At 55.3% G+C, this 54,691-nt stretch carries 61 protein-coding genes and 7 pseudogenes (1 of these 68 cut by a window edge); 34 read left to right on the plus strand and 34 right to left on the minus strand.

The features are described from left to right. Positions 1-209 precede the first annotated feature (209 nt). The 3 genes from thrS to GKO01_RS11270 all read right to left on the minus strand — a co-directional run bounded on the left by thrS (position 210) and on the right by GKO01_RS11270 (position 3,239). Complete coding sequence (gene thrS, locus GKO01_RS11260) at positions 210-2,078, minus strand: threonine--tRNA ligase (protein WP_086649800.1); 1,869 nt, start codon at positions 2,076-2,078, stop codon at positions 210-212. A gap of 70 nt (positions 2,079-2,148) precedes the next feature. Beyond that, complete coding sequence (locus tag GKO01_RS11265; RefSeq protein WP_348537215.1) at positions 2,149-2,694, minus strand: Fur family transcriptional regulator; 546 nt, start codon at positions 2,692-2,694, stop codon at positions 2,149-2,151. After that, a complete protein-coding gene (locus GKO01_RS11270) occupies positions 2,613-3,239 on the minus strand; it encodes a DUF1826 domain-containing protein (protein ID WP_158093578.1) in 627 nt (208 codons plus the stop codon). Before GKO01_RS11270 ends, GKO01_RS11265 begins: the two co-directional genes overlap by 82 nt. 174 nt (positions 3,240-3,413) lie before the next feature. Here GKO01_RS11270 and folE point away from each other — a divergent pair, with 174 nt between their 5' ends. Genes folE through GKO01_RS11295 form a run of 5 tightly spaced genes read left to right on the plus strand, consistent with a single transcriptional unit; the run spans position 3,414 to position 7,540 of the window. Next, positions 3,414-4,013 carry a GTP cyclohydrolase I FolE gene (folE, locus tag GKO01_RS11275; RefSeq protein WP_233142725.1) on the plus strand — a complete coding sequence of 200 codons (600 nt, stop codon included), beginning with the start codon at positions 3,414-3,416 and terminating at the stop codon, positions 4,011-4,013. Next, positions 4,013-4,519, plus strand: a complete 507-nt coding sequence (gene hisI, locus GKO01_RS11280; protein WP_086649803.1) for a phosphoribosyl-AMP cyclohydrolase — start codon at positions 4,013-4,015, stop codon at positions 4,517-4,519. The genes folE and hisI overlap by 1 nt, the downstream gene beginning before the upstream one ends. Before the next feature lie 13 nt (positions 4,520-4,532). Continuing rightward, positions 4,533-5,762: a zinc metallochaperone GTPase ZigA gene (gene zigA / locus GKO01_RS11285; protein ID WP_099287159.1), complete on the plus strand. Its 1,230-nt coding sequence runs from the start codon at positions 4,533-4,535 to the stop codon at positions 5,760-5,762. A gap of 36 nt (positions 5,763-5,798) precedes the next feature. Beyond that, positions 5,799-6,962, plus strand: a complete 1,164-nt coding sequence (locus GKO01_RS11290) for an S-(hydroxymethyl)glutathione dehydrogenase/class III alcohol dehydrogenase (protein WP_099287160.1) — start codon at positions 5,799-5,801, stop codon at positions 6,960-6,962. A 17-nt stretch (positions 6,963-6,979) separates the two neighbouring features. Then, positions 6,980-7,540: an LbetaH domain-containing protein gene (locus tag GKO01_RS11295; RefSeq protein ID WP_077804060.1), complete on the plus strand. Its 561-nt coding sequence runs from the start codon at positions 6,980-6,982 to the stop codon at positions 7,538-7,540. Positions 7,541-7,834: 294 nt separating this feature from the next. On the opposite strand, the gene GKO01_RS11300 is transcribed toward GKO01_RS11295, so the two are convergent. From GKO01_RS11300 to GKO01_RS16540, 3 genes are all read right to left on the minus strand, one after another. Beyond that, the gene (locus GKO01_RS11300; protein ID WP_063904072.1) at positions 7,835-8,137 is read right to left on the minus strand and encodes a ferredoxin reductase domain-containing protein; all 303 of its coding nucleotides are present in this window, start codon (positions 8,135-8,137) and stop codon (positions 7,835-7,837) included. A 9-nt stretch (positions 8,138-8,146) separates the two neighbouring features. Then, positions 8,147-8,995 carry an MOSC domain-containing protein gene (locus GKO01_RS11305; protein ID WP_063904071.1) on the minus strand — a complete coding sequence of 283 codons (849 nt, stop codon included), beginning with the start codon at positions 8,993-8,995 and terminating at the stop codon, positions 8,147-8,149. Positions 8,996-9,176: 181 nt separating this feature from the next. Then, complete coding sequence (locus GKO01_RS16540) at positions 9,177-9,353, minus strand: transposase (RefSeq protein ID WP_077804061.1); 177 nt, start codon at positions 9,351-9,353, stop codon at positions 9,177-9,179. A 215-nt stretch (positions 9,354-9,568) separates the two neighbouring features. On the opposite strand from GKO01_RS16540, the gene GKO01_RS11315 reads away from it, so the two are divergent. From GKO01_RS11315 to GKO01_RS11325, 3 genes are read left to right on the plus strand one after another with little or no spacing between them, the layout of a single operon-like run. Continuing rightward, complete coding sequence (locus GKO01_RS11315; protein ID WP_077804062.1) at positions 9,569-10,279, plus strand: TetR/AcrR family transcriptional regulator; 711 nt, start codon at positions 9,569-9,571, stop codon at positions 10,277-10,279. After that, the gene (locus GKO01_RS11320) at positions 10,276-11,184 is read left to right on the plus strand and encodes an SDR family oxidoreductase (protein ID WP_077804063.1); all 909 of its coding nucleotides are present in this window, start codon (positions 10,276-10,278) and stop codon (positions 11,182-11,184) included. The genes GKO01_RS11315 and GKO01_RS11320 overlap by 4 nt, the downstream gene beginning before the upstream one ends. A gap of 20 nt (positions 11,185-11,204) precedes the next feature. Then, positions 11,205-11,495, plus strand: a complete 291-nt coding sequence (locus tag GKO01_RS11325; RefSeq protein WP_064275570.1) for a 4Fe-4S dicluster domain-containing protein — start codon at positions 11,205-11,207, stop codon at positions 11,493-11,495. Positions 11,496-11,651: 156 nt separating this feature from the next. Here GKO01_RS11325 and GKO01_RS11330 read toward each other — a convergent pair whose 3' ends face one another. Continuing rightward, complete coding sequence (locus tag GKO01_RS11330) at positions 11,652-12,581, minus strand: LysR family transcriptional regulator (RefSeq protein WP_063904067.1); 930 nt, start codon at positions 12,579-12,581, stop codon at positions 11,652-11,654. A gap of 77 nt (positions 12,582-12,658) precedes the next feature. Between GKO01_RS11330 and GKO01_RS11335 the strand changes: the two genes are divergently transcribed. Both GKO01_RS11335 and GKO01_RS11340 read left to right on the plus strand, forming a co-directional pair. After that, a complete protein-coding gene (locus GKO01_RS11335; protein ID WP_099287161.1) occupies positions 12,659-13,603 on the plus strand; it encodes an MBL fold metallo-hydrolase in 945 nt (314 codons plus the stop codon). After that, entirely contained in the window at positions 13,600-14,565 is a 966-nt protein-coding gene (locus GKO01_RS11340) for an alpha/beta hydrolase (RefSeq protein WP_077804065.1), read from the plus strand. The genes GKO01_RS11335 and GKO01_RS11340 overlap by 4 nt, the downstream gene beginning before the upstream one ends. Positions 14,566-14,699: 134 nt before the next feature. On the opposite strand, the gene GKO01_RS11345 is transcribed toward GKO01_RS11340, so the two are convergent. Beyond that, positions 14,700-15,653, minus strand: coding sequence for a GlxA family transcriptional regulator (locus GKO01_RS11345; RefSeq protein ID WP_063904064.1), 954 nt, complete (start codon positions 15,651-15,653; stop codon positions 14,700-14,702). Between the two features lie 108 nt (positions 15,654-15,761). Here GKO01_RS11345 and GKO01_RS11350 point away from each other — a divergent pair, with 108 nt between their 5' ends. Continuing rightward, complete coding sequence (locus tag GKO01_RS11350) at positions 15,762-16,226, plus strand: nuclear transport factor 2 family protein (RefSeq protein ID WP_063904063.1); 465 nt, start codon at positions 15,762-15,764, stop codon at positions 16,224-16,226. 18 nt (positions 16,227-16,244) lie between these two features. On the opposite strand, the gene GKO01_RS11355 is transcribed toward GKO01_RS11350, so the two are convergent. From GKO01_RS11355 to GKO01_RS11370, 4 genes are all read right to left on the minus strand, one after another. Continuing rightward, a complete protein-coding gene (locus GKO01_RS11355; protein ID WP_063904062.1) occupies positions 16,245-17,135 on the minus strand; it encodes an aldo/keto reductase in 891 nt (296 codons plus the stop codon). Positions 17,136-17,149: 14 nt separating this feature from the next. Continuing rightward, positions 17,150-17,602 (minus strand): SRPBCC family protein, encoded by a 453-nt coding sequence (locus tag GKO01_RS11360; RefSeq protein ID WP_099287162.1) that lies wholly within the window; start codon positions 17,600-17,602, stop codon positions 17,150-17,152. Between the two features lie 31 nt (positions 17,603-17,633). Further along, positions 17,634-18,395 carry an SDR family NAD(P)-dependent oxidoreductase gene (locus tag GKO01_RS11365; RefSeq protein ID WP_099287163.1) on the minus strand — a complete coding sequence of 254 codons (762 nt, stop codon included), beginning with the start codon at positions 18,393-18,395 and terminating at the stop codon, positions 17,634-17,636. 170 nt (positions 18,396-18,565) lie between these two features. After that, on the minus strand, positions 18,566-19,183 hold the full coding sequence (locus GKO01_RS11370) for a TetR/AcrR family transcriptional regulator (RefSeq protein ID WP_099287164.1): 618 nt from the start codon (positions 19,181-19,183) through the stop codon (positions 18,566-18,568). 104 nt (positions 19,184-19,287) lie between these two features. On the opposite strand from GKO01_RS11370, the gene GKO01_RS11375 reads away from it, so the two are divergent. Beyond that, positions 19,288-20,502: an MFS transporter gene (locus tag GKO01_RS11375; protein ID WP_099287165.1), complete on the plus strand. Its 1,215-nt coding sequence runs from the start codon at positions 19,288-19,290 to the stop codon at positions 20,500-20,502. A 38-nt stretch (positions 20,503-20,540) separates the two neighbouring features. Here the strand turns inward: GKO01_RS11375 and GKO01_RS11380 are convergent, their stop codons facing one another. Then, complete coding sequence (locus GKO01_RS11380; RefSeq protein ID WP_099287166.1) at positions 20,541-21,434, minus strand: NAD(P)/FAD-dependent oxidoreductase; 894 nt, start codon at positions 21,432-21,434, stop codon at positions 20,541-20,543. A 134-nt stretch (positions 21,435-21,568) separates the two neighbouring features. On the opposite strand from GKO01_RS11380, the gene GKO01_RS11385 reads away from it, so the two are divergent. Beyond that, positions 21,569-21,985, plus strand: a complete 417-nt coding sequence (locus GKO01_RS11385) for an RrF2 family transcriptional regulator (RefSeq protein ID WP_244901436.1) — start codon at positions 21,569-21,571, stop codon at positions 21,983-21,985. Positions 21,986-22,107: 122 nt separating this feature from the next. Here the strand turns inward: GKO01_RS11385 and GKO01_RS11390 are convergent, their stop codons facing one another. Further along, positions 22,108-23,001: a LysR family transcriptional regulator gene (locus tag GKO01_RS11390; protein ID WP_264817136.1), complete on the minus strand. Its 894-nt coding sequence runs from the start codon at positions 22,999-23,001 to the stop codon at positions 22,108-22,110. Positions 23,002-23,150: 149 nt separating this feature from the next. On the opposite strand from GKO01_RS11390, the gene GKO01_RS11395 reads away from it, so the two are divergent. Further along, positions 23,151-23,777 (plus strand): glutathione S-transferase family protein, encoded by a 627-nt coding sequence (locus GKO01_RS11395; RefSeq protein ID WP_099287175.1) that lies wholly within the window; start codon positions 23,151-23,153, stop codon positions 23,775-23,777. Continuing rightward, the gene (locus GKO01_RS11400) at positions 23,774-24,181 is read left to right on the plus strand and encodes a VOC family protein (protein WP_086649761.1); all 408 of its coding nucleotides are present in this window, start codon (positions 23,774-23,776) and stop codon (positions 24,179-24,181) included. The genes GKO01_RS11395 and GKO01_RS11400 overlap by 4 nt, the downstream gene beginning before the upstream one ends. Before the next feature lie 219 nt (positions 24,182-24,400). On the opposite strand, the gene GKO01_RS11405 is transcribed toward GKO01_RS11400, so the two are convergent. The 6 genes from GKO01_RS11405 to GKO01_RS11430 form a co-directional block, all read right to left on the minus strand. After that, the gene (locus GKO01_RS11405) at positions 24,401-25,597 is read right to left on the minus strand and encodes an MFS transporter (RefSeq protein ID WP_233142704.1); all 1,197 of its coding nucleotides are present in this window, start codon (positions 25,595-25,597) and stop codon (positions 24,401-24,403) included. Between the two features lie 37 nt (positions 25,598-25,634). Next, entirely contained in the window at positions 25,635-26,243 is a 609-nt protein-coding gene (locus tag GKO01_RS11410; protein ID WP_077804069.1) for a nitroreductase family protein, read from the minus strand. A 489-nt stretch (positions 26,244-26,732) separates the two neighbouring features. Beyond that, on the minus strand, positions 26,733-27,563 hold the full coding sequence (locus tag GKO01_RS11415; protein WP_077804070.1) for a phosphoenolpyruvate hydrolase family protein: 831 nt from the start codon (positions 27,561-27,563) through the stop codon (positions 26,733-26,735). After that, a complete protein-coding gene (locus GKO01_RS11420; protein WP_077804071.1) occupies positions 27,556-28,782 on the minus strand; it encodes a Tm-1-like ATP-binding domain-containing protein in 1,227 nt (408 codons plus the stop codon). The genes GKO01_RS11415 and GKO01_RS11420 overlap by 8 nt, the downstream gene beginning before the upstream one ends. A gap of 2 nt (positions 28,783-28,784) precedes the next feature. After that, positions 28,785-29,102, minus strand: coding sequence for a putative quinol monooxygenase (locus tag GKO01_RS11425; RefSeq protein ID WP_077804072.1), 318 nt, complete (start codon positions 29,100-29,102; stop codon positions 28,785-28,787). 53 nt (positions 29,103-29,155) lie between these two features. Beyond that, positions 29,156-30,532: an aminotransferase-like domain-containing protein gene (locus tag GKO01_RS11430; RefSeq protein ID WP_077804073.1), complete on the minus strand. Its 1,377-nt coding sequence runs from the start codon at positions 30,530-30,532 to the stop codon at positions 29,156-29,158. A gap of 212 nt (positions 30,533-30,744) precedes the next feature. Between GKO01_RS11430 and GKO01_RS11435 the strand changes: the two are divergent. From GKO01_RS11435 to GKO01_RS11450, 4 genes and pseudogenes are all read left to right on the plus strand, one after another. Then, positions 30,745-31,380, plus strand: a pseudogene (locus GKO01_RS11435) (transposase); the annotation flags it as partial. Positions 31,381-31,696: 316 nt separating this feature from the next. Further along, positions 31,697-33,034 carry an IS110 family RNA-guided transposase gene (locus GKO01_RS11440; RefSeq protein WP_077804074.1) on the plus strand — a complete coding sequence of 446 codons (1,338 nt, stop codon included), beginning with the start codon at positions 31,697-31,699 and terminating at the stop codon, positions 33,032-33,034. Between the two features lie 29 nt (positions 33,035-33,063). Next, positions 33,064-33,498, plus strand: a pseudogene (locus GKO01_RS11445) (transposase); the annotation flags it as partial. Positions 33,499-33,854: 356 nt separating this feature from the next. Then, positions 33,855-34,124 (plus strand): hypothetical protein, encoded by a 270-nt coding sequence (locus GKO01_RS11450; RefSeq protein ID WP_077804075.1) that lies wholly within the window; start codon positions 33,855-33,857, stop codon positions 34,122-34,124. Between the two features lie 175 nt (positions 34,125-34,299). On the opposite strand, the gene GKO01_RS16310 is transcribed toward GKO01_RS11450, so the two are convergent. Continuing rightward, on the minus strand, positions 34,300-34,458 hold the full coding sequence (locus tag GKO01_RS16310; RefSeq protein WP_244901437.1) for a hypothetical protein: 159 nt from the start codon (positions 34,456-34,458) through the stop codon (positions 34,300-34,302). A gap of 23 nt (positions 34,459-34,481) precedes the next feature. Between GKO01_RS16310 and GKO01_RS16315 the strand changes: the two genes are divergently transcribed. The 3 genes from GKO01_RS16315 to GKO01_RS11465 all read left to right on the plus strand — a co-directional run bounded on the left by GKO01_RS16315 (position 34,482) and on the right by GKO01_RS11465 (position 35,951). Further along, complete coding sequence (locus tag GKO01_RS16315) at positions 34,482-34,832, plus strand: hypothetical protein (protein WP_235993401.1); 351 nt, start codon at positions 34,482-34,484, stop codon at positions 34,830-34,832. Then, positions 34,829-35,134, plus strand: a complete 306-nt coding sequence (locus GKO01_RS11460) for a hypothetical protein (protein WP_233142707.1) — start codon at positions 34,829-34,831, stop codon at positions 35,132-35,134. Before GKO01_RS16315 ends, GKO01_RS11460 begins: the two co-directional genes overlap by 4 nt. A 259-nt stretch (positions 35,135-35,393) precedes the next feature. Next, on the plus strand, positions 35,394-35,951 hold the full coding sequence (locus GKO01_RS11465; protein WP_077804077.1) for a phosphate-starvation-inducible PsiE family protein: 558 nt from the start codon (positions 35,394-35,396) through the stop codon (positions 35,949-35,951). Positions 35,952-35,999: 48 nt separating this feature from the next. On the opposite strand, the gene GKO01_RS11470 is transcribed toward GKO01_RS11465, so the two are convergent. Together GKO01_RS11470 and GKO01_RS11475 are read right to left on the minus strand one after the other, a co-directional pair. Continuing rightward, the gene (locus tag GKO01_RS11470; RefSeq protein ID WP_099287170.1) at positions 36,000-36,341 is read right to left on the minus strand and encodes a hypothetical protein; all 342 of its coding nucleotides are present in this window, start codon (positions 36,339-36,341) and stop codon (positions 36,000-36,002) included. A gap of 75 nt (positions 36,342-36,416) precedes the next feature. Further along, on the minus strand, positions 36,417-36,899 hold the full coding sequence (locus GKO01_RS11475; protein ID WP_077804079.1) for an Hsp20 family protein: 483 nt from the start codon (positions 36,897-36,899) through the stop codon (positions 36,417-36,419). Positions 36,900-37,083: 184 nt separating this feature from the next. Between GKO01_RS11475 and GKO01_RS15990 the strand changes: the two genes are divergently transcribed. From GKO01_RS15990 to GKO01_RS11490, 3 genes are all read left to right on the plus strand, one after another. Next, on the plus strand, positions 37,084-37,317 hold the full coding sequence (locus GKO01_RS15990; RefSeq protein ID WP_167383471.1) for a hypothetical protein: 234 nt from the start codon (positions 37,084-37,086) through the stop codon (positions 37,315-37,317). Between the two features lie 336 nt (positions 37,318-37,653). Then, positions 37,654-37,914, plus strand: a complete 261-nt coding sequence (locus GKO01_RS11485; RefSeq protein ID WP_207728951.1) for a type II toxin-antitoxin system Phd/YefM family antitoxin — start codon at positions 37,654-37,656, stop codon at positions 37,912-37,914. Further along, complete coding sequence (locus tag GKO01_RS11490) at positions 37,911-38,336, plus strand: type II toxin-antitoxin system VapC family toxin (RefSeq protein ID WP_077804081.1); 426 nt, start codon at positions 37,911-37,913, stop codon at positions 38,334-38,336. The genes GKO01_RS11485 and GKO01_RS11490 overlap by 4 nt, the downstream gene beginning before the upstream one ends. 4 nt (positions 38,337-38,340) lie before the next feature. Here GKO01_RS11490 and nhaA read toward each other — a convergent pair whose 3' ends face one another. The 5 genes from nhaA to bdcA all read right to left on the minus strand — a co-directional run bounded on the left by nhaA (position 38,341) and on the right by bdcA (position 42,690). Continuing rightward, a complete protein-coding gene (nhaA, locus tag GKO01_RS11495; protein ID WP_077804082.1) occupies positions 38,341-39,549 on the minus strand; it encodes a Na+/H+ antiporter NhaA in 1,209 nt (402 codons plus the stop codon). Positions 39,550-39,806: 257 nt separating this feature from the next. Continuing rightward, complete coding sequence (locus GKO01_RS11500) at positions 39,807-40,667, minus strand: NAD(P)-dependent oxidoreductase (RefSeq protein WP_077804083.1); 861 nt, start codon at positions 40,665-40,667, stop codon at positions 39,807-39,809. Beyond that, complete coding sequence (locus GKO01_RS11505) at positions 40,664-41,587, minus strand: alpha/beta hydrolase (RefSeq protein ID WP_218017434.1); 924 nt, start codon at positions 41,585-41,587, stop codon at positions 40,664-40,666. Before GKO01_RS11505 ends, GKO01_RS11500 begins: the two co-directional genes overlap by 4 nt. 87 nt (positions 41,588-41,674) lie before the next feature. Beyond that, complete coding sequence (locus tag GKO01_RS11510; RefSeq protein ID WP_077804085.1) at positions 41,675-41,980, minus strand: EthD family reductase; 306 nt, start codon at positions 41,978-41,980, stop codon at positions 41,675-41,677. Further along, positions 41,977-42,690: an SDR family oxidoreductase gene (gene bdcA / locus GKO01_RS11515; protein WP_077804086.1), complete on the minus strand. Its 714-nt coding sequence runs from the start codon at positions 42,688-42,690 to the stop codon at positions 41,977-41,979. The genes GKO01_RS11510 and bdcA overlap by 4 nt, the downstream gene beginning before the upstream one ends. 69 nt (positions 42,691-42,759) lie before the next feature. Here bdcA and GKO01_RS11520 point away from each other — a divergent pair, with 69 nt between their 5' ends. Beyond that, complete coding sequence (locus GKO01_RS11520; RefSeq protein WP_077804087.1) at positions 42,760-43,362, plus strand: TetR/AcrR family transcriptional regulator; 603 nt, start codon at positions 42,760-42,762, stop codon at positions 43,360-43,362. Positions 43,363-43,666: 304 nt separating this feature from the next. Here GKO01_RS11520 and GKO01_RS11525 read toward each other — a convergent pair. Continuing rightward, positions 43,667-43,861 (minus strand): annotated as a pseudogene (locus GKO01_RS11525) (transposase zinc-binding domain-containing protein); the annotation flags it as partial. On the opposite strand from GKO01_RS11525, the pseudogene GKO01_RS11530 reads away from it, so the two are divergent. The 6 genes and pseudogenes from GKO01_RS11530 to GKO01_RS11555 form a co-directional block, all read left to right on the plus strand. After that, a pseudogene (locus GKO01_RS11530) lies at positions 43,851-44,582 on the plus strand (IS701 family transposase); the annotation flags it as partial. The pseudogenes GKO01_RS11525 and GKO01_RS11530 overlap by 11 nt on opposite strands. 173 nt (positions 44,583-44,755) lie before the next feature. Further along, on the plus strand, positions 44,756-45,229 hold the full coding sequence (locus GKO01_RS11535; protein ID WP_158093574.1) for a GlcG/HbpS family heme-binding protein: 474 nt from the start codon (positions 44,756-44,758) through the stop codon (positions 45,227-45,229). 140 nt (positions 45,230-45,369) lie between these two features. Then, a pseudogene (locus GKO01_RS11540) lies at positions 45,370-46,707 on the plus strand (carbohydrate porin). Between the two features lie 76 nt (positions 46,708-46,783). Continuing rightward, positions 46,784-47,326: a sugar dehydrogenase complex small subunit gene (locus GKO01_RS11545; RefSeq protein ID WP_077804089.1), complete on the plus strand. Its 543-nt coding sequence runs from the start codon at positions 46,784-46,786 to the stop codon at positions 47,324-47,326. 25 nt (positions 47,327-47,351) lie between these two features. Next, on the plus strand, positions 47,352-48,944 hold the full coding sequence (locus tag GKO01_RS11550) for a GMC family oxidoreductase (protein ID WP_077804090.1): 1,593 nt from the start codon (positions 47,352-47,354) through the stop codon (positions 48,942-48,944). 3 nt (positions 48,945-48,947) lie between these two features. Continuing rightward, the gene (locus tag GKO01_RS11555) at positions 48,948-50,357 is read left to right on the plus strand and encodes a cytochrome c (protein WP_077804091.1); all 1,410 of its coding nucleotides are present in this window, start codon (positions 48,948-48,950) and stop codon (positions 50,355-50,357) included. A gap of 156 nt (positions 50,358-50,513) precedes the next feature. Here the strand turns inward: GKO01_RS11555 and GKO01_RS11560 are convergent. Continuing rightward, positions 50,514-50,867: pseudogene (locus tag GKO01_RS11560) on the minus strand (integrase core domain-containing protein); the annotation flags it as partial. A 44-nt stretch (positions 50,868-50,911) separates the two neighbouring features. Between GKO01_RS11560 and GKO01_RS11565 the strand changes: the two are divergent. Then, positions 50,912-51,304 (plus strand): annotated as a pseudogene (locus tag GKO01_RS11565) (helix-turn-helix domain-containing protein); the annotation flags it as partial. Positions 51,305-51,570: 266 nt separating this feature from the next. Here GKO01_RS11565 and GKO01_RS11570 read toward each other — a convergent pair. Next, complete coding sequence (locus tag GKO01_RS11570; RefSeq protein ID WP_167383472.1) at positions 51,571-52,113, minus strand: TetR/AcrR family transcriptional regulator; 543 nt, start codon at positions 52,111-52,113, stop codon at positions 51,571-51,573. Positions 52,114-52,233: 120 nt separating this feature from the next. Here GKO01_RS11570 and GKO01_RS11575 point away from each other — a divergent pair, with 120 nt between their 5' ends. Beyond that, positions 52,234-53,373 carry an MFS transporter gene (locus tag GKO01_RS11575; RefSeq protein ID WP_218017435.1) on the plus strand — a complete coding sequence of 380 codons (1,140 nt, stop codon included), beginning with the start codon at positions 52,234-52,236 and terminating at the stop codon, positions 53,371-53,373. 38 nt (positions 53,374-53,411) lie between these two features. Here the strand turns inward: GKO01_RS11575 and GKO01_RS16545 are convergent, their stop codons facing one another. The 3 genes in view from GKO01_RS16545 to GKO01_RS11585 are tightly spaced (at most 6 nt apart) and all read right to left on the minus strand, a layout consistent with a single transcriptional unit that may run on beyond the window. Beyond that, positions 53,412-53,750 carry a nuclear transport factor 2 family protein gene (locus GKO01_RS16545; RefSeq protein ID WP_077804096.1) on the minus strand — a complete coding sequence of 113 codons (339 nt, stop codon included), beginning with the start codon at positions 53,748-53,750 and terminating at the stop codon, positions 53,412-53,414. Positions 53,751-53,756: 6 nt separating this feature from the next. Beyond that, on the minus strand, positions 53,757-54,107 hold the full coding sequence (locus tag GKO01_RS16320) for a transposase (RefSeq protein WP_338030066.1): 351 nt from the start codon (positions 54,105-54,107) through the stop codon (positions 53,757-53,759). After that, positions 54,001-54,691: the 3' portion of an IS110 family transposase gene (locus tag GKO01_RS11585; RefSeq protein ID WP_235993398.1), read on the minus strand. Its footprint extends 26 nt past the window's final position; 691 of the gene's 717 nt are visible here — the last part of the coding sequence; its start codon lies off the right edge, out of view — the gene reads right to left on this strand; its stop codon occupies positions 54,001-54,003. The genes GKO01_RS16320 and GKO01_RS11585 overlap by 107 nt, the downstream gene beginning before the upstream one ends.

Consider the following 54,691-nt stretch of genomic DNA (forward strand, 5'->3'; position numbering starts at 1 on the left):
CTTACCTCTCAATGTTCGTCAAGCACGAGACTAACGTATTCGATCCCGGACTTAAGTTGCGTAGAAATAATCAAGCGTTTCTGTATATTTATTGGGCCTTCGCAATCGATGTCGGGAAGAAGTTAGAAATGCAGAAATTATTGTAAATATTGTTCGTATAATAATTTATCCTGATGATGTCTAGAAACCAAAGAAATCGTATCTACAAGCTAAAATACTTGCGCTAAACGAGACTCTGATGCTTTGGAGATTAAATTGATAGCGGAGTCCATATCCAACATTGGTGTTTCTGAGCTTCCATATTCCCGGATAGACACGGTGCCTGCCTGTGCTTCCTTCTTCCCGACGATCAGCAACATGGGTATTTTCGCGAGGCTGTGTTCGCGGATTTTGTAAGCGATTTTTTCATTGCGCAAATCGGGCTCTGCTCGGACTCCACGTTGGCGGAGCGCTTTAATCAGATCGACTGCGTAATCGTTCGCAGCGCCGGTGATTGTTGCCACCACGACCTGAATGGGTGCAAGCCAGAAAGGCAGGTGGCCGGCATGGTGTTCAAGGAGAATGCCGATGAAACGTTCAAGCGAACCGAACAGGGCGCGGTGCAGCATGACGGGCGGATGTTTTTCTCCATCCGCGCCAATATAATGCGCGTCCAGACGCTGAGGCAGATTGAGATCGACCTGAACGGTACCGCACTGCCAGTCCCGGCCGATTGCATCACGCAGTACGAACTCCAGCTTGGGACCGTAAAAAGCGCCTTCTCCTGGATTGCGTGTGTAGGAGAGACCTGAAGCTTCGACCCCGCGCTGTAACGCTTCCTCCGAGCGATCCCAGATCTCGTCCGATCCGACACGTTTGTCAGGCCGGTCGGAAAATTTGATACGGACATTTTCGAAACCGAAGTCCTTATAGATCGAAAGCACGAGATGGCAGATCCGCTGCGTCTCGGCCTCCATCTGTTCCGGTGTGCAGAAAATATGTGCGTCATCCTGCGTGAATGCACGTACGCGCATCAGGCCATGCAACGCTCCTGACGGTTCAAAGCGATGGACTTTGCCGAATTCGGCCATCCGCAGGGGCAGGTCGCGATAGCTCTTCAGGCCTTGGCGGAAAACCTGCACGCCACCAGGGCAGTTCATGGGTTTGAGGGCATAGATGCGCCCTTCGGTTTCAGTGGTGAACATGTTCTCCCCGAATTTTTCCCAATGGCCGGAGGCCTGCCAGAGCGACAGATCCATGATGTCGGGTGTATTGATCTCCACATAGTTCTCGGCCTTCTGACGTTCGCGCAGATAAGCGAGCAGGGTCTGGAACAGTGTCCAGCCGTTCGGATGCCAGAACACCGCGCCTGGAGATTCGGCCTGGAAATGGAACAGATCCATCTCGCGCCCGAGACGACGATGATCACGCCGTGCTGCTGCTTCCTGACGCTGCTCCCAAGCGGCGAGTTCGTTGGCATCACGACAGGCCGTTCCGTGAATCCTCTGCAGCATTGGATTGCTGCGATCACCTTTCCAGTAGGCACCAGCCGTACCGAGAAGTCGAAAGGCGTGTCCGATCTGTCCTGTGCTGACGAGATGTGGCCCTCGGCAGAGATCGACGAAGTTGCCTTGTCGATAAAAGCTCAGGGTGGCATCAGCAGGCAGGGACATGATGATCTCGGCCTTGTAGGGCTGTCCATTCTCCCCGCACCAGGACAGCGCTCTCTCGCGATCCCATTCTTCCCTGACGATTGTTTCATCACGATCAATGATCTCGTGCATGCGGGATTCGATCCGGATGAGGTCGTCATCAGTAAAAGCGTGCTCAGCCGCGAAATCGTAGAAAAATCCCTGCTCCGTGGCGGGTCCTGTCGCGAGCGCGGTATTGGGAAACAGTTCACTGACGGCCTGCGCAAGGACATGCGCTGTGTCATGGCGGATCAGGGAAAGCGCCTCGGTGTCTGAACGGAAGACAGGATCAGCCAGTTGGTCACCAGCTGTGGAGGAGAGATCGTTGATAATTCCGTCCGCACGACAGGCAAGCATATCCTTTGGTTGGTGGGATGAAGGACGGGAAGAGATGGTGGTCGATAACATGAGAGAGCCTTAACGGAGAAGAGCGGCGAGGGGCCGCGGTTCATTTGGGCGCGCGTGTCGGGAGCTTGTGCTATTGCTGTGTCGGCAAGAAAGACGGGCAGACGCTGCATCGTGCGCAGACGCCCTGGACTTCGATGACCCGATGCCGGACCTGAAATCCAAGGGTCTCGGCCGCAGCGTCGATCAATTGACAGGATAGTGTATTTTCCACTGCTTGCGCGGCACCACACTGGTCGCAGATACAGTAGACAAGGCGAGAGGGATCGTTTGCCCGGATCCGCACGAAGGCATTTCGGCTTTCGAGCCGCCCCACCAATCCGCTGGCGATCAGCTTTCCGAGAGCTCGATAAATCATAGTCGGGGCGATTCGTCGGCAATCCGGATGACTGACACACCGAAGGATGTCGTAAGCCGAGAGTGGCACATCTGCCTTCGTCAGCACGTCGAGCACATCATTCCGTAAAGCCGTGGCCCGCCTTTTGAAGGCATCGCAACCTTGACGTGCGTCGCGAGACGGCGGCATGACACGCTCTATCATCGGGAAATTGTATCCATCACGAGGACCGGCCCAGGCCTTGCACCGTTTGCGATATTTGCCGGGAGACGATGAAGGCATCCGGGTTTGCCTTCAGCCGCCCCTTTAATGAACGCTACTGCGAACGGTGTCAGGGTACTGACAATACCACTCTTTGGATTTTGACTGCCGCACCACTCTGGTCCGGCGCTTCCATAGGCGCAGATCAGCCGAAGTGCATCGGGGGGCAACTCGAACGCAGTCTCCCCACGGGATGGCGTTATTAGCTGGATGTGCTGCCGGACGCCTCCTGTCAGCGCACCGAACAGTGCGGACAAGTCCCTGACATCAGTCAGGATGAGGGGAGACCAGTCCTGATGTAAAGCCGGGTTTGCAAGGGAATCTGCGATTTCCGAAGGTGTGCCGGCGAGAGTGAGAGCAGATGGGACTTGTGAGCAGTTTGTGAAAGTTCCTTCCCATGTTGCCGGAATCCGGCGCCCCCACACGACCATATCGACATCCGGTCGCTGCAGATCCATCACGACTGTCGCGTGGGCACAGGCGACCACATGCGGTGCAAGACGGCCCAGAGTACTGTTTTCCGGTGGGTCGATTGTTGGCGCGGGCCAGCTCTCAATGAATAGCATGGCGCCGAGACTTTCCTTCGGCGCGCGCGCGGGTGGAGTCATATCCGTCGAGACAGAATGTTGCTGTGAGGGAGGGGGCATGGTTCCCGAGCTTGACGATAGGTGGCGAACGTCTTTATGGTTACGTTATAACATAACATAGTCAATAGCAGATAAACTTCAATGGACACACTGATGGACGTTCCACGGCAAGTGAGAACCCGGCCGACCCGGGCTCAGGCGGAAGAGGCGGTGCGAACCCTGCTCGCCTGGACCGGTGATGATCCTGATCGCGAGGGGCTTGCCGGTACGCCTGACCGCGTGGTGCGGGCCTATGAGGAGTTTTTCGAGGGATATCATGACGACCCGGTCGCTCTTCTGGAGCGGACCTTCGAAGAGAGCGGTAACTACAACGAGATGGTGGTGCTACGCGATATCCGTCTGGAATCCCATTGCGAGCATCATATCATTCCGCTGATCGGTAAGGCGCATGTGGCGTATCTGCCCGACAAGCGGGTAGTTGGCATCAGCAAGCTGGCGCGTCTCGTGGACGTCTTCGCCCATCGTCTACAGATCCAGGAAAAACTGACGGCCCAGATCGCGGATACAATCCAGGGCGTGCTTCAACCGCGTGGCGTCGCGGTCGTGATCGACGCGGCTCACCAGTGCATGACCACACGCGGAGTACATAAGCCAGGCGTGAGTATGGTGACCAGCCGCCTGCTGGGCGAGTTCGAGACGTCGGAATCTCTGCGGCGCCAGTTCTTCACTATGGCGGGAATGGGTGGCGTGTGATGGGCACAACTGTATCTTCTGTGTCCACGGCATTTGGGTCGCGCGTCTCAATTGAGCAGGTCGAGGAGGGGAGCGATCTCGCCCCACGTTTCGACGCCAGCGGACTGCTGACCGTGGTCACAACGGACGCAGAAAGCGGTGATGTCATGATGGTTGGCGTCATGAACGCAGAGGCGCTCGCACGCACTATCGCAACCCGTGAGGCGCATTACTGGAGCCGGAGCCGTCAGTGTCTCTGGCGAAAGGGCGCCACGAGCGGGCTGGTCCAGCATGTCCTCGAAATGCGGATCGACGACGATCAGGACGCGATCTGGCTGCGCGTTCACACTGCGGGCACAGGAGCGAACTGCCATGTGGGTTATCGAAGCTGTTTTTATCGGCGTGTTGATCTCACTGCTGAGGAAGGCCTTCCGTCATCATCGGCAGCACTCCTCTTTTGCGAAACGCACAAAATATTCGATCCGCACGCCGTCTATGGCGACGCCCCAAACCCGACAAAGCTTTAGAGGAAAAATCCCCATGGATGACCAACTTCCCGTTACCGTGCTGTCCGGCTTTCTTGGCGCGGGAAAGACGACCTTGCTCAATCACGTGCTGAATAACCGCCAGGGCTATAAGGTCGCGGTCATCGTGAATGATATGAGCGAGGTAAACATTGACGCCGCTCTGGTGCGCGAGGGCGGCAGCAATCTGTCGCGTACCGATGAAAAGCTGGTTGAAATGACCAATGGCTGCATTTGCTGCACGCTCCGCGACGATTTGTTGCAGGAAGTACGGAGGCTCGCAGAGGAGCGGAAATTCGATTATCTGCTCATTGAATCTACAGGCATTGCGGAACCGCTGCCCGTAGCCGCAACGTTTGAGTTTCGTGACGAGAGTGGCGTCAGCCTGAGCGATATCGCACGGCTGGATACGATGGTGACGGTCGTTGATGCGGTCAATCTCCTGCGCGATTATTCCTCCAGCGATTTCCTGAAGGATCGGGGTGAAACGGCCGGGGAGGACGACGAGCGTGCCCTGGTCGATCTGCTCGTCCAGCAGATCGAGTTTGCGGATGTCGTGGTGATCAACAAAGTCTCCACCGCTACATCGGATCAGGTTGATGCGGCGAGGCAGATCATTCGTGCGTTGAATTCGGACGCTGATATCATCGAGACCGACATGGGGTCTGTTCCTGTTGAGCGGATCCTGAATACAGGCCGTTTCGATTACGACAAGGCACATCAGCATCCGTTGTGGTTCAAGGAACTTTACGGCTTTTCCAGCCATGTTCCTGAAACAGACGAATATGGCATCCGTAATTTTGTCTATCGTGCGCGCCGTCCGTTCCAACCAGCGGAATTCCAGGCCTTTCTTGACCGGAACTGGCCGGGTGTCGTGCGCGCCAAAGGTCATTTCTGGCTGGCCACGCGCCCGGACTGGGTAGGCGAAATGAGTCAGGCCGGAGCCCTTGTGCGGAGCGAGGCGCTGGGGCTGTGGTGGACGGCGATCCCGAAAAATCAGTGGCCGGATACTGATCAGTGGCGCGACTTCGTATTGGGAAACTGGGATCCGGTCTTCGGCGACCGTCGTCAGGAAATCGTCTTCATCGGCAATGGAGATATGGATGAATCCGGACTTCGGCAGGAACTTGATGCCTGTCTTGTTCCAGATCTCGGAGACACCCCTTTTGAGCCGTCACGCTATGCACGCCTCCCTGATCCCTTTCCGCTTTGGCGTCGCCAGTCGGAAAGCCTTGAGTCGGCCTGAACGAATTACCACACGCCATTATTGAGGAATATTTTCATGAAAACCCGAGCTGCAATTGCGTGGGAACCTAACATGCCGCTTGAGATCGATCTGGTTAATCTCGAAGGCCCGAAAGACGGCGAGGTTCTGGTCCGTATCGTGACCACGAGCCTGTGTCATACGGATATGTTTACCCTGTCGGGGCATGATCCGGAAGGACGTTTTCCATGTATTCTCGGTCACGAGGGGGTCGGGATCGTCGAGGATGTGGGTAAAGGTGTTACCTCTGTTGCTCCGGGTGATCATGTCATTCCGCTCTATATTCCCGAAGACCCGAACTGCCCGATGATCCGTTCGGGCAAAACCAATCTCTGCTCGACTATCCGCGAGACACAGGCGCTCGGTCTGATGCCAGACGGCACCAGCCGTTTTTCATACAAGGGCCGCCAGATCTTTCATTACATGGGCACCAGCACGTTCAGCGAATATACCGTGCTGCCCGAAATTGCCGTGGCGAAGATCACCAAAGAGGCGCCGCTTGCGAAAGCCAGCGTCATGGGGTGCGCCGTCCCGACAGGTATGGGAGCCGTGCGGAACGCCGCGAAAGTGGAAGCGGGATCGACTGTGGCCGTCTTTGGTCTCGGTGCGATCGGCATGGCCGTCATTCAGGGGGCTGTCATGGCCGGTGCTGCAAGGATCATCGGCATCGACACCAATCCGGCGAAGTTCCTGCTGGCCCGAAATCTGGGGGCGACCGATCTCGTCAATCCGACCGATCATACCGATCCAATCCAGAAAGTTATCGTGGAGATGACGGGTGGCGGCGTGGATTATTCCTTTGAGGCGATCGGTCGGGTCGATGTCATGCGAGCGGCCCTTGAGTGTTGCCATAAAGGCTGGGGTGAATGCACAGTCATCGGTGTCGCTGGGGCTGGCGAGGAGATCTCGACGCGGCCTTTCCAGCTGATCACGGGACGGGTCTGGCGGGGCACGGCCTTTGGGGGTGTAAAAGGGCGTTCGCAGTTACCCGGTATGGTCGATGAATGGCTGGCGGGGAAGTTTAGCGTTGACCCTTACATCACCCACAACATGACTCATGACCGGATCAATACGGCATTTGATCTTCTGCATCGGGGAGAGGCCATTCGCTCTGTCATGCATTATCAGCCGGGCGAAACCATGTCGAATGACCTACCTGGCAAAATTCTGACCGATCTTTAAGGAGACGAAATGTGGCTATGCTGAGACCAAATCCACGTGGTGATTTCCCCGTAGTTTCTGAAAGCGCCTTTATCGACCCGACCGCGATCCTGTGCGGTCATGTGATTGTCGAGGACGATGTCTTCATCGGTCCCTATGCCGTTATTCGCGCCGATGAAGCCGATGAAGACGGCCATGTCGAGCCCATCCGGATCGGGAGTGGGTCGAACATTCAAGACGGTGTGGTCATCCACTCAAAAGATGGCGCGGCCGTGACGATCGGGTCGCGCACGTCCATTGCACATCGCTCGATCATTCACGGTCCCTGCGCTGTTGGAGACGAGGTATTCATAGGCTTCAATTCCGTGATCTTCAACTGCACGGTCGAACGGGGTTGCGTGGTAAGGCATAACTCCGTTGTCGAAGACTGCGTCTTGCCGGAGCAGTTTTATATTCCGTCCACGACAACAATTCATTCGAATACAGATCTATTGACGATTACGCAGGTCACTCAGGATGCGACGGCATTTTCTGAGAGCGTCGCGGAGATGAATGTTAGTCTGGCACACTCCTATCGACGTATAGCCAATCAACTTTAAAACTTCCGTCAAGGGACGCAATTAAAGAGGTACGAACCAATTTTGGCTGAATGGGGACCTTATTCTCCTGGAAAAACCGGAGGGTTTTTAGAGCCCTCCGGTTTGTCGGTTCGGTGAACACCACGGGCGCCAGGAAATCCAGTTGGAACCGCATATCTGGCGATCATCTGCTAAGTGGACACTATCGTACCATGAGCAGTGGCCCACGAGGTTTTGCCTGACACGCCAGGATGTAGCCCGCCTTCTTGTCTGCCGCCGATAGACCGACTTCGCAACCGGTTGTGATGGTGCCTTTTATGAGCTTGACTTTGCAGTGTAGGTTGTGCCCGATAGCGAGAAGCTGATCGGATATTCCTTGGTGTCCGGCAGGTTATCTCCGTGCGACAGAACGCCGCCGAACGATTCACAGGCGATCCGTTCAGGTGAAGTCCCGAGTTCATCACACAATACAAGCGCCGCGGCGACCATAGCAACTGGGCCGCAAATACGCATATGATGATCGGCTATAAAACGGAAGGGAAGCCGTTCACCTACCAGCGGGCGTCGTCTGAACGAACGGATATCTGGCGTTTCGGCTCGCACGTGAATGATATACATGGTGCCCGCTCAGAATCCTGCGGGGCGTTTGTTTTCTTCCAACGCCGTGCATGCCGCTGCATTGTTATACGTTGTAACGATATCGTTCAGTGCGATCCTTGTGTTAACGCCGGTGCGTGCAGACCGAGTATTGATCGCTACACGAAAAAAATGATTAAAGCGCGCGGGATTAGACCATGCCGGCTGCGTCCGGCGCCTGTACTCTGCGAAGCGGCGGGCAAAAGCATTGTCTCTCTGACCAGTTAGCGGATCGCGAGACGGCACGACACAACGCTGACAGGGGTTTATTCCCAACCACTCTGTGCCACCAAGGTGAAACTCGACTTCGTCTCCAAGTCCTCCGAACAGTGCATCTTCCCAAAAAGCCGGGACGCCCCCGATCTCGATATTGGTCCGAAAGCGGGCCCGAACTTGCTCGACTGGCAACCCGAACCATATTCCAATCGTCTCTAGCGTCGCAACGCTGATGATAGTCGGACCAGGCGAATCCGTATCATCAGGATGTCCCGTAGTGGTATCCGCCCGAAGGTGGACTGGAAAACCGAAAAACCGACTTAGCCATGCCTCTATTGGTCTTGCAGTGCCATCAAGATTGAACAGAACAGTAGGCAGACCTCGACCAGAGTCATCTCGTAGGCTTACGGTCCGTTTATCAAGATCGAAACCAGCGCGGATGCGATGAATCTCTGCGTGGTTCTTGCCGTTAACCACACGCCCCTGTGCGTCAAATAGAGCCCAGCACCGGTCGTCTGCCAAGGCCCCGCTAGTAAGAACCCGCGCATTTGTGACTTCCACCGGATCCAATGATTTAATCGGAAAGATCAGAATGCGGGAGATAAACGGAACCGATCTGGTCATTTTTCATAATCTCGCGAGGAAATTTCAGATGTTAGAAACTATGTTGGAGCGGCGGATCTAATACGTCATGGCAGCCTTGTTTTGAGGACTGTATTGGTGATTGCAATGAGACGCCGTACGATAGCGACGATCACCAGTTTGTGTGGTTTACCCGATTGTTTCATGGGTTTGGAAACATCTTTCAGAAGGGTTTATGGCACGCAGTTGCCAATCCTGCCTGAAACAGGGGCTGACGGAGAAATCTTCCTCCCCTTGAAATGACACGTTTTCTATGCATCACGCCATTGTCATGAGCCATTGGTGCAAGTCCGGCCATGGCAGAGGCTTCTGTTGCCAGAATACGATCAAGTCCTGGCATTTCAAACGGATAGTGTTTCTTTTTCTAACTGATCCTGGCCACTCGGCCCCTCTGTTCTGACGTCGACATCCAAGGCTTGAATCACATCAGACCGATTTTCCAAACAGACTCTCAAGCCGTCGATGCCCGCCCGAGCCTGATCTTATACGGAAAAATGGAATAAGCGCTTGAATATAAGTGAGCGTTCACTTACCGTCCTTCCGTAAGGAGAACCCATGCCGACCTCACGCCGTTCCAGATTGTCCGCGACTGACCGCAAGCAGGCCATCCTGTCCGCTGCAGCTCCCATTTTCGCCCGGCTCGGTCGGGACGGTGCGACGACCAAGGAAATCGCCAGAGCCGCTGGTGTTTCCGAAGCTTTGCTTTATCGGCACTTTACCAGCAAGGACGTGCTTTATGCGGCGCTTGAAACTCACTGCGTTGAAGCGAATGCAGTTGGCAGCCGTATTCTCGCCGAGGTGACGCCTTCAACTGAAACACTGGTCATGGGTGTCGCCATACTCGTGCACGCAGTGTTTCCCGGTATTGGCGATGCGCAGTCTCACGAAGACACCAAACGCCTTGTGACGGCCAGCCTGCTTGGCGATGGCCAGTTCGCAAAGGCGTTCCTCGACCAGCATGTAAAGCCGTGGGTCAGCGTTTTTTCGCAATCATTCAGGGCGGCTCAAGACGCGGGAGACGTCGAATCTGGCATTCATATCGGTCATGCAGAGATATGGTTCGTCCATCATCTAGCGAATACTTTGCATCTCATCAGCCTGCCCGACATCACGGTCGTTGAATACGGCATCACACGAGACAAGCTGGTCGAGAACACTATCCGGTTTCTGTTGCGCGGGCTCGGCCTCCAGAACGCCGTCATAGACCGGCATTACGACCCGAAAAAACTCAAGATGATCATTATATCAATGGATCAGAAAATATGATGGAACCGATCAGGACTATAGGCGTCATCGGTGCAACGGGGCGGCTTGGCGCGCCAGTTGCAGCGGAACTGGCAAAACATTTTCAGGTGAGGGCAATCGTTCGTTCGCCAGACAAAGCTCGGAGGATACTGCCGCCTAATGTCGAAATCGCCCAGGCAGATCTGCGGGACATTGCGGGGTTGCACAAGGCGCTCGACGGGGTGGATGCGCTCTATCTCAACCTTGCGACCGACACGGCGGATTTGACGCTTCCCTTCTACGAAGAGAGGGAGGGTGTGCGGAACTTGATGAGCGCCATCAAAGGGTTGAATATTAATTATATTGCTAAAATCGGTGCTCTGGGCGCCTATCCTCCCGCGCTCAACACTATCAGACATAACATCGTGCCCAATATTATTCGGATGGAAGGGCACAAAATCATCGCGGATTCCGGTATTCGTCATACGTTTTTCGCGCCGACCCATTTCATGGACCTGCTCCCAAATATGATCAGCGGTCGAGCGCTCCAGTGGATCGGGAATACACACATCAAAATCTGGTGGATCAGCTCCGCCGATTATGCGCGCTGGGTGATTGAGGCGTTTCAGAATCCTGAGGCAATGCCTGTACATTGCCCCGTACAGGGGCCGGAAGCGATCTCCGTCAGGCAGGCGCTGGAGCGGTTTGTCCGAAATTATGATCCGACACTTAAAATTCGCGTGGCTCCACTTTGGATCATGCGGATGATCGGTCTTTTTAATCCGAAAATGAAGTTCGTCGCGCATTTGTTTGCGTATTTCGGGGATCACGAAGATCCGTTCTATGCCGAAAAAATCTGGCAGGAACTGGGCAAGCCCACAACGACGCTCGAGATGTTCGCGCAGGAGCTGCGGCAAAGTCGGCATTTACAACAAGGCGCGAAATGAGCGGGTCAGGGAATAAAGCGATGATCACACCTAAATGTCTGAAAGACGGCCAAACAGGACGGGTCATGCCGGTCGTAGACTTTAATCGCTGTGAGGGAAAAGACGCCTGCGTCGCCGTATGTCCTTACGACGTGTTTGAAGTGCGCAAGATCGATCCGTCCGATTATCGCGATCTTTCATTTGTGGGCAAAATCAAGAGCTATGTCCACGGAGGGATGGTCGCCTATACCCCGCATGCTGATCAATGCCGTGCTTGTGGTTTGTGTGTGAAAGCATGTCCTGAGCGCGCAATCAAATTGGTAAAAATTTGACGTTCATACAAAGATGACTGCGCATTTTTTTCTATAATCAGAATTTCTGCTGATGTAAGTCGTCATGACTCCTCGTGCTTTGGGGAAGCTATGACAGCCTATCTCTTTCTGGAGAGATTTATCTGTCATAGCTATTTTGAGCGCCCATTAAAAATCTCACTTTACATGACTACCCAATACTGATGCGACAGCATCGCGCAGCCATACTGCGGCAGGATCACGATCACTCCGGGCTGACCAGATCATCGATACTGCCGGGATACGCAAGTTCAGTGGAACGGGACGGATCGTTAAACCGAAATGCGCGGCATGTTGCTGAGCGATCCGGCTGGGAAGCGTAGCCAGAACGGGGGCGGCTGCTGCGGCAGCAAGTGCCGTCAGAAAATCTGATGCAGCGAGGACCACGTTGAGTTCCTGACCAATCTGCATCAGTGCGTCTGACAGGCATCCCTGGATGTCATCTTTCAGCGTCATGAGAACATGGGGCAATGCAAGATAACGCTCAACCGTGATTGGAGCATCCGGATCGATCAGCTTCGGGTTGAAGCAGCAGACGAGAGACTGCTCATACAACGATACCCCACAATGGCGTTCCAAACCGAAATCAAAACACCCAACTGCGATATCCAGCGCCCCCGTATCCAGTAATGTATAGACCTCACTCCGAGGAGATCCACGTGACAGCAGTCGTATTCCAGGTGCATGCCGTTGCAAATAGGCCGTCAGTTTAGGCATCAGAAAGACTTCAAGTTCGGACGAAAAGCCGAAACGAAAGATGCGCTGTTCCGTCGCAGGATCAAATTGTTCCTCAGACATCAGGATGTGCTGAGCCTGCCTTAACAACTCCGCAACATGTGACGCCATGGTTGACGCTTTGGCGGTCGGTTGCATGACAGCACCGGTTCTGACGAGCACATCATCGTCCAGTAACATTCGGAGGGTGGCGAGTGCATGGCTCATTGCGGGTTGTTGAATGCGAAGGCGTCGTGCCGCCTTTGTGACGCTGCGTTCTGAAACGAGGGCGTCGAAAGCAATCAGAAGATTGAGATCGAAGGAACGAAGATTGAAATGATCAATGGGTTTCATATTTCAAATCGATTTGTATGATGTTTGCGCGCACCCTAACGTCTGATGCGACGTAAAACAATCGTATTGAGTCAATCATGGCAGCAGCTTTTCAAGTGGGTGACGCCCGTGTCACGCGTATTCCCGAACTTCATTGGGATAACGCGCGCCCTCACAAACTGTATCCGGATATCGACGCTGAGGCACTTGCAATATTCGGTCCGTATTTGACGCCAGGATCATTTAACCCCGTGACCGGTGGGCTCGCGCAGGGAACTCATGCGTGGCTTGTTCAGGTTTCTGGTCTCAATATCCTGGTTGATACCGCCACAGGAAACGACAAGCCGTTACCTGCCGCACCGGCACTGGATCATCTGCATACGTCGTTTCTCGAACATCTTGCAGCCGCAGGCGTACAACCGGAGCAGGTTGATACCGTTCTGCATACGCATATTCATGCCGATCATGTTGGATGGAATACGCGTTTGCACAACGGAAAATGGGTGCCGACCTTTCCGAAAGCCCGTCATGTTTTCTCAGTGATTGAGGCCCGATACGGCGCCAGCAATGACGGTATTGACCCTGCTCCAGACCTACCTCCAGAGATCTTAGGGCGCCCGGACCATCGCCCACTCCCACGTGTCTATACAGACAGCATGCTCCCCGTTATCGAAGCCGGGCTGGGAGAGGCGATTATCATCGACGGTCAAGATCTTCTTGCAGGTTTCTCTTTTCATCCGACCCCTGGGCACAGCATCGATCATGCCTCGATCCGGCTGCGGTCGGATGGTGAAGACGCGTGGTTTACAGGAGATGTCATGCACCATCCTCTGCAGGTTTATCGTCCGGATCTGCGGTCCGTTTACTGCGAATTCGTTCAGCCTGCCGAGCGCTCGCGGCAGTGGCTTCTTGGAGAAGCGGCGGAAAGCGGGAGTCTCTGCTTTACCAGTCATTTCGCGGAAACGGGTGCCGGATATGTCAGGCGTCGTCCAGAAGGTTTTGCATGGGAATTTGCGCAACTAAATGTAGGAGACGCCAGATGACAAATCTGCTTATGGAAAACCTGTTCATTCCGAGTGATACGGACAATATCTCGCTTCATCTGCGCCATAAACGACGTGCAGACATCCAGATATTTGGTTCACAGCGCACTATCTTGCTGATGCATGGCGCGACGTTGCCGGCAGAAAGTCTTTTCGATGTTCCTGTTGGGGAGGGGGCATTCATGGATGTTCTCTCGCGGGAAGGATTTGACGTTTATGCGCTCAACGTGCGGGGCTTCGGAGGATCAACGCGTCCTGATGGAATGGGAGGTGCACCTGAAGCTGCGCTGCCTCAGGTCAGGACCGAAACAGCAGTACGCGATCTGAGTACTGCTGTTGACTATCTTCTCGCAACGCTTGCCATCCCACGTCTTTGCCTGATCGGAATGTCCTGGGGTGGCACGGTTACCGGCGCATATACGGCTGCTCACAATGACAAGGTGGAGAAATTAACGCTGATTGCACCGCAATGGATCAATGACGGGGTTTCTCGTCTGGATCCGGGTGGTCCAGTGCCTGCTTATCGCCGCTTTAATGTTCAGGCATTTCGCCAGCGCTGGCTTGAAGGCGCACCTGAGCAGAAACGCGAAGAGATTCTGCCAGCAGGGTGGTTTGAACAGTGGGCCGCAGTTATTCTTGCGAGCGATCCCGCAGAGCAGGATGGAGTGATCCGGGCGCCTGCGGGTGTCATTCAGGATGTGCGTGACTACTGGTCCGCAGGGAAGGCGTTTTACAGTCCCGAAAAGATCACGGTCCCGGTTCTTCTGCTTCATGCTGAGTGGGATTTGGATGTAACTACTCAGCAGATGGGAAACCTGTTTCCACGTTTTCTCAATGCCCCGTATCGTCGCTGGACGGAGATTGGGGAAGGAACGCATATGGTGGTTATGGAAAGGAACCGATGGCAGGTGCTTGAAGAAATTCTGATCTTCCTGCGGACTGCCCCTCATTCAAAGGGTTAAATTCTAGGAAGTGTCCTGATCTGCCGCGTGTTTGACCTGTTCTAGCGGGATAGACGCGATCCATCATTGAAGTGGATCTCGTCGGGATTGCTTGCAAAACGAGCTGCTTTCTCGTCCAGGAAAAATGAGCACTCTCAGGTCGCCTCGGCCGCAGCATTTCGCCTGATAGCCTGAGGCGGCTGATGGAACTCCCGCAGGAAGGCGCGTCGCATCCGTTCGGGATCATGAAAGCCTGTCATGACGGCGATGGCTTCAATGGGGAGGGTAGATCTCTCCACCTGCTCGCGTGCGGCTTCGAGACGCAGTCGTTCGACTGCTTTTGCGGGGCTCATCCCCACCGCTGCCCGGAAACTGCGAGAAAAATTTCGGGGGCTCATGCCGGCCTGACTGGCCAGAATATCCACGGTCAGGCGCTGTTCCAGGTTGGACCGGATCCATCCCAACAGTTCGGCAAAGCGTTCCTGAGGGCTCGTCATCTCGAGGAGTGCCGAGAACTGGGACTGTCCTCCGGGACGGTGATAGAACACCACCATTTGCTGCGCCGTACGACGGGCAATGTCGGCCCCAAGATCTTCGGCAATCAACGCCAGCGCCATGTCGATGCCAGCGCTGATCCCCGCAGATGTCCAGATCAGGCCATCATGAATATGAATGGCATCTGCCGAAACCCGGATTTTAGGGAACTGTGCTGCCATGGCCGGGGCTTGTTGCCAGTGTGTCGTCACACGACGGCCATCAAGCATGCCAGCTTCTGCCAGCAGGAAAGCCCCTGTACACACACTGCAGATACGTCGCGCATTTCTGGCCTGATGCCTGATAAAGTTCAGTAATTCTGGGCAGCTCATAGCCTGCCTGTGGCCTTCGCCTCCGACAACGATAAGCGTATCGAACGACCCTGCCGCCGCGAGCGGAACCGTCTCGATCGTCATCCCGGAAGACGACCGGACCAGACCACCATGGTGGGACAGGGGCGTCATCTCATACGGAGCCGCCCCAAATCCTCCGGCAAGCTCGAAGGCTGCCGTCACTCCGGCAGCGTCGAGCAACTGGAAGTCTGGATAGAGAAGAATACCGATCTGTCTGGTCATGGCTTGAAATGAGGGATCGTTGTCCTTTCGTCAAATGCTCTTTTGGAAAACACTGACAGGTCTCGGATCAACTCGTGATCCGTCCCCGAACCAGAGGCGGAATTCCCTATGTCCCGACCCCCATTGCCTCCCTTCAATGCTGAAACGGCTGCTCAGAAAGTCCGCCTCGCGGAAGATGCCTGGAATGGCCAGGATCCTGAAACGGTGGCGCAGGCCTATACGACCGATAGCCAGTGGCGCAATCGCCTGGAATTCATCCACGGACGAGAGGACATCGTGGCGTTCCTGACGCGCAAATGGGAGCGCGAGCAGGAATACCGCCTCATCAAGGAACTCTGGGCTTTTCAGGAGAACCGGATCGCGGTCCGCTTTGCTTATGAGTGGCAGGATCAGGCCGGACAGTGGTTCAGGTCCCATGGGAACGAGAACTGGGAGTTCGATGAAAACGGGTTGATGCGTTACCGCGCAGCGTCAATCAACGACCAACCCATTTCGGCGACCGACCGTCTGTTCCGCTGGCCTGAGGGACGGCGTCCGGACAGTCACCCCGGTCTTTCGACGCTAGGATTGTAACTGTCCGGACGCGTTTCCTTAAGGCGTTGACTGGAACGCCTTGCGGCCTTCTGCGTCCAGCGCCGCGAAGTCTTCATCGGATAGGGTGATGTCGGCTGCCGCGACATTCTGTTCCAGATGGGCGACCTTGGACGTGCCGGGGATCGGAAGCATCGCCTTGCTGCGCATCAGGACCCAGGCAAGAGCAATCTGGCTTGGATGCGAGCCGTATTTCTTCGCCATCGTGTCCAATATGGATCCCGGCCTGGCGAGGTCGCCGGCGGCGAGAGGGAACCACGGGATGAACCCGATGTTCTGCTGCGTGCAGTAGTCGAGTACGTCCTCGCTGGTGCGATCGACGAGATTGTAGCGGTTCTGGACGGTCGCGACCTCGAAGAATTTCGATGCTGTTTTGATGTTGTCGACAGAGACCTCGCTCAGTCCTGCATGACGGATCAGTTTCTGATCAATGAAGGAGCGGATCGCGTCGAACTGTTCGTCTGCCGGGACTCTGGGATCGATCCGGTGGAGTTGCCACAGATCAATCTGCTCGACGCCGAGGTTGCGCAGGCTTTTGTGCACCTGCTGCAATAGATATTCCGGCCGTCCGACCGGTTTCCAGATGTCGGGGCCGGATCGGGTGAGGCCGCCTTTCGTCGCGATGACCAATCCTTTGGGATAGGGATGCAGAGCTTCCCTGATCAGCCATTCGGAGACGTCCGGACCATAGGAATCCGCCGTGTCGATGAAATTGACGCCGAGTTCTGGGAGGCGCTTCAGTGTGCGGATGGCCTCGTCGTGATCGGCGGGCGGTCCCCATATACCCTGGCCAGTGATGCGCATCGCACCGAAACCAAGCCGGTTGATGCCGAGATCGCCGCCAATCCTGAATGTGCCTGATCGGGAAGCGTTAGAGGGGGACTGGATCATGGGTTTAGGTTCCTTCATGACAATGTCGTCTCTGAGGCCAGTATCTCGGCCAGTCTGTCGAAAGCTGGCTGGTAGATCTGTGTCGGCATCCGGGCCTCCATACTGGCGGCATGTTCGGCTGGGGCTTCGAACTGCCCCCGCCATTGGATGAACGTGTGGTCATTTTTCGTTATAGGAAGAAGGCTGATGGTAGAGCGATAGTTCCGGACCGGCAGGGCTGATTCAACGATCGAGAACGTGACCGCGTGATCCACGTCGGAGAGTGCCAGAAGCTGTTCGCGGATGAGTCCGACATCGCCCATCTCAACCAGGCGAATTGCGCCGACGCGGTCACCGGACTCATTGCCTTCGATCACGCAGCTTCTGACGCCCGGCAACCAGCGTCCAAGAGCGTCGAAATTACGGACCAGCCGCCAGACAGAGGGAAGGGATGCAGGAATGATGCTGCTGGCCATAACGTGGATCATGAGGCCTCTCCCGGTTGTGAATGTCTGAGTGTCATAGCGATTGGCCTCCCGTCACCTCAATGCGTTGGCCATTCACCCAGCGCAGGTCGTCAGACAGAAGGGCACGGATGGCGGCACCAATGTCATCGGGCTGCCCGACCCGCCCCAGAGGCGTGATCTCTGCAAGGCTTTTATTGATCGTGGCATCGTCACGGACCAGACCACCACCGAAATCCGAGGCGATCGCACCGGGGGCGACGGCATTGACGGTAATGCCCCGCTCTCCCAGTTCTTTCGCCATGTAGAGTGAGATGACTTCGGTAGCGGCTTTCATGGCTGAATAAGGTCCATGATCCGTCAGGTAGAAACGGGTCGCGGCAGAGGTGATGTTGAGAATACGACCGCCGTCCCGGATCAAGGGCAGGAGGGCCACCGTCAGAAGATAGGGGCCTTTGAAATGGATGTTGTACTGGTTGTCGAGCTGTTCGGATGTCGCAGCATCGAAGCGAGTGTGAATGATATTGCCTGCGTTCTGAACGACATAACTCAGTGCACTGTGCTCGAACTCATGTGCTAGAAGTGCTCTGACCTGCCCGGAAAAATTCGCGAACGATTCATGGTCCACGATATCCAGCTTCAGCATGCGCAGTTTTGCGTTTTCGCCGACGAGGGCTGCTTCGGCGGCGTTCGCCTCGTCTTCGTTGGAGTGATAGGTCCCGATCACGTTGATGCCCGAGGCAATCAGATGTTTCGCGATACTGTATCCGATGCCGCGATTGGCCCCCGTGATGAATGCGATGTCCTGTTTGCTCATAACTGGATTCCTTGGCCGAGACACGGCGATATGTTCCGGAATTTAATTCCGTACTGGATGGTCCATAATATGTGCGCAAAACAGGGTCAAGGAGTTATGGAGTGGTCGATATGGAATTAACGGCATAAGGCTTGGCCTGTTGCAGGCTCATCAATGTCTGGCAGACCGTTTCACGGCGTGGTGAGCAGCGCGTTGGCATCCCATAAGGTCAGAAGCGAAGTGATGGCGGCATCCAGATGTGTTGACGTCATCCCGTCCCGCGCTTCGCATGTCATGCCATGGAAAAATATCGCGAAAATATCGGGCAGGGCCGCTGTTGTCGCGCAATCGCGCAGTTCGCCGCGGGCAATCGCGCGCTCCACGCAGACCCGGATTCCGGTCCGCGTCCGCTGGCGCTCTGCAGCGAGAAGGGCCTGAACGGCTTTATTTTCGGGCGAACAGTTACTGGCGCCCGAGACGACCAGACAGCCACAGGGATGCGTCCGGGTCGCCTGCATACGCGCTGAACCGCGCAAAGTCCGTTCAATCGCATCCCGCGGTATCAGGTTTTCGTCCCATAAGGGCGACATCACCTGTCCGTAGGTCGCCAGATAATGCTGCACGACTTCGCGAAACAAGGCTTCCTTCGAGCCGAACGCGGCATAGAAACTTGCCGGCGAAATATTGCCCATGCAGGATTTGAGCTGTGTCAGGGAGGTCGGTTCGTAGCCCTGCGCCCAGAAAAGCGTCATGGCGGCATTGAGTGCTTTGTCCCTGTCAAACTCCCGGGGACGCCCTGTTCGCGCCATGGTATTGCTCCTTTTGAAAGATTTTCATATTAAGTGATCCAGAAGTAATTGCCAAGAATTTACGCTCTCATATATAGATCGTTCGATCCATATATGAGAGCCGTATGACCTCCAAGACGATATCCCTTCGCAGAAGTCCCGATGACAGATTACCTATGGCCGGCTTACTCGCCTTGGCGATGACTGGCTTTATCTGCATCATGACCGAAACTCTTCCCGCAGGTCTGCTGCCTGAGATCGAGGCTGGGCTGCATGTTTCCCCCGCCTTGGCAGGGCAGATGGTCACGGCTTACGCCTTGGGCTCCCTGAGTGCTGCGATCCCGCTAACATTGGCCACACAGCGCTGGCGGAGAAGGCGGGTTCTATTGCTGGCGATCATTGGTTTTGTAGTTTTTAACTCCGTCACAGCATTCTCGACGGATTATGACCTGACCCTCGTGGCGCGATATGGCGCGGGTGCAGCGGCAGGGCTCGCCTGGGCCTTGCTGGCAGGCTATGCACGCAGAATGGTGACCCCCGCCCAGCAAGGACGTGCTCTGGCTATCGCCATGGTTGGCACGCCGATCGCGCTTTCTCTGGGTGTTCCGGCGGGCACTTGGCTGGGCGCGACTGTGGGATGGAGACTGGCCTTTTGGATCATGTCGGGCGCCACCGTGCTGTTAATCGTTTGGGTTCTGGCGAAGGTTCCTGATTTTCCAGGCCTCGCACATCATGAGCGCCAGCCGTTCGGTCATGTCCTGCGAACACCGGGGGTACGGTCTGTTCTGGGCGTCGTGGTGACATGGATGCTCGCGCATAACGTTCTCTACACCTATATCGTACCCTTCATTACACCGGCAGGGCTGGCAGGAGAGGCGGACCGCATCCTCCTGCTTTTTGGCCTTGCTGCCCTTGCAGGCATCTGGCTCACCAGTTGTACGGTCGATCATGCCCTGCGGCTTTCCGTTTTGGTCAGTCTGGCAATATTCGCTGCTGTTGCAGGTGTTTTTGCAATTGGGGCAGCATCGCCTGCGGTGATCATGATTGGCGTTGCGATGTGGGGTCTGACTTTCGGAGGGGCCGCGACGTTGCTCCAGACGGCACTGGCCGATGCAGCCGGGGAGGGCACAGATGTTGCGTTATCGATGAATGTCGTCGTCTGGAACAGCGCCATAGCCGGTGGTGGCCTGTTGGGTGGTGTGTTGTTGGAAACGTGGGGAGCTCTGTCATTCCCCTGGGTCGTGATGGCACTCGCTGCTGCGAGCTTCCTGATCGCATGGCAAGCCCGCTTTTATGGGTTCCGACCTGGCCATCGGCTCGGGCATGGAAAAGAAAACTGAGTATTCGATGGTAAGCAGGGGATTGCGTTACTGCGTGATCAGGCCCTGGCCAAGGATTGGTGTGCCGCTATACCTGCCAGGACACCCGACGCTGCTGCGACCGTTGCATTATGCATCGGGCTAGCGGCATCCCCAGCCACATAGACCCCGGACACAGAGGTTGCGCCCCAGGTATCGACCTTGATGAACGGACCGGTAGGTCCGTTTTCCAGAATACAGCCCAGTTTCTCGGCAATCGGGCTGGCAGGTCTGGTTTTCGGTACCGTGAACACAGCGGCGACTTCAATGAGCCGTCCATCCGCCAGCTTCACGGCATCCAAACCAGGAGCATCTCCGATGAGAGAAATGATCGGAGAATGTTCGATCGCGACGCCGCGCTTGCTAAGCAACATTGCCTGCTCTGGATCCGGCTCGTAAATTCCCTGAGTGAAGTAAGTTGTTGGTCCCCAATCGGGTATTAATGTTGCCTGATGGACTGACATTGGGGTTGTGGCGATAATTCCAAGCTGATGATTGCGGACCTCATATCCGTGGCAGTAAGGACAATGAAGAACGGTCTTGCCCCATCGTTCCGCTACACCAGGGATATCGGGCAAAGTATCGGAAACGCCAGTAGCGATTATCAGTCGCTTCGCCTGATATTTGGCTTCGTTGGCTAGATGCACAGTAAATGTCTTGCCATTTCGTGCCACCTTCTGCGCGTCGTTCTGCAAGATCTGCGCATTTGGATATCGCCGTAATTGTGCAGTGGCTTCACGCATAATGGTGTTAGGCGCTTTGCCGTCCTGGCCGAGGAAACCATGAGACGCGTCTGCGAAGCGGTTTCGCGGTAAGCCAGCATCGATCAGCAAAACGCTCAGGCGAGCCCGTGCCAGCTGAATAGCTGCCGCTTGTCCGGCAAAGCTGCCCCCTATCACGATCACATCATACATCGTTAAATCCTATTCAACTTCATATGTAATATATGGAGTTACATATATGCATATCAGCTTTTTGCAACTCTTGATGTGACATGATAGAAGGGCCTAAAGGGCAGGCGATGCAACTGGACGGGCGATTATCGAGAATGATGCATTTGCTGATCCATATGGATCGCGCGAATGGGCCCATCACCTCCGGTGAAGCAGCGGAAATGCTGCATACCAATCCGGTTGTTATTCGGCGTACGATGGCGGGCCTGCGGGATGTGGGGTTCGTCCGTTCCATCAAGGGGCATGCTGGCGGGTGGACGCTTCTGAAGCCGCTGGAAAGTATCTCGATGCTTGATGTCTACAAAGCCGTGGGGCAGCCGCGTATTTTCGCAATTGGTCTGGTCGACCCTGCGCCCGATTGCCTCGTCGAGCAGGCCGTGAACGCCTCAATGACGAGCGCACTGGAAAAAGCCGAGGCGCTTCTGATCGCTCAACTAGGCGAGGTCACTCTTGCCGCAATCGCCAAAGATTTTGACCGGCGCTTTTCTGCGTCTTGCGCGAACTCGCTCTGAACCAGGGTAGTCTGCCGCTTTAGAGCTCAAAAAGCTTTGTATTTAATCCATGGAATAAAGCTCAAACGTAAAGCCGCACAGTGCATAAAAATGGTAGCGGCTGTTTGCACGGGACCCTTCTTCTATGTGGGGTGTGCTTTGAGAGACCTTTTTGCCATAAACCTGTCTTTCATCGCGGAAACAAACGTTCGAACATTTACGGACTGACGTTCTTTGGCAGGGAACAGGATGAAGACCGGAAGTACTGAGGCGGGGGTATCAGTCAAAATTCTTCGAAGCTGCCCATTTTCAACAAATTGGTGAGTTTGGTAGGATAATGCCGTGACGATGCCTAGATCTTCGATGGCGGCTGTGAGAGCCGCATCGACACTGTTCACGAAAAGCCGGGGCGAGACTTTTATCGAAAAACCAGATGTCCCGCCCTGTCGCCACTCAGAATATCCCGCTGCATATTCATTAACCTCAATGAGGCTATGCGTTGCGAGATCCTCAAAAACCTGTGGCTCTCCGTGATTCTTCAGATAAGCCGGGCTGGCAACAAAGATTTTCTGGACCTCTCCGATTTTCTGCATCTTCAGGGCGCTGTCTTGTGGAGGTGCAATCCGGATGGCGAGATCAATTCCTTCTTCCACCAGATGAACAACCCGGTCTGTCAAAAAAAGCCTGATGTTCAATTGCGGCCAGGCTTTTAAAAGTTCTGTGACAACGGGAAGGACGTGTACCCGTCCGAAAATAACGGGGGCGGTGATCGACAACACTCCTTGGGGAGCAGTCCTCGCACCTTGCGCTATAGCAATCGCACCATCTAGGTCGAAAATCGCTGCCCGACACCGAGCCAGAAACTCCACGCCTTCAGTGGTCAGATGCACAGAGCGGGTTGTACGGCTGAATAAGGAGATTCCGAGGGCTGTCTCTAGGCTTCTCACCGTCCGTGTTACCGTTGTTGCCGAAAGACCCAGCTTCCGGGATGCTCCGACAAAACTGGCGTGATCGGCCACGGCCATAAAGATCCGCAATGCCGGAAGGTCGATCAGATCTCTCTCCTGTAATCAACAAATTATAGCCATAAAACGCAATAATGAAGTGCGATTTCGACAGATTATCGCATGCCTTGTTGCGTGAGAAGACAATGTATCTGTTCAACCGTTTTTTTCGGGAGTCCCCCATGAAGCTCTATTATCATCCCCTTTCGGGGCATGCGCATCGGGCGCACCTCTTTCTCTCTCTTGTCGGCTTGCCTCACGAATTGACGCTTGTCGACCTTGCCGCGGGTGAGCAGAGAACTCCGGAATTTTTAAGGCTGAACGCCTTTGGAGAAATTCCCGTTTTAGATGATGACGGGACTATCATTGCGGATTCCAATGCCATCCTTGTTTATGTCGCGCGAAAAATGGGGCCATCTCATTGGCTGCCAGAGGATCTAGTAACAGAGGCGGAAATTCAACGTTGGCTGTCTGTTGCGGCAGGAAAAATCACATATGGATGCTGTGCTGCGCGTCTTGTGACAGTCTTTGGCGTCCCCTTCAATCCGGAAGAGGTCATCCAGCGTGCTCACGACACACTCAAAGTGATCGACCAAACCTTGCAGGGCCGGACCTGGATCGCAGGAACCCAAGAACCGACAATCGCGGATGTCGCGCTTTACAGTTATGTCGCGAGAGCTCCGGAAGGAAATGTTGATCTATCAGAATACAAGGCCATTAGTAGATGGTTGCAGCGCACGGAAAGCCTAGAGGGATTTGTTCCATTCGCGAATATTGTAGCGGATTTGAAAACAGGAGAGGCGCAATGAACTTCTCTCATCTGAGTCTAGATCATGTAGGCATTCGTGTGACGGATCTCGCCGTTTCCGAACGGTTTTATGCCAAATTTGGCTTCATCCGTGATCCAGAAGAATACGCTCCAGCGGTGAAAGCCTGTGGTCTACATCACCCATCCGGGCTTCGTATTCATCTTATTTTTAATGGTGTGTCAGACCCGGCTGGTAATGTTCTGATGGATGTTCCTGTCAAATATCCAGGATACACACATGCGGCATTTATTATCGAAAGTATGGTAGATTTTGTTCCCTGGCTGGAACAGGAACGGATTACGATCACAGAAGGCCCCGTGCATATGGGACACGACAGACGCGTCGTTTGTTTTATTCGTGATCCAGACGGAAACGTTCTGGAATTTAATGAAATTCTCCAGTAATTCGTCTTTCTGGAACTCTGAATTTGATAGCCGAACGAGGACACCGATAATAAAATTCAGCCGATATCACTTAGATCGAGTACTACCAAGGTAGATTGTTCGACGCATACGCTGAACGAATGAATCAAGAAGGTCGACGCCGGTAAGCAGACTAGTCTTGAATTTCTATCTGTTCGTGCATTTTAAACCAGATCAGGGACGGAGAGAATGGAGCAGGGTTCATGAGGCGGCATGCCTACCATTCGTGGCGGCAAAGAGCGCGAGGGAGGCAAGGCACATGAGCGTTCCTGCGCTCGCAAAGCCCCACCAACCTGCAATGCTGTAGAGTGCGGCCCCGCCAGACGATCCGAGCGCACCGCAGACGAACACACCGCCCATATAAGCAGCATTCAGGCGTCCGCGCGCAGTGTCGTTGAGACTGTAAACCACGCGCTGGCTGATGACCTGATTGGTTTGCACCCCACCATCCAGCAGCAGCGCAAGTACCGCGAGGACGATAATCCAACCTGCAGCGACGGCCCAGCCCGAGGTGAGAGACGTTGCGCCTACGAGTGCGATTGCGCTCAGTGTCGCCGGACGGGTCAGTCCGGCGTCAGCCAAGCGTCCTGCGAGAGGAGCGGCCAGTGCGCCGCCTGCTCCCGCGAGTGCGAAGAGGGCAATCTTGCCCTGGCTAAAGCCGAACTGGGCATGAAGCAAAAGCGGAATGGCGGTCCAGAACATGTTGAAGACAGCGAAGACGAGACCATGACAGGCGATGCGAACCCTTAACGTCCTGTATTGGACCAGAAGATGCATGATCGACCGCAAGAGGCTTCCGTAAGACATGCGGCGGGTTGGGGCCTGAACGGGCAGAACGCGCGCCAGCCCAAGACCCGCGAGCATCATGACGACAGCAGAGACCCAGAACACGGCTCGCCAGCCGAACGCGGCCGCCATAGCGTTTGCGACGGGCCGCGAGAGCATGATCCCCGACAGCAGGCCGCCCATGATATTGCCGATCGTTCTGCCACGTTGACCGGGTTCCACGAAATGCGTGGCGAGCGGCAGCAGAATCTGCGACCCCACGGAACACAGACCGATGGTGACGGAAAACAGCATGAATGTCGCGACTGAGGTGCTGAGCGCCGCTCCGATCAGACTGACGACAAGCCCGGCAATCGTCAGGAGGATCAGACGACGGTTTTCGGACTGGTCGCAGAGCGGCACGATCAGGACCAACCCAGCCCCGTAGCCGAGTTGGGTCAGCGTGACGATACTTCCCGCCCATGTGGAGGAAATGGCCAGTGCACTCGTGATGGGGCCGATCAGAGCCTGCGCGTAGTAGATGTTCGCGACCGTCAGGCCGCACACCCCGGCGAACAGTCCGGTTATCGCCGGTGTCAGGCGGAATGTCGTGTGAGCGGTAGCGTTTGTCACGGGCGGCCTTCTGGCAACTTTTGAGGCGAGTGGCGGCTCAGAACGTGTTCCTGAAAATGATCTCGTCTGTCGGAAGGATGCCGCCGGTCGGGTGAGGGGACTTGGCACATTTACCGACCGCGACGAACATGACGATTTCATGGTCCTCGGGAAGATTGATCAGCTTGCCCACTGCGTCGAAGTCGAAACCGTCCATCGGGCATGTGCCGTAGCCCATGCTTTCGGCCTGTAGCATGATGGCTGCCGCTGCCATACCGCACGAGCGCATGCCTTCGTCGCGCTGGACCTGTTCGCGTCCACGATAATACTGATCGATCGCGCCGGTCATGAATTGCTGCACTTCGGTGGAGGCGTTTTCCCAGTAGCGCGTGGTGGATTTCTCCCACGCCTTGATGTCAGCGCAGAGAACCAGAAGCACGGAAGAGTCGGTAACCTGAGCTTGATCCCATGCGACGGCGCGGATCTTGGTGCGCAGTTCTGGATCGGTCACGGCGACGAAGCGCCAATTCTGGATGTTGAACGCCGTTGGCATACGGCGGGCGAGACCGAGCAGTGTGTCGAGTTCAGCGTCCGTCATGCGGTGGTCGGGATCGAAGACTTTGGTAGCGCGGCGTTGCAGAATGGCACTGGCGACGTCGAGGGGCATGACATTTCTCCTGTTGTGTGGCTCTGTTGTACAATTTACCCTGTCAACGCGGAGAGGGCATTAAGGGTGCTTAGGCTTATGAGACGGCCCGTCTGATGGGTGTTCCATCGTTCCCCTTGGCCCGTCCGGGATAGCCGTAGGCCTACAGAGTTTCATTTCGGGTGATGGCATCTTTGCTGATGCGAGGCGCCATAACACTACATTCTTTTTGGGAGGTATGATCTACCATGTATCAGGGCTGGTAATGGTTTCATGAGATCGCCTTGTGTCATACACACTACCAGCCGTGACGCTGACTGGCGATCTCTTCATCGTCGGGGATCTGTTCCCGAGACTGGGGCCGGAGCATAGCATCACTGATATCGCTTCCTATCATGTCTATGCTCCTGATTTATATGGCTATTCATGGAATTTTTCAAATGTACGGAAGGAAAAAGAAAGGCATGTTTAAGACATTACTATTTCCTAACATGCCCTTCAGGAAGAATACTAGCGCGTCATAGATTTAAACAATTGTGTCTGTTCGACCAGCGCGCGTTCGGTTGGCAACCGTTCCATACTCGATGCACCATAAAATCCATGGCAATCAGGGCAAGCCTTGAGGACTTTCTGGGCATCTTCAGGCATTGCAATCGGTCCGCCATGGCAAAGAACGATGACGTCGTCTCTCACACTTTTGGCAGCATCCGTCATCTGGTTGATCAGCGTTATACAGTCGTCCAGTGTGAATGCTGTTTCTGCACCAATATTGCCACCAGTTGTCAGGCCCATGTGGGCAACCAGAACATCCGCGCCCGCTTTTGTCATGCTGACAGCTTGCTCTGGGTCGAAGATATAAGGGGTCGTGAGCAAATCTTTCTTGCGGGCCCGAGCGACGACATCCACTTCCATAGCATAGCTCATGCCGGTTTCTTCAAGGTTTTTTCGGAATGTACCGTCAATCAGCCCGACTGTCGGGAAGTTTTGTATACCAGAAAAACCCACCCTGCGTATTTCGTCGAGGAATACATCAAAGTCCACAAATGGATCGGTACCATTCACGCCGGCAAGTACTGGCGTGTTTGGGACAACTGGCAGCACCTCACGTGCCATCTCCATAACGATCTGATTGGCGTTGCCATAAGCAAGCAAGCCCGCAAGTGAACCGCGTCCAGCCATGCGGTAACGACCGGAGTTATAAATGACGATCAGATCGATGCCGCCCTCCGCCTCACATTTGGCGGAAAGACCTGTTCCTGCTCCGCCCCCAACGATGGGGCGCCCTTCTGCGATAAGGCCGCGCAAACGACCAAGAATAGTTTCGCGTGCAATGCTAGGCATTGAATTCGGTCTCCTTGAACATTGTCTGAAATTCGTCCGCCATTGCCTGAGCAAAAGCAGAATCATTGAGCGCATATGGCAGGCGTATCAGCCTTCGCCTTGCGCTTTCGCGCAGCATCCCTGATAACGCCGCGACGAATGCTTCATCGGCTTCGGGATCGAAAAAGACCTCTCCAGCCGCATCAAGTAAAGAAAAGCCGCCTTCCGGTATAAAGAATGCGACGGGGCCTTCGCAGTGATTCAGGCGTTCGGCAATCATTTGCCCCATCTGACGACATTCTTCGGCTGATGTACGCATCAGTGTGATGTGTGGGTTATGCTCTACCAGAACACGATTTCTATAATTTTGTGGAACCGTATCTCGGGCAGCGAAATTGACCATGTCGAGACCACCGCAACTGCCGACATAAGGCACTTTAGTGCGTTCAACTGCGCCGAGCCGGTCTTCTCCACAAGGAAAAATACCATTCGCAATGAGGTCGCAGAATTCCGTTGTTGTAACGTCAATTACACCGCGTATGACTCCACGATCAATAAGCTGTTCCATCGAACGACCACCCGTGCCGGTGGCGTGAAACACCAAACAGTCAAACTGATGATGCAAGGTATCAGTCAGGTGTGTGACGCAGGGTGTCGTTACACCAAACATCGTCAAGCCAATCGCAGGGCGTTGGTCTTCGGGTTCATGCGTCGCAGAACGCACCATACCGGCCATGGCATTCGCTGCGTTTTCGAGCACTCGCCGCGACACACGGTTCAGCCCTTGCATATCGACCACGGAATACAGCATTGCTATATCGGATCCACCAACATAAGGCGCAACGTTTCCAGATGCCACGGTGGACACAAGAATTTTTGGAATACCGATGGGCATTGCCTGCAAAGCAGGTGCTACCAGTGCGCTGCCTCCAGACCCCCCTAGTGCCAGTACTCCTGCCACATCAGGGCGCGAGGAGAGATAGTGCAACAACGCGTCAGACATTCCTGCAATTGCTGGACCTCTGACATTCCCGAATACGGCATCGGGCCCACGCGGGTGGCATGATGCGACGTCCCATGCCACGACATCGGTGGCTTGAATGACACCGGTGCAATTGTGTCCTGTGGAGACATCGACAACTCTGGAGAGCACACCACGTTCCGACAATTTGGTTTGCAGATAACGGAGTTCTGCGTCCTTGGTGTCTCGCGTTCCGATGATATAGACGTATTTTGCCATCGTCAGGCCATCCGGGGACACGGCTCAAGCAATGTGACCGTCAGTGGTCTTTCCAGTCCTGCCGTAAACGTCTCTTTCATGGCCAGGAAATGTGCCGTCTGCTCATGAATTAGAAGCGCGTCGAGACTCTCCCACTGTTCGATAAACACGAGATGCTGCGGGTTGTTTTGGTCACGCTTGCAGTCATAGGAGATATTGGACGGCTCTAAACGCGACGCGATAACGCATGCCGCAACTGCGCCGAGGACGGCATCTTTGTGTTCAGGTCGGATGTAGATTTCGGCAATGATAGTAAGGACATTTGTTGATAGGTCTGACATGCTTTCTCTCCGCCGCCTGACTGTTCTTGTCAGACTAACGCGGAGTGACACTTTCAGCCTAAGACTATAGTGTCGCGTGACACTTTTCTTTCTACTAGTTCGCATGCCTGACGTATGCGCGTCAGCGCTACGGTCAGATTTTTGAAGGATACGGCACCCAGGGCGAGCCTTACGCCTGTTGTTTGAAGGGTGTCGCAACTGGCAAAAGCGCTCGGTGGTGCGATTGAAACACCGAGTGCCTTTGCGTTTTCAGCGACGTTTTCTGCTGTGGATGCATCCATGGGCAGCCAAAGGTGAAAGCCGTCTCCACCCGGTTCTGTCATGCGTTTGCCCAATATATTACGGGCAAGATTCCGTCGTCTTGCGGCTTCGGCACGTAAAGATTGACGGACGCTGCTAGCCGTTCCATCGCTCAACCACTGAGCCATCATCGCATAGGACAGGGGAGCGATCATCAGGGATGATGCAAGCAGTACTGGAAGTGTCTGCGCTGCGAATGCAGCTGGGGGGGCAAGCGCGCCTATGCGCAAACCTGGACTGATGATTTTTGACAGACTGGAAACATGAAAAGTCCGTTCCGGAATGAGCGCCGCGAGAGTGTGGTTTAGCTTGCTCTGTCCAGCATAGACACCATCTTCGATGACCAGAGCATCGAACCGGCGGCATAACTGGGCAATGGCATGTACTCGATCGCTATCCATGCAAGCGGTGGTTGGATTATGCAGGGTGGGCGTTACATACACTAATGCCCGTCCAGTTTGGGGTGACGATAAGGCGGCTTCCAGCCCATCAGGCATCATCCCGCGCGCATCCATGGCAATACTTTGCAAGGTTTTTCCTCCGCGACGCACTGTGTCCAGCATGCCGGGGTAGGTCACCTCTTCGGTTATAATGCTGCCCACATGTGGGCGCGCGACGGTGAACGCCACGCTGAGTGCCTGTTGCGCTCCACCAGTCAGTAACAGATTTTCCGGATCGATTTCGATACCGCAACCTGTCAGCCAGTGCGCCATAATTCGACGGTGTTCGATATGTCCAGCAACAGGTGGATAAACGTTAAAAAGGGCGGCGTCGACGGTACGGGCCAGACGTGACAGGGTGCGAGCGAGTGCTCGGTCACTAAACATGGGCGGGGGCATATTGGTGGACATATCCAGCAAAATCGACCGATCATCCGCCCGTGCTGCAACGAAAGATCCACGCCCATGCTCGGCCCGCACTAATCCGCGTCTTTCAAGAATGGCATAAGCGCGCGTAACGGATCCAATGCCGATGCCCAGACGCCACGCGAGGTCACGGTGTGCTGGCAGTCGATCGCCAACAGACAAAATACCATGGAGTATGTCTGATCCCAGCACGTCGGCTAGACGCTCTGCTGACGATCCGGTTCCGTCTGGGAGACGTGCATTCCAAGGTGACTGGCTTCGCATTGTTTTGCCTAATTAATTTTAGAAAGCTCAATAGTGGGGGAATACCCCGCTCTGGATGGCAGATGGAGGGTGGTTAGGACTATTCTATCGTATCGTCCCGCCCCCGCGAAGCCAGAAGCCAATCGTCAGGGCTACCTGGAGGGTTCGAAAAACCCTCTGGTTTTGAGTCTGTCTCTGTGATTCCATTTCTCCTGCATTGATTGAGGGAGAAGATGAAGCAGGCTGGTTTCTTTGACGTTGAAGAGCGGCTTGCGCGATTGAGCGGGCTTGGTGATCAGCTTGAAGCGTTCTGCCCTGATCTGGAGAAGGCCCTGGCCTATTCAGATGGAAGCAAAGGCGGGCGACGGCCATTTGATCCGGTGCTGATGTTCAAGATCCTGGTGATCCAGACGCTGAACAATCTGTCTGATGAACGGACGGAATATCTCATCAACGACCGGCTGTCGTTCATGCGTTTCCTTGGTCTGGGGCTTTCAGATCGGGTGCCTGATGCCAAAACAATCTGGCTGTTCCGTGAACGCCTGACACAGGCGGGGGCCATTGAAAGACTGTTTGAGCGCTTTGATGCGACCCTGCGGAACGCAGGCTATCTGCCGATGTCGGGTCAGATCCTGGATGCAACGCTGGTGGCTGCTCCAAAGCAGCGCAATACTAATGCCGAGAAGGTAGATCTCCGGGCAGGACGTACCCCCGAAGACTGGCAGGACAAGCCGTCCAAGCTGTCGCACAAGGATCGCCATGCGCGCTGGACGCTGAAGTTCACGAAGGCGAAGCGGCAGGATGATGGAACCATGCCATCCAGCGATCTCGCCATCCCGTTCTTTGGCTACAAATCCCAGGTATCGATAGCGGGGCCGGGTTTGATGCCATGGAGAAAGTCGGAGAAGCGCAGGCTTCGGAGACGTGGTTGTGGATCAGACCCGGTTCCCAGCATGCCGGGAACCGGGTCTATACTCTCAGAGCGAACCAGGCCGGTTCGGGGCTGAAGTCCCTGAGAGATCCGCCGATCGTCTCGTCTTTTGTGAAGCATGAACCCGGTCCGGCCGCGCTGACGGGGCAAGAGTAACAAGATTGTGGCGTCTGCTTTGAGTGAAGTTGATCGGCCACGAATGACACACCTGACTGTGACCGTAGCGTTGGTTCCCTCACCAGAAAGGACCGACCATGACATTCCGTATCATTGGTATTGATCTGGCCATTCGCGGAGATCACCTCGCTCAGATCTATGACGATGGCCGCCCTAATGGCCGTGCAATTCGTTTCAGGCACGATCAGCCCTCACTCGCCGCTTTTGTTCAGACAGCCGTGATGGGGCTGAGAGCGGATGACCACATTCAGGCCATCATGGAGCCAACCGGCATGAGCTGGTTTCCTGTTGCCCACCATCTTGCAGATGCTGGCGTCACCGTGGCTCGTGTCAAGGGAAAACGGGTCAAGGCTCTACGCCGTTACCTTTCCGAACACGCCAAAACGGATATGGCTGATGCCCAGATCCTGGCGGCCATACCGTCATTTGGTGGACCACGTCTTGATCCAGTCCACATTCCGGATCCGCAAAGCCACGCTCTTCAACGTCTAATCAAACAGAGAAGCCGCTTTCAGAACGAGATCGCGGATGCCAGGCGGCGCCTGCTTGATCTCATTCGTTGGGCATCCCCCAGGCTTGAAGCAGTCTTGCCCGACTTAGGAACACGGCTCTCTTTGGCCCTGTTGCAGAAATGGTTTCACCCCTCGGATGTTTTGAAGGCGCGTCGTACGACATTCGCCAAATATGTTGGAGCTCATGCGGGAGGGAACCATCCGCGCAGTGGGCCCTTTGTGGAAACGCTGATCACAGGGTTACGTGAAGCGGCGCAATACGCTCAAGACCTTCATGGGACACACATTGATTTTTCGGAACTACAATTCCAAATCGCGACGGGAATTGAGAATGTTCTGAAGAAAATCCAACCAGTTGAAGATTTTGAGCAGCATATTGCAGATCTCTATAAACACCTCGACCCACAGGCTCTTCTGCTCAGTGTTCCGGGTGTCGGCCGTCATCTCGCGCCAACCCTGATCGGTATCTTGCAGAACATTGAGCGGTTTCATTCCGAAAAACATTTACGGTGGTTCTGTGGCCTGTTTCCCAGGAGGGCTGATAGTGGTGGTGTGGAGCGAGCGGGCCAGACCCTGATCCAGGGTGGCAATAACCGCATCAAACATGCACTTTATCTTGCTGCTGATACGGCACGAAAAACAGATCCTGAACTGGCAGAACTTTATTGGAGGCTGATGACGGCGAAAGGTCATCATCACAAACAGGCTTTATGTGCCGTTGCCAATCGTATTGTGAACCGGATCTTCAGCGTTCTCAAACGAGGAAAGCCTTATGAAGTGCGCGACAGGGAGGGAAACAGCATCACCCTCTGTGAAGCAAAAGCTATCACTCTGGAGCGCTATACTGTCGGAGAAAACAGTAGAGCAGGACGTCGTTCCAATCGGATCGAAAAGAACTCCTGAAACCGGAAAAATTGCTTGCGCTCTCGGTACAAGATCACGTCTCCATCGACCGGAAGTATCGGTTCATCCGGAAATGGAAGACGACGGATGCCGTTGCCAGCGATGGCGCGCGATTGAGAGAGGGGCTGCTGGATAAAACCAATACGGCCTCAAGCGTCTGGGCAGACACGGCCTATCGCTCCAAAGCCAACGAAGACTTCATGGAAAAGCAGGGCTTTGTCTCCAAGGTTCACAGGAAAAAGCCGCATCTCAAACCTATGCCCCGGCATATCCAGAAATCGAATGCCGGAAAGTCTGTGATCCGATCTCGTGTCGAGCATGTCTTTGCCGATCAGAAATCACAGACGGGACTGCTGATCCGAACTGTCGGTATCACCCGGGCCACCATGAGGATCGGGCTCGCCAATATCGTCTATAATATGCGCCGTCTTCTCTTCCTGGAGCGAATCAGCGCGAGCGCGTAGTCATCCAGCAGGGGACAGCCCCTAATCCGTTCAAAACACAAACAGAAAACGCCCCAAAGAACCGTCAATCAGATTGCCAAAACCCAGAAATCACGGGCCAAGCACATCAATCAACGGTTCTTCGATCCCTCCATCTGCATTTCGTGCCCTCTTGACGAGGCAAGCATCTCTTCCAATTTTTCTTTCGCTGGACGCCATCGGGTCCGGCATAGGCTCTGTGAGCCAGACAACTGAAGTCCATGTTGCTTTAATCGGAGGATGTGGATGTCGACACTGAAAGGACTTTATTCCCGCTATCGCCGCTCCTTGCGCACAGCCGCCCGGAGATGGCGCAACCGACTGGAGGGAGGCGTATCATGGTAACGCGCCCCCTTTTTGGAGACGATCCGCTAGCTCCGCGTGTCCTCTCCGTGCTCCGCCGCCTCGGTCATGACGGACGTGGCGTGATGCTGACGTCTCTGGTGGCCCATACCGGTATACCGGGGATCAGACTTCGCTCTACGCTGGAATGCCTGGTCCAGGCGGGCACGGTCACCCCTGCCGGGTGTGATCCTCTGGCTTCTGATCTCGCGTTCCGTGTCCCCATGCGGGCAAGAGCCGCACCGCCAGTTCCGATCGCGGCGTAAGGCACAACCGCGCCGGGTAGATCAGAAACGCCTTCTCCGAGCGGAAGCGCCATCTTTTCTGGAACGACCGCACGAATGAGAGGGTGGAGCGGGGCCTTCCATCGGAGGTCCCGCGTTTCTGCAGATGAAATCAAAAGCAGCGAGAACAGGGAGATGTCGAGTTTTATTCATCTTCTCAACCTGAAGGCGCTTCAGCACTATTGGAATAACCATCCCCCCGTGCCCCGTTCACGGGGGACAATGCGGCCAGTTTGGTCGCACTCCGCGGGAAAGACGGAGCGAGCGGAACAGACAGCCAAGCAACCTCGGCACCTTCGGCAGCGGGAGAGGCCACATGTCGCTGTCGGTCTCATCCTCATGCTGCTGGTCGGAATGGTCTCGCCGACATCAGCTCATGCACCGCAGGGTATGCTGTCGTGCGAGACAGAAAAGCAGCCGGTAAACATTCCATCCATGCCACTGGCCCGCGCCATAGAGATATTGAGCCGGCAGACCGGGTGCCCGGTCCTAATCGACCCGATCCTTATGGACGGCAGGACCTCGGCAGCCGTCAAGGGCGCCTATACGCCTCAGGCCGCCCTCCTGCATCTGTTCGGATCCGTGCATATCGACGTCACCGCCACTGTTTCTGGCTTGAGCGTCAGTCCTCTGGATGCGACGGCTCTGACATCGGGTGACACGCGGTCCGGCCTGAGGAGTGCACCATGACTCTTCATACGGACAGGCCGAACAAAATTATGTCGCTTCCGACCGTTCAGATCAGCACAGAACTGGCGGTCCTGCTTGCCCACTATCTCAGCTACGAGGAAAAAGACCGCGGATACGGCGGCCTCATGCATCGGGCGGCTGACCATCTGATTTACCACCTGGTATCTCGCTGGAGAACCGCGCCAGACCCGGAAGCGACGACCCGACCAACGCCGTGGTCCGAAAACTCCTGCCTGTCGCTGACCGCACGCACATGGCCAAGGCCTTGGGCTAGTCGTTGGGAGACCTCGAAAATCAACTGACATTGGCCTTGCCAAAGGCCGTGCGAGATCATGCCAGAATATTGTCCTGTTGTCTGCCATGCTGGCACCGGATGTAAGCCGGAAGGGCCATGAGCCCTTCCAGAGACTGATTCAGTCCGCAGGGGAGTTCGCATCCACATCCGAGGGATCAAGCGGTTCGACCAGTCCTTTTAACTCTGGATCAGTGGAACTGCTCTAAAAGAAAAACCAGACCCAGGGCGTGGGAACTATAACGCAATTCATAGATGGGAAAACGGCTATGGAAGACCTCTCCATGAAACGTTCCTGGCAGAGCAGGGACTGGTCCCACTTCATCAAGCTGTTCAGGGGCCTGACATTCTACGAGCGTTTTGAACAGGCGATCATTCTGACCCTGATTGCGCTCATCATGCTGGTCACCGCCATCGCGACGATTCATCTGATCGGCGCGGTATGGCATCTGGTCGTCGATGTCGGAATCGATCCGATCAACCAGACGATCTTCCAGGCGATTTTTGGCGCGATCTTTACTGTTATCATCGCCCTTGAATTCAAACACTCCCTGCTGGTCGTTCTTGCCCAGCATGAGAACGTCATCCGGGTACGGACCATCGTCCTGATCGCCCTCCTGGCGATTGCCCGCAAATTCATCCTGCTGGATCTGCATGATGTGACTGCCATGGAACTGTTCGCTCTCTCGGCGGCTGTTCTGGCGCTGGGTGCCGTCTACTGGCTGGTCCGCGAGCAGGATGCGCGTGTCGCGCGCGATGCCAGAGAACAGGCGCATCTTGAAGATAATCCTGCGGCCCGCTGTGAGCCTGAACGGTCTTCATCCTGAAGAATCGAAGTAAAGGCGGTCTATAACGCCGCCTTTACTCAATCCCCACTATGTCTCGTGCGATGAGGACGTCTTCTTCGCCGTCTCTGGCCCTGACGGTGCCAGATGATCTGTGTCGATGGGCCGGAACGGCGGAATGGGTTGTCCGGGAGAGTAGACCGGTCCCTTGTAGTTCTGATCCAACTGGCTTGCGTTCAAGCTGTCGACCAGCATATCACCTGTGCCGTCTTCGTAATGAGTGCGAGCCCCGGTTTCGGGGATTGTGGACGTTCCCTCAGTCGCCCTTGCATCGAACGATGTTGCAGTCGTCCGGACAACATCACCAGCATGTGCGCCCGACTGGCTCAGTAGAGACAAGCTCAGAGCAGCGCACGACAGAGATATTTTCATCCTCTTCATGCTCATGACCTTTCGAGATTCTCCCTCGGCCGGATGAATGGCCGGGGGAGAGTTTTCGTCACGCCATCAGGCTGCCTCTTTCCGCGCCTCAATCTGGGGCACGGCTTCCTCCGCACGTGCTGTAGAGGACGTAATCGCGATACGACGCGGCTTCATCGCTTCGGGTATCTCACGTTTCAGAGTAATGGACAGAAGTCCGTTCTCGAAGTGCGCATCGGTGACTTTCATATGCTCGGCCAGATCGAAGCGGCGTTCGAATTCTCTGCCCGCAATACCCCGATGGAGATATTCGGTGGCGCTTTGCGGCTCCGGCGCCTTTCGACCTGTCACGACAAGAGTATTGCGCTCCTGTGTGATCGTAAGGTCGGCCTCGGCAAGTCCGGCAACCGCCATGTCGATCCGGTAATCATCCTCACCGGTCTTGACGATATCGTAAGGCGGCCAGTTATCGACCGCCGGAATCCGGCTGGCGAGATCAAGGGCGTTGAGCATTCTGTCAAAACCCACGCTCGAACGGAACAGGGGAGCAAAATCAACGGTGGCTCTCATAGCCATATCCTCCTTTGAGCAACATGGACACAAGATCAAAACTGATAGTTCTGTCTGCCGACCCCTTCGGCGGCCGGCAGATTCAATCTGGGCACTCCGTGCATGGTGTCAAGAGGTATCAAAAATGCAGAAAGGCAGGTTTGGGCGTCCTCAATCGTTCGCGTGTTCAGAGTGGACCAGAACAATGCCTGATAGTATCGGATGGAAGTTGCTGGCCGTGGCATTCGCCGCGACCATGCTGATTGCCGCTCCGGCGGAGGCCTGGCCGTGGATTTATGCTGGACCACCCATTGTCGTTCCACCACCAGTCCTGGTCGCGCCGCTAGCTGTCAGTTGGGGTGGGCGGTCTCCTTCAGAAGGCTTATCAACCGCCGGTATGGCACATCAATGCCGCAAGGAGGCCTTCCACCCCATCTGACATGTCTTGTTCTATGATACGTTCTCAGAAGGGGCTGCTTTTATGCAGCCGAGCGGAGAATGCACTCGGGTGGGAGGAAACTCCATCAGCTCATGGTGATTGCGGACTGTCCGCTTAGGAGCTTGGCGAATGGGGGCTTGTATGTCCGGGATGAGGGCGACTACAGCCCGTCTGCTCTGTTGTTGATGAGCCGACAGGCTGTTTAGGGGGGGAAGCGGCAGGTCGGCTATGCACGCAGATATGACAAAAGCGGACACGAAACTTTGTGCTGCGATCTGGTTGCGCTTAATTTGTCTACCTTAGAATAAATCTCCGTGCTATGAAGTGACTAGTTTAATGGTCAGGAGATTCGATGTGCAAACTGTGAATTTGGTGGACGCAAAAGCCCACCTCAGTCGTTTGGTCGATCAGGCCATGCAGGGCGAACCCGTTCGCATTATGCGTCGGGGGAAAATCGTCGCACAAATCGACAAAGTCACATGCAAGCGCAAGCCTGTTGATTTGAACGCTCTGCGCTCGCTTACAGCCAATATGACAGTCCAGGCTGTGTCCGCGCGAGAAATGGTACGGGATATGCGAGACGAGGCACGATATTGAGCGTTTATATCGATACGTCCGTTCTGGTTGCCGCGCTGACCAACGAGGCAGAGACAGACCGGATGCAATCATGGCTTTCCAGTCAGGATCCAGACGAATTATTTATAAGTGATTGGGTCGCGACTGAGTTTTCTTCCGCACTTTCAATCAAACTACGGAGCGGTCAGATCAACGTTGCTGACCGTGCAAATGCGTTAGCCCTCTTTACTCGTCTGTCCGCTGAAAGCTTTCAGATTTTGCCCATAACGACACAGCAGTTCAGGGCAGCGGCGCGTTTTTCTGATCAGTATGCGTTAGGGCTGCGTGCAGGTGATGCCTTACACCTTGCCGTCTGCGCCGATCACGGAGCAACGTTATGCACTCTTGATAGACGCCTCGCTGAGGCAGGTCCTAATATAGGCTTAAAAACAAAGCTACTATAATTTGTCAGGAATGGGGGGGTAGCCGGTTGTGTTGGGATAAGAAGCGTAACCAAAGCCATCCCATCAGGGCAGACAGAACAGAGCCAGCAAAGATGCCCATCTTAGCTGGTGTCACAAGATCTGATCCGGAAAATGCCAAGTTTGCGATAAACAGACTAATCGTGAACCCAATGCCGCATAGCAACGAAAGCCCAAACAGCATCCCCGTCGGCGTTTCAGCCGGAAGCGTGGCGATCTTCAGGCGGGTCGAAAGCATTGTTATACCAAAGATGCCGACCGGTTTGCCAACAATCAGTCCTAATATAATCCCGAGCGGAGCAGCCTCCAGCATCATGTCCGGATGAACGCCAGCTAGTGAAACACCCACGTTCATGAAACCGAACAGCGGTAGAACGACCCAGGTAACGAAAGGGGTCAACGCAGAAGATGTCCGATCAAGTGGCGTAGCTTGTCTGGCATCCATTCCTGAGGTGACTGCTGGAAGGCATAGGCCGGTGATGACTCCAGCAAGCGTCGGGTGCAGGCCGGCATCCAGAAGCGCCACCCATAACAGGACGCAACCGATGCCGTAGCTCCAGAGAGTTCTGATCCCAATCCTGTTCGCGCCGACCAATGCGGCAGTCACGATCACGACCGCGATAAGCCCCGGCCAATACAGAGCGCTCCCATAAAATAGGGCGATCACCACAATCCCCAGCACATCGTCGAAAATGGCAAGCGCCATCAGCCAGGCCCTGGCTCCCGGCGAGACATGCCTTCCAAGAGCAAGGATGATTGGCAACGTAAACGCGGCATCCGTTGCAACAGGAACGGCCCAGCCGCGTGTCGCTTCCGGATGATCGCATGTTACCAGCAGATACGTAAGGGCCGGCACGATCATTCCCCCCAACGCTCCGATAAGCGGAAGGGCGATGCTGCGTAGTGATGAGAGGTGCCCGGAAACAATTTCCTTTTTGATTTCGAGAATGACCACCAGAAAGAATAGGGTCATGAGTCCGTCAGAGACCCATGCATCAATGTTTTCTGGCCCCCGCTCTCCCAAGATGGGTAATTTCATGGGCGTTGTTATCAGGGTGCCGTAACCCGACGCCCATGACGAATTCGCCAGGACAAGACCCAACAGGGATGCCAGCAGGAGAACAGACGCCCCACCTGCGGGAGAGGCCAGAAAACGTCGGATATGCGTTGTGGACGGAACAGAAAATTCGCTCATTCCTCTTTGTTGAATGAGGCAGGCTCCCACACAAGCCTGTAGCGATGCGCTACCTTGTCATAATGTTTCTATTAATGCCCGCTTTCCGGATGGCCGTTTAACGCGGCTGATGTTCGGCGTGTAGGCGTAAGCGGACCTGCTGCTTACGCCCTCATCTCGGACATGCAAAGCGCCGTAGAGAATTTCCAAAAGCAGACATGCTTTCTGTATGCCGTCTAACTACCGCTCATACGCCTGACTATGCATCCCATAATCTCTCAGGAATTCTTATCTGCCTCACCCAATGTCTGCGCCGCGACGATCGACCAGTCCTTTTCTCCATGCCCAGCATCAATGGCTTCTCCCATCTGTCCGAAGATCGCAGCCAGCATTGGCAGTTCACGACCGGTCGCAGCACCCGCTTCTGTCGCAAGCCTCAGATCCTTGAGGCCGAGAGCCGCACGGAAGCCGGGTTCGTAAACCCGGTTCGTGATATTCTTCGAGTAGACCTGATAAGATCGACTGCCAAACAGCGTATTTAGGATCAGATCAAAAAATACCTCGCGTGCGACACCATTAGCCTCTGTCAGCACAACTGCCTCCGCCATCGCCTCAATCGCCATGGTAATCATCATATTACACGCAATCTTAGCCGCATGAGCTCCCCAAGGTTTGTCCCCCATCGGCCAAATACGTTTGCTCAAAACCTCGAATACGGGCACGAGCCTGGCCAAATGTGTTGGATCGCCACCCGTCAGGATCTGCAACGCGCCGTCTGCCGCAACATCCGGCCTGCCAAGAACAGGGCTTGCCACAAATGCCACCCCGGCTTGGTTGTGCAGCGCCGTCAGCTCGCGCGAAAACGCGACCGAAATCGTGGACATCATCACATGGATCACACCTGATTTTGCGCGTGACAGCAAATCTGGATCGACGATTACGGAGCGAACAGCCGTATCATCTGACAATATTGTCAGTACGACATCGCCCTCGAAGGCCTTATCCGGTATTTCCAGCGTGGTCACACCTGCAAGCGTGCGGCCCGAGCGAGTCCAAGCGGAAACGTCATGGCCGTTGCGGACCAGATTGGTGGCCATAGCACGACCCATCGCACCGAGGCCGATAAAGGCTATCTTCATGCTAACGCCTCTGTGTTCGGCGCAAGCCATGCCAGTACTGGAGCCAGTGCTTCGTCAGAGTTTTTCTCGTAAATCAAGCCATGTCCGTTGCCGTGCACGCCATAATCCGGCAGGTGCATCAACTCGGCTGAAGCCCCCGCATTATTCAAAAATGCAGCAGTGGGCAGGCTTGCGGCGGCAAAGTCGCTAGCCTCGGCGGTCACGATCAGGATCGGCAATCCGACCAGAGACGGCAGGCGATACGTACCTGGCTCTGCAGCTTGCAGGACCGTTGCATCGCTCACAGGCGGTTCGAACGCCAGTGGCGCGGCAGCAGCGCCCCACGTCATCGGTCCGATGTTGGGAATGGTCGCAAAAGGCGGCCCCATTGGCTCGATCGCAACGATACCCCGCACGAGATCAGGTCTCCGATCAGCGACCAGCCAGCCATCCGGGCCGGAGGCAGAATGCGTCAGCAGGATCGCAGGGCCAATTTTATCCAAAAGGGCTGCGGTCCGGTCGGCATCCATCGTCTGGGAGACGCACAAATCAGCGGGCAATGGCCCATAACCCGCGATAAAATCGTCCATTGCCGAATCGTTATCCGCAGCAAACGGCCATTGTGTATGGCGCGGATTGGTACCAGGGAAATAGATCTGACGGCCGCCTTCATAGGAAAACGGCGGTCCCATTGCCCCGGTGATGTCCGTATGCAGGGGCGAACGCCCGTGCCCCGGCCGGTCGATCACTAGCACTGCATAACCTGCTTCAACCAGACGCTGCGCCCATCCCGCTCGGCCATCGGGCGTATCGAACCATTCCGTCCCCTGAAACCCGCCCCCATGCATCAAAACGATCGGGTAAGGACGTGTAACGTGTTCGGGTGCCTCCCACTCCACATACATCGGTGCACGCTGATAGGTGCGGCCAGATTGGACCACGCGCTCGCCTGGTATCCAGAAATGGCCTCGGCGAATACTGCGTAGCGGTGCATTCGACCATGGGTGATGAAAATTCATATCAGAACCTCAGAGAGGCAATACGCGCAGGCGCAGTGGTTCAAGATTGGTAAAGCGAGGCACATCCGCCATGACGGCCGCAACTTCCCGACTGCTGAATGCGACCTCGATACTGGCTGAATCGGTAAAGCGGCACTCGCAGATCGCGACAGTTTCGGAAGTGTCCTTCGCTGGGTAGAATGCTGCGAGCGACACAAGCCCATAGGCACCAAAGGCATTCCTCACCAGCGGCAGGTGGCGCTCCACATAGTATACCCGGTCGAAACGATCGGCTGGTGTGCCGCGATAGATCACATATAAGACCGCTTCATTCATGCGCCGAACCCGCCGTCAATCGTGTGCATGGCGCCCGTGATCCCACTCGCATGCGGACCTACGAGATAGGCCACCAAGTGTGCCACATCTTCTGCTGTGCCGTGCCGTTTGAGCGCCATCTCGTCATGCATCGCCTGCACGAGGGGACCGTCATGAGGATTCATGTCGGTGTTCGTCGGACCCGGTTGCACCACGTTAACCGTGATATCACGCGCGCCAAAATCTCGTGCCAGACCACGCGCAAGACCCTGCAATGCCGATTTACTCATTCCATAAGCCGTAAGACCTTCGAACGGCATTCTGTCTCCATGCACAGAACCTATCAGGATAATCCGGCCGCCCTCACTCATCTGACGCGCAGCTTCGACGGATGCGAAATAAGGGCCGCGAATATTGACGTCGATCAGATGGTCTACTGCATCCGGCTCCAGCGTTAGCGGGTCGCCTGGCAACAGAAGGGCGGAATTATAGACCAAAACATCAAGCGGCCCTATCTCGCGCAGGAGGGCAATCGTCGCATCGCGGTCTGAAGCGTCGCTGCGGATCGCGTGTGCGCCAGTACGAGCCGCGACTGCCTCCGCAGCTGTCTGCGATCCAGCCCAGGTGAATGACACGTCGTCGCCTTCTGCAGCAAAGCGCGCGACGATCGCCGCCCCAATTCCACGACTGCCGCCGATGACCAGAATTTTGCGTGTTGCCGAAGCCAACATTAGGAGCTCCTTGAATTTGTTGATTGATCGCTACATAATTCATTAAGCACTAACGTCAAGGATTTTTGAGTGACCGATCATTTATTATCAAAAGGAGCGCGTGGCCGCCCCCGCCGGTTCGATCCAAATGCCGCTCTCATCACCGGGCGCGCATTATTTCACACGCACGGTTATGAAGCGCTTGGTATTGCCGCCATTACCGAGGCACTCGGTATCCGGCCGGCCAGCTTCTATGCTGCGTTTGGGAGCAAGGCCGCCTATTTCGAGCGAATTGCAGAAGCGTATGTGGCCGAAGTTCTGCCGCTGGAGGCCTTCTTTCGTGATGACTGTCCGATTGTCGACAGTATTGCCGAGCTGCTGGGCGAAGCCGCACGCACATACACGACCTGCAGTGATCAAGCAGGGTGCCTGATCCTTGAAGCGTTGCGGGCCGATCGTAGCGGCGAAGGAAGGCGCATCGCTATGCGCGTTGCTCAGATCCGTCGTGAAAAGCTGCAAGCCTTCATCGCCCGCGGGGCACCAGCGGTAGCATTAATCGCAACCGACGTCGTGACGGTGACAATGGCCGGCATGTCGGCTGCTGCGCGAGATGGTGTCAGCTGTGTATGTCTGGAGCAGGTCGCAGCGGTTGCTACGGTCGGCCTACGTTCACTTATCGAGGGAAGCGCGTAGGCAGTTGATCAATAGTGATGATATGGTGATATGTTCGCAATCCCGACTCTACGAACTGATCTCAGGCTGACTTTCATTAAACTGCCTATCTGCTCAGTGATGTAGGAGCAGACAGGCGGCTTACGCCTTCAAAGCGGTCGTTCAGACGGTGTCTGCAACTTCCCAAAATCGGACGCAGCTAAATTTAGGATCTGACAGGCGATGGATTCTGCGTAATGTCGGGCAAACTGTGCATCCCAACCTTGGACTACCGCATTTCTCATTTTCGTCGTGGGCCTTCCTCTCTCTATAGACGGGCGTCGGTCGAAATCCGTGCCGGCAGGGTGAAGACGACATGGAAATACCCGACCGGCAGCAGATCGGCCTCCCGCTCGGCCAGCCATGTCCGCGCGGCGTTCACCTGACAGCGCGGACAGTGACGGTTGCGGCAGCTGTTATAGGCGATCCGCCAGTGTCCGCAGTACCCGCAGGGCGCGACATGCCCACCAGCGGCGCATGTTCCTGATGATATCCGCTTTGCCACCAAACCGGCGCTGGCAACTACGATGATCGGACGTGCGCTGGATGCCGACATATCGTTCGCTTGGGTCGCGGGCGACAGCGTGTATGGTGTCGGCGATTTGGAAATGGCTCTACGCCGCACGGGCAAAGGTTTCGTGCTGGGCGTGAATGCCAACCACTGGTTTTACTCCTGGCGACCTGACGTGATGTGGGTCGCCGAGGCCCGCGAGATTATCAACACCCTGCCTGACGAAGCCTGGGTCCGGTGTTCGGCCGGGCACGGTACCAAGGGCGAGCGATGGTATGACTGGTTGTATTGCCCGATGGCCGATCTCCACGCGTCGGAATATGCTGACACCCTGACCGGAACATGGACCCGAGGCCTGCTGGTCCGCCGCAATCCCGCTGATGGCGATCTGCGCTATTTCATAACCTGGTGCCCCCAGGGGACGCCGCTTGAAACGCTGGCCCGCGTTGAAGGCGCGCGCTGGCGGATCGAGGAAGGCTTTGAGACCGCCAAGAACGAATTTGGCCTTGACCACAACGAGACCCGTTCCTGGCACGGCTGGCACCGCCACGTCTCTCTGGTCATGCTCGCCCACGCCATGATGGCCGCCGTGCGCTCCCAGGCGAACGTCCTTGCGCTCAAAAAAAGACCGCTTCCAACGCGCAAAAGCTTATCCAGTGGTCAATTCAGGAAATCCGTCGCCTCGTCGTGAAAATCACCCAGGCCCAGATCCGGGTCCCGCATATCCTCCGGTGGTCCGTTTTTCGACGAGCCCATCAGGCTCAGGCATTAAAATAAAAACGCAACTGTGTGCTGATCACGGAATTTTCAAGCGTCGTATTATGTTCAATGTCGTATGCAGAGCGAATCGAACATAGGAATGTTATGAAAAACAACTTTTTTGTTACCTCATCTATCTTAATCGCTACGTTCCTTGGCTCTGCAAGCCAGGTATTGGCTGTTGAGCAAAAGCCAGCACTCGAGGACGCAGATGTTTTGAAGATGGCGTCGGCCGCCCGCAAAGCTTTAGCCGAGCAGCACATTAATGGCTGTATCGTTATCGCGGACCCTGATGGCGTTCCTCTCTATGTCGAGCGTCAGGTGAATGCTACTCCCAATTGTCTCTCTGCAGCATTAGGAAAAGCCAAGTCGGCCGCCATTTTCAAGACAGACACCAACGTGTCCTATGAAGGGCTGGTCAAAGGAGAGGTTCACAATCTCGCTGTGCCGGATCTCTCAAGCAACCCAGGTGGTGTTCCGCTCTTCGTCGGCAAAACCGTCGTCGGCTCCATTGCCATAAGCACTCCCGATGGCTCGAAGGATCTCGCAGTCGTCCATGCCGCTGCTAACGCTCTCTGACGCGCTGGAGTTGTCTTTGTATGAGCTCTAACCGTCTTTGGCGCTGCTGCCTCGCTGCCGCTGTAACACTGCTTGCGAGTTCGTCCGCAGCTTACGCTGATAATGCGACCAACACCCAGAGCTCGCCTGCATCTGTGAAAATGACAAACCTGCAGCAGACTATCCCCGGTTTTCTGCAATCGCCCTATGGGGCCCCATCATTCGGTGCACCATATGGGACGACGCACGCCCTCGGAGACTGGGGCGGGATACAGCCTTGGCTTCAAAAGCACGGCGTTTATGTCGCTCTTGCCCTGTACGAAGGGATTTCCGGAAATGTATCAGGAGGTCGCAAGAAAACTTACACCGTTGCAGGTCAGGTTGGCAGCACCGTCGATATCGACTTTCGCAAGCTTTTTGGAACCGGTCAGTGGTCAGATGATTTGTGGCTGCACACCCTCATCGTCAATGGGCACGGAACCAATCTCAGCCGCTCCTTTGGTGATAACGGCAATCAGGTTCAGCAGATCTACGGTGCGCGTGGAAACGTCGTTGCCCATCTCGTCTGGGCATATTTCGAGAAATCCTGGTTCAACCATAAAATCGACCTGGCCACCGGCTGGATCCCGACCGGGACGTTTTTCAACAATGCCCCTTGGGTGTGTAACTTCATGAACGTCTGGATGTGCGGAAACGTCACGCCGACGAAGTACCTCGTAGGCGGGCGGGACTGGCCTTCTGGCAATATCGGTGGGGTGCTGCGCCTGATGCCCAATCCTCATGTTTATGTCATGGGAGGTGTCTTCGCCGTCTCGCCACATTCATATAACGGCGGTATCTCCGGCTGGTCCTAGGGACAATCCAATCTGGGCAAACTTTCAACGGAAGCTGAAATTGGCTGGATTCCTGAATTCGGACACGACAAGCTGATCGGTCACTACAAGGTTGGAGTGATGTACGACAACTCGCGCTACAACAACCTGTATGAGGACATCAACGGGCGGCCATGGGTTGTCACGGGTCTGCCCGCTCGCAAACAAAGCGGTCAGACGTCTGTATGGGTCATGGCAGACCAGATGCTGGTTCGACACGGCGATGGCCCATCCAACGGCCTCGTCTTCGGTGCTCAATACGCCTACGCAGACGGTAAAACCTCACAGATCAACCACCATATCGTCGCGGCGCTTATGGATACAGGGCATCTGTGGGGCCGCCCGGAGGACGGTATCGGCATCGCTTTCCAGTGGGCCCATTTCTCCCGCAGTGCGGTTTTGTCCCAGCAGGCTGCTCTTGCCAACGGTTTGGCGCTGGTCGGTGCCAATTTCGGAACGCCATACGGCATTCAGGGCCATGAGACCATTTATGAAGCGTATTACACCTATCATGTCCGGACCGGTGTCACCCTTCAGGGCGACTTCCAGTACGTCAACCATGTCGGTGGAACGACGGTTTTTAACGACGCTGCTGTACTGAGCAGTGCTTTGAATGTTGCCTTCTAGGGAAGACGGGATGTTGAGGGTGTTAAAGCCTGCGTCACTGTCAGAACGGTATTTCAGAACTTGAGGATCTATCTCTATGCGCTTCACAAAAAAGGGTCTCTCCCGCCGGCAGGTTCTCGCAACCTCGTTGACGCTTCCAGCTCTCGGCAGCCTTCCGGGCTTTGCGCGCGCAGCCGGTCTCGTCACCCTTTCGCAGTTTCATGACCTGTGTGGAACCCTGACAGGAAAGTCAGGACTCAATCTTGAAATTTCCAACAGGATCCTCACAGCCCTGACGGCCCTGGACAGCAGCTTCCCCCAGAAGGTCGGTAGCCTCATCAGCGCCATGAAGACCTATGGTCTGAAGGACATGTCCGATTTCAAGCAGTTTGCTGAGCAGAATGCGAATCAGGCTCCTGTTGCGATGAGCATCATTTCCGCATGGTATCTGGGCTATACGGGCACACCCCTCATGGACGCCACGCCCGCCGTGGGCCATCCTGTCGATGACGCAACCTTCGTCACCTATGTGGGCGCCCTGATGTACGCGCCGACAGCCGACACAACCGTCATCCCAAGTTATTCCCGTGGTCACACCAATTACTGGGTGAACCCACCCGCCAGCCAGAGCGCTGGTTGATTGCTGATTTCAGGTAGGTAGAATCATGACCACTCAATACGATGCAGACGTGATTGTCGTCGGCTCAGGCGCAGTTGGCAGCAACGCAGCCTATGAACTTCTCAAACAGGGCAAGTCTGTCATTGTCCTGGAATCCGGCAGGTGGATCCCGCGTTGGAAAATCGTTGAGAACTTTCGTTCGTCTCCGCGGAAAGGCAACCATAACGACCCCTACCCGAACCAACCCTGGGCGCCGACATCTTTCTCACCCGATTATATTGAGAACACAGGTAGCTTTAAATTCCTTCCCGGAATGCTCCGCCTGGTCGGTGGTACAACCTGGCACTGGGCAGCGGCCACCTGGCGCTTCCTGCCCAACGATATGAAGCTCAGGACCCTTTATGGTGTCGGGCGCGACTGGCCTATTTCCTATGATGAACTGGAGCCTTATTACGGACGCGCCGAGTTCAATCTTGGTGTGGCCGGCAGCGACACGCAGGATCAGTCCGGGCAGGGCGGAGCAGGCCAGTTTCCACACCGCTCCACACCGTATCCAGTGCCTCCCGAAGCGGAAACCTACTACTTCCAGCGCATTAAGGCCCGCCTGGCTCCGGAAGGGTTCAACTTCATCCATGAGCCCAACGCACGCACCAATCAGCCCTGGGATGGTCGCCCTGGCTGCTCAGGCAACAACAACTGCATGCCCGTCTGTCCCATCGGGGCCATGTATTCCGGCGATGTCCATGCTAAGCACGTCGTAAAAATGGGCGGCAAAGTTATCGAGGACGCCACGGTCTATAAGCTCGAGAAGGGCTCGGACGGCAAAATTGTCGCAGCGCACTACAGAACGTCCGATCACAAAGACATCCGCCTGACTGCACGGTATTTCATCATCGCTGCAAACGGCCTGGAGACCCCAAAACTTTTGCTCATGTCTGATGTTGCCAACTCGTCCGACCAGGTCGGGCGCAACATTATGGACCATACTGGCATGGGGCTGCAGTTCCTGGCAGACGAACCGCTGTGGCCAGGTCGCGGGCAGGTTCAGCAAGGTGGCATCTTCAACTGGCGTGATGGTGAGTTTCGTCGTGAACACTCTGCCATCAAACATGCCTTGACCAACACCGTGCCAAACAGAGCCATCACACAGCATCTTCTGTCCCAGGGTATCGTGGGACCTGAACTCGATGAAAAAATCAAGGACTGGGCGGCACGTTGGGTGGATATCTCCTCGGTGTTCGAACTGCTTCCAAACCCTGAAAACCGCATTCAGCCCTCGGCGACCCGCAAGGACGCGCTGGGGATTCCGACCATGACCGTCCACTACAACACCGATGATTACATTGAGCGCGGAGCTGTCAAAGCCAAGGCAGATTACGCAAAGTTCGTTCAGACGATGGGTGGTACAGTTATTAACGACAATACCGGCTGGCAGAACCGTGACCACATCATGGGAACCGTCATTATGGGTAATGATGCCAAGACCTCGGTGGTCGACAAGGACTGCCGGGCCTGGGACCATAGTAACCTGTTCATGGCGACAACTGGCGTCATCCCGGCTTGCGGTGTCGTCAACCCGACCTTGACAGGCGTAGCCTTCGCCATTCGCGCTGCCGATATTATCGCCAAGGAAGTCTGAGTCATGACACGTTCTCTCATCGCTGGTCTTGGCCTTCTCACCCTTGCCGCCATCCCGCATTTCGCGATGGCTCAGGATGGCACTGACGATTTCATTAAAAAGGGAGCTTACATTGCCCGCGCGGCAGATTGTATGGCCTGCCACACCAATCCGGGTGGCAAAGATTATGGTGGCGGTTACGTCATTTCTTCACCGCTGGGGGACATCATTGCCTCCAACATCTCGCCTTCAAAAACCTACGGTATTGGCAACTGGACCGAAGGCCAGTTTGCTCAAGCCGTTCGTGAAGGCGTCGCCCCTGAAGGTAATCTTTACCCGGCGATGCCCTATACCTCATATTCCGGTATCAGTGATGCTGACATTCACGCGTTATATGTGTATTTTATGCAAGGTACCGCGCCTGTCGATGAGGCCCCGGTCAAGAAAACGAACCTTCCCTTTCCATTTTCCCAGCGCTGGTTGATGGCGGGATGGAACGTGCTGTATGCGAGCGGAAAGCCCATGCCCGCCGCAACCACACAAGAGGGGGGCGCCAAGCGCGGTGAGTATCTGGTCAACGTGTTGGCTCATTGTTCGACTTGTCACACACCGCGTAACATTGCCATGTCTGAAGACCAGAGCCGCTTTCTCGGCGGTGCGGACCTCGGGGGGTGGCACGCACCAAATATCACCTCGGATCCTGTCAGTGGCATTGGCGGATGGAGTGACGAAGACATCAAGTCCTATCTGCGTGACGGCAGTGCTCATGGCAAAAGCCAGGCGGCAGGAGGCATGGCAGAAGCGGTCGAACACAGTCTGCGTCACCTCACTGATTCTGACCTGACCTCGATTGTCGAGTACCTGCGTACCGTCAAGCCTGTTCGGGACCCGAACCAGAAAGCTCCGGGCTTCAGCTTCAGCACGCCAAAGCTCGCAGACCTCGCAAAGCTTGACGCACCGATCGACCGCAGCCCTGATGCGATGACACTGGGAACAAGCACCAATGGTGCGGAATTGTACACCGGTGCGTGCGCCTCGTGCCATCAGTTGAACGGGCAGGGGACACATGACCAGTTCTATCCTTCACTGACCTCGAACACCATTGTCGGTGGTCCAACGTCTCAGAACCTGGTTATGGCCATCCTCAAAGGCGTGGACCGTGCCACCAACAACGGAACCGTTGCGATGCCAGCCTTCGAAGGCCAGTTGAACAACGAGCAGGTTGCCGCTGTTGCAAACTATGTTCTCTCCAGATTTGGGAATGACGCCTTGCATGTCAGCGCTAGCGATGTCGAACTGCTCAAACGTGGCGGCCCCAAGCCCTTTATAGCACGCTACGCTCATAGCATGAGTGTTGCAGGAATAGCTGCTGCAGGATTGTTTGTTTTGATTATCATTTTTCTTCTAGCTCGCCGCAAAGTGGCAACGCGCTAAGGGACGAAGCTGGAGGGACCGAAGAACCGTTGGGTTGATGTGTCTTGTTTCTGATTCGCGGCTTTGGACGTTCTGATTGACGGTTCTTTTTGACGTACCCCGTTTTTTATGGCTTTGGGTTGATGGGATGACAAGTATCTCGTGGGCGTGCCCCCGAGATACTTGTCTGGCAACCTGATCCGGTGTTCTGCCACCCAGTTGGAAATGGGGGCGCACCGTATTGTAGTCTTTCCCGCCAGTCAGCCAGAGCCTGTCGGGCATGGCTGAGAGACGTGAACAGCGTCTCGTTGTGGCATTCATCCTTCAACCGGCCGTTGAAACTTTCGACAAAACTGCTCTGTTGCGGTGTCCCGGGGGCGATATAATGCCATTCAACCTTCATCTCATCCGCCCATTTCAGGATGGCATGGGATGTGAACTCCGTACCGTTGTCACTGACAATCATGAGGGTTTGCCATATCTTTCCACCAGGGCCGTCAGTTCCCGCGCCACACGTCCACCTGATAATGATACCGAAGGCTGTTCTGATTCAGTCCTTGGACGGAGGGTCGGGTATGGCTAGAGCGATTGCTTTACGGACGGATTATACGGCTGATGCGCTTCGGTGGCTGGCCGCTCGTACACGGGATGCGAATGTTGCAAGGCGCCTTTTGTCTCTGGCTGCGGTGCGTGAGGGTAGCAGTCGAGGCGAAGCGGCGCGGATCGGTGGCATGGACCGGCAAACCCTGCGGGACTGGGTGCTCCGGTTCAATGCTGCAGGCCCAGCCGGCCTGCGGTATCAATGGTGCAATGCCTCTGTCTGCCGCCTGACGGCGGACCAGCAGGCGGAGCTCTCGGCATTGATCGTCGCCGGACCTGATCGTAACCGAGGCTGTGTGGTCCGTTGGCGCAGTATTGATCTGAAGCGGGTGATTGAGAAGCGTTTCGGTGTTTCATATCACAATCGCCAACGCTATCCTCAAAACTGGAGTGCCATGGCGCATTAGCTCCGCCGCTTAAACACAGTTGCTAGAGACTGAATCAGCAAACGGTCTGATCGACTTCCGCAGAACTTCAGCAGATATCCTCGCTCATATTGCAGCCGCTTTGTTCCACGCGCTCATCCGCCGGGATAGAGTCTTCGGCACGATGGCTCCCATTCAGGCGATACGGTCAAACATAGATGAATAAATTCAAATAATTTTATCTGGACGCTGTCCACATGGTGAATGAACTATTTCAATAGTTCCTCTTCACGAGGCTCTTTTGAAATACTTTTCATAATGAGCCTCGTAAGGCGCTGCGCGAATTCAGCATCAAGTTTGCCTCCCAGAAGAAGGTGATACCAAAATGCACCATGAAACGCGGCGACCGCCATTTCCACATCGGCATCTTCCAGGATTTCTCCGTTTGCAATGCCGTCACGAAAAATGGTGGCGACGATTTCCGCTCTTGGCTCAACAAAACCGGCCCGGAAACTCTTTAGAAATTCGGGATCGTCCTGCGCGGACGCAATCAGGTTCCTGATCGCAGGTCCATCCTGCTGCAAGTTCCTGAACACGTTGACCAGAAAATGCAGCAACCGCTTCTCGGCGCGGCCGTCCGATAGAACGTCCGCATCACCAGCGCTTTCCAGGAACGCGGCCAGAACGAGTTCAGCCTTACTCGGCCATCGGCGATAGAGCGTCTGCCTGCCAACACCAGCCTCTGTTGCAATCATCTGGATGCTGACACCGCAATATCCGTGTTGCAGGACGAGCTGCCGGGCTGCCGCCAACAGGCTTGGCCCAACTTTATTATCGCGCGGGCGCCCCGGAGAGCGAGTAGAGGTTGTCATTTTCGTCATTGCGGTACGCCGGTCTCGTATATATTATGATACCTTGGTCTCGTATTTAGATTGCCCAAACAGGAAATGTCCATGTTAAAGCGAAGGGGCGTCTTTGCTCTGCTCTGTGTCGCATGTCTGACGATCATGGTCGGCTGCGTTATCGTACCTGGCCTGCCCGGCATCGCGACGGCTCTCGGTCTCTCCCAGGAAGCAAGCTGGCTGGTCACCGTGCCCTCACTCGGCGTAGTGATCTTTGGCCCCTTTGCCGGCCACCTGATTACACGCCTTGGCTCTCGCCAGGCCTTGCGTATTGGCCTCGCTTTGTACGGAGCGCTCGGGCTGGCATGTATATGGCTGAGCAACGCAGTATTGATCTTTTCTGACCGGCTTTTGCTCGGGGGAGCAACAGCGATCGTGATGGCTTCGGGCACAGGGCTTTTATCCGATTTTTTTGAGGGACACGCGCGGCTCAAGATGATCGCACTCCAGGGCATGGCCATTGAACTGGGAGGCGTTATCTTCCTGTCTCTGGGAGGACTCCTCGCCAGTATGGGATGGCAATGGCCGTTTTCGCTCTATCTGATGAGTTGGGTCTTTCTCGTCCTCGTCGAACTGTTCGTACCGTATCCGCCAGTCAAACCCGTTGCGTCACCCCAAACAGAAGCAGATCGAGGTTCTGTTCTGGGCAAACTGGCGCGAATATATATAGCCGCTCTCCTCTCCATGACCGTGTTCTTCACAGCGATCATCTCCTTGCCCAGACGGCTGGAAGGCATTCACTTCTCCGAGGCGCAAACAGGGTATTTTCTGTCATTCGTCTCTCTTGTCGCTGTAGGAGCAGCGTGGTTTCTCCCAAAAATCTGTCGGCGTATCGGGGAGCAAAACACTTTGCGGGCGGGCTTTCTGGCCTATGCAGCCGCCCATGCACTTTTTGCTTCCATGATGACGGCAGTCCCGATGATTGGCGCTGCAATCATGCTCGGGACCGGTTTCGGACTGACAGTTCCCCTCGTCAATCACCTGACGATCGAACGCACCCACTCTGTCGAACGCGGCTCAGCACTTGCCTACCTGTCTGTTGCCATTTTTATGGGGCAATTCCTGTCATCGTTTTTGGAATATCTCCCTGGCAATATAAGTTCTGCCTTCATAGCCGCCATTATTCTGGCTTTGGGCGGCGTTGCTGTCTCTGGTCGGCCATCGTTGTAAGAAACTGACCAACCTGCGGCGTTTTGCGACACCATCAACTATCCGTCGATCGGGTCTTCGTTCTCTTCAGATCCCAATGATCTGCGATACACCCCATTCAAACCCCTGCGCAGCAGCTCCTGCTGCTCAGCCGACCCGTCGACGGGCAGAAGGGTGCGCCTGGCAATCATCCAGCGACCTTTGTGCCGTTCAAGCTCCCAACGGTTCACGACCACGCGGTGAATGCGGTATCCCGTCGAGGCCCCATGATTTGGCAGTTCGCGTCGATGACCTTCATGGTCAAGATGAATAATCATGAGGTAGGATGTGACAATCGCGACGTCACCCCGCAGATCGATAAGCGGCAGACCAGTAAAATGGGCAAGGCCGCCTAGCAACTGTGTTTAAGCGGCGGAGCTAATGCGCCATGGCACTCCAGTTTTGAGGATAGCGTTGGCGATTGTGATGAGGCGCCGTGCGATAGCGACGATCACTAGTTTATGTGGTTTACCCCGCTCTTTCATGCGCTTGGCAACAGCTTTCAGAACTGGATTATGGCAGGCAGCTGCCAATCCTGCCTGGAACAGCACGTGGCGGAGAGATCTTCTTCCCCCTGAAATGACCCGTTTCCCACGCATCGCGCCACTATCATGAGCCATTGGCGCAAGTCCGGTCATGGCAGCGGCTTCTGTCGCTGTCATGGGGCCGAGCTTTGGCATTTCTGCGAGAAGCATGGCGACTGATACCGGGCCCATACCAGGAATGAAACGGAGAGGCTCTGCTATGGCGGAGAGTTCTTCTGCCTTTGCGATAACGCTTTTCAATCCGTTGTTCAAGCTCGCTGATCTGGCTTTCGAGAAATGCTTTGAGACTGCTGTCCATCTCCTCCAGTTCAGCGCTCACACCTTGCTTGCGGCGCGCCGAAATCTGGGCAGAAAGCCGTTTACGTGCCTCCACCATCTGAGCTCTGCGCACCGTCAGTGCCCGCAGAAACTGGAGCTTCTCATCCGGCAGTGTTCGTCCTGCTTCTGGACGAAAAGCCATAAAGCGCGCAATCAATTCCGCATCGATCTGATCGGTTTTCGCGCGTTTCCCCATGGCGAGTGCGAAAGCTTTGATCTGTGCTGGAGGCAACTGGACGGCATTGAGTCCCATACTGATGAGAACACGCCAGAGTGCCCATTCCTGTCCACCGGTGGCTTCAAATCCAACCGTGAGACCGTCCGGCATACTCTGAAGAGTTTCCAGTAATCTGGCATGGCCATCAGGTGAATTCTGAAAACGAAATCTCTGCTTTTCTGGCAGGCAAAAGCCATCAAGCCAGTCTCGAGACACATCT

The sequence above is a fragment of the Gluconobacter kondonii genome (genome assembly GCF_002723995.1).
Classification (GTDB): domain Bacteria; phylum Pseudomonadota; class Alphaproteobacteria; order Acetobacterales; family Acetobacteraceae; genus Gluconobacter; species Gluconobacter kondonii.

Coding starts and splice junctions, on each gene's coding strand:
- GKO01_RS11415 (WP_077804070.1), bottom strand. CDS start 27,563: ATGCCTAGCATTGCACGCGAAACTATTCTTGGTCGTTTGCGCGGCCTT.
- GKO01_RS11315 (WP_077804062.1), top strand. CDS start 9,569: ATGCCGACCTCACGCCGTTCCAGATTGTCCGCGACTGACCGCAAGCAG.
- zigA (WP_099287159.1), top strand. CDS start 4,533: ATGGATGACCAACTTCCCGTTACCGTGCTGTCCGGCTTTCTTGGCGCG.
- GKO01_RS11295 (WP_077804060.1), top strand. CDS start 6,980: ATGCTGAGACCAAATCCACGTGGTGATTTCCCCGTAGTTTCTGAAAGC.
- GKO01_RS15990 (WP_167383471.1), top strand. CDS start 37,084: ATGCCTGATAGTATCGGATGGAAGTTGCTGGCCGTGGCATTCGCCGCG.
- GKO01_RS11400 (WP_086649761.1), top strand. CDS start 23,774: ATGAACTTCTCTCATCTGAGTCTAGATCATGTAGGCATTCGTGTGACG.
- GKO01_RS11300 (WP_063904072.1), bottom strand. CDS start 8,137: ATGTATATCATTCACGTGCGAGCCGAAACGCCAGATATCCGTTCGTTC.
- folE (WP_233142725.1), top strand. CDS start 3,414: ATGGACGTTCCACGGCAAGTGAGAACCCGGCCGACCCGGGCTCAGGCG.
- GKO01_RS11325 (WP_064275570.1), top strand. CDS start 11,205: ATGATCACACCTAAATGTCTGAAAGACGGCCAAACAGGACGGGTCATG.
- GKO01_RS11470 (WP_099287170.1), bottom strand. CDS start 36,341: ATGAAAATATCTCTGTCGTGCGCTGCTCTGAGCTTGTCTCTACTGAGC.
- GKO01_RS11535 (WP_158093574.1), top strand. CDS start 44,756: ATGAAAAACAACTTTTTTGTTACCTCATCTATCTTAATCGCTACGTTC.
- nhaA (WP_077804082.1), bottom strand. CDS start 39,549: ATGAGCGAATTTTCTGTTCCGTCCACAACGCATATCCGACGTTTTCTG.
- GKO01_RS11460 (WP_233142707.1), top strand. CDS start 34,829: ATGACTCTTCATACGGACAGGCCGAACAAAATTATGTCGCTTCCGACC.
- GKO01_RS11345 (WP_063904064.1), bottom strand. CDS start 15,653: ATGACCAGACAGATCGGTATTCTTCTCTATCCAGACTTCCAGTTGCTC.
- GKO01_RS11485 (WP_207728951.1), top strand. CDS start 37,654: ATGGTCAGGAGATTCGATGTGCAAACTGTGAATTTGGTGGACGCAAAA.
- GKO01_RS11545 (WP_077804089.1), top strand. CDS start 46,784: ATGCGCTTCACAAAAAAGGGTCTCTCCCGCCGGCAGGTTCTCGCAACC.
- GKO01_RS11265 (WP_348537215.1), bottom strand. CDS start 2,694: ATGCCTTCATCGTCTCCCGGCAAATATCGCAAACGGTGCAAGGCCTGG.
- GKO01_RS11550 (WP_077804090.1), top strand. CDS start 47,352: ATGACCACTCAATACGATGCAGACGTGATTGTCGTCGGCTCAGGCGCA.
- GKO01_RS11500 (WP_077804083.1), bottom strand. CDS start 40,667: ATGAAGATAGCCTTTATCGGCCTCGGTGCGATGGGTCGTGCTATGGCC.
- GKO01_RS11380 (WP_099287166.1), bottom strand. CDS start 21,434: ATGTATGATGTGATCGTGATAGGGGGCAGCTTTGCCGGACAAGCGGCA.
- hisI (WP_086649803.1), top strand. CDS start 4,013: ATGGGCACAACTGTATCTTCTGTGTCCACGGCATTTGGGTCGCGCGTC.
- GKO01_RS11370 (WP_099287164.1), bottom strand. CDS start 19,183: ATGGCGCGAACAGGGCGTCCCCGGGAGTTTGACAGGGACAAAGCACTC.
- GKO01_RS11555 (WP_077804091.1), top strand. CDS start 48,948: ATGACACGTTCTCTCATCGCTGGTCTTGGCCTTCTCACCCTTGCCGCC.
- GKO01_RS11330 (WP_063904067.1), bottom strand. CDS start 12,581: ATGAAACCCATTGATCATTTCAATCTTCGTTCCTTCGATCTCAATCTT.
- GKO01_RS11375 (WP_099287165.1), top strand. CDS start 19,288: ATGACCTCCAAGACGATATCCCTTCGCAGAAGTCCCGATGACAGATTA.
- GKO01_RS11420 (WP_077804071.1), bottom strand. CDS start 28,782: ATGGCAAAATACGTCTATATCATCGGAACGCGAGACACCAAGGACGCA.
- GKO01_RS11340 (WP_077804065.1), top strand. CDS start 13,600: ATGACAAATCTGCTTATGGAAAACCTGTTCATTCCGAGTGATACGGAC.
- GKO01_RS11385 (WP_244901436.1), top strand. CDS start 21,569: ATGATGCATTTGCTGATCCATATGGATCGCGCGAATGGGCCCATCACC.
- GKO01_RS16540 (WP_077804061.1), bottom strand. CDS start 9,353: ATGCCAGGACTTGATCGTATTCTGGCAACAGAAGCCTCTGCCATGGCC.
- GKO01_RS11290 (WP_099287160.1), top strand. CDS start 5,799: ATGAAAACCCGAGCTGCAATTGCGTGGGAACCTAACATGCCGCTTGAG.
- GKO01_RS11395 (WP_099287175.1), top strand. CDS start 23,151: ATGAAGCTCTATTATCATCCCCTTTCGGGGCATGCGCATCGGGCGCAC.
- GKO01_RS11360 (WP_099287162.1), bottom strand. CDS start 17,602: ATGATCCACGTTATGGCCAGCAGCATCATTCCTGCATCCCTTCCCTCT.
- GKO01_RS11365 (WP_099287163.1), bottom strand. CDS start 18,395: ATGAGCAAACAGGACATCGCATTCATCACGGGGGCCAATCGCGGCATC.
- GKO01_RS11440 (WP_077804074.1), top strand. CDS start 31,697: ATGACATTCCGTATCATTGGTATTGATCTGGCCATTCGCGGAGATCAC.
- GKO01_RS11355 (WP_063904062.1), bottom strand. CDS start 17,135: ATGATCCAGTCCCCCTCTAACGCTTCCCGATCAGGCACATTCAGGATT.
- GKO01_RS11320 (WP_077804063.1), top strand. CDS start 10,276: ATGATGGAACCGATCAGGACTATAGGCGTCATCGGTGCAACGGGGCGG.
- GKO01_RS11475 (WP_077804079.1), bottom strand. CDS start 36,899: ATGAGAGCCACCGTTGATTTTGCTCCCCTGTTCCGTTCGAGCGTGGGT.
- GKO01_RS11410 (WP_077804069.1), bottom strand. CDS start 26,243: ATGCCCCTCGACGTCGCCAGTGCCATTCTGCAACGCCGCGCTACCAAA.
- GKO01_RS11465 (WP_077804077.1), top strand. CDS start 35,394: ATGGAAGACCTCTCCATGAAACGTTCCTGGCAGAGCAGGGACTGGTCC.
- GKO01_RS11305 (WP_063904071.1), bottom strand. CDS start 8,995: ATGACCAGATCGGTTCCGTTTATCTCCCGCATTCTGATCTTTCCGATT.
- GKO01_RS11450 (WP_077804075.1), top strand. CDS start 33,855: ATGGTAACGCGCCCCCTTTTTGGAGACGATCCGCTAGCTCCGCGTGTC.
- GKO01_RS11510 (WP_077804085.1), bottom strand. CDS start 41,980: ATGAATGAAGCGGTCTTATATGTGATCTATCGCGGCACACCAGCCGAT.
- GKO01_RS11270 (WP_158093578.1), bottom strand. CDS start 3,239: ATGCTATTCATTGAGAGCTGGCCCGCGCCAACAATCGACCCACCGGAA.
- GKO01_RS11430 (WP_077804073.1), bottom strand. CDS start 30,532: ATGCGAAGCCAGTCACCTTGGAATGCACGTCTCCCAGACGGAACCGGA.
- GKO01_RS16315 (WP_235993401.1), top strand. CDS start 34,482: ATGCTGCTGGTCGGAATGGTCTCGCCGACATCAGCTCATGCACCGCAG.
- GKO01_RS11425 (WP_077804072.1), bottom strand. CDS start 29,102: ATGTCAGACCTATCAACAAATGTCCTTACTATCATTGCCGAAATCTAC.
- GKO01_RS16320 (WP_338030066.1), bottom strand. CDS start 54,107: ATGGGCCCGGTATCAGTCGCCATGCTTCTCGCAGAAATGCCAAAGCTC.
- bdcA (WP_077804086.1), bottom strand. CDS start 42,690: ATGTTGGCTTCGGCAACACGCAAAATTCTGGTCATCGGCGGCAGTCGT.
- thrS (WP_086649800.1), bottom strand. CDS start 2,078: ATGTTATCGACCACCATCTCTTCCCGTCCTTCATCCCACCAACCAAAG.
- GKO01_RS11335 (WP_099287161.1), top strand. CDS start 12,659: ATGGCAGCAGCTTTTCAAGTGGGTGACGCCCGTGTCACGCGTATTCCC.
- GKO01_RS11350 (WP_063904063.1), top strand. CDS start 15,762: ATGTCCCGACCCCCATTGCCTCCCTTCAATGCTGAAACGGCTGCTCAG.